The 56,082-nt window shown below is 72.3% G+C and carries 50 protein-coding genes; 9 read left to right on the top strand and 41 right to left on the bottom strand.

Annotation, left to right across the window (positions count from 1 at the left end):
• Positions 1-20: 20 nt before the first annotated feature.
• From ACFWYW_RS29885 to ACFWYW_RS29870, 4 genes are all read right to left on the bottom strand, one after another.
• Positions 21-572, bottom strand: coding sequence for a C40 family peptidase (locus ACFWYW_RS29885; RefSeq protein WP_379614255.1), 552 nt, complete (start codon positions 570-572; stop codon positions 21-23).
• A gap of 71 nt (positions 573-643) precedes the next feature.
• Positions 644-958 carry a hypothetical protein gene (locus ACFWYW_RS29880; protein WP_379614253.1) on the bottom strand — a complete coding sequence of 105 codons (315 nt, stop codon included), beginning with the start codon at positions 956-958 and terminating at the stop codon, positions 644-646.
• Positions 949-2,187 carry an NAD(P)-binding domain-containing protein gene (locus tag ACFWYW_RS29875; RefSeq protein ID WP_379614251.1) on the bottom strand — a complete coding sequence of 413 codons (1,239 nt, stop codon included), beginning with the start codon at positions 2,185-2,187 and terminating at the stop codon, positions 949-951. Before ACFWYW_RS29875 ends, ACFWYW_RS29880 begins: the two co-directional genes overlap by 10 nt.
• Positions 2,184-3,311, bottom strand: coding sequence for an ATP-grasp domain-containing protein (locus ACFWYW_RS29870; protein WP_379641113.1), 1,128 nt, complete (start codon positions 3,309-3,311; stop codon positions 2,184-2,186). Before ACFWYW_RS29870 ends, ACFWYW_RS29875 begins: the two co-directional genes overlap by 4 nt.
• Before the next feature lie 419 nt (positions 3,312-3,730).
• On the opposite strand from ACFWYW_RS29870, the gene ACFWYW_RS29865 reads away from it, so the two are divergent.
• Entirely contained in the window at positions 3,731-5,566 is a 1,836-nt protein-coding gene (locus tag ACFWYW_RS29865) for a glycosyl hydrolase (RefSeq protein WP_379614247.1), read from the top strand.
• Positions 5,567-5,588: 22 nt separating this feature from the next.
• Here ACFWYW_RS29865 and ACFWYW_RS29860 read toward each other — a convergent pair whose 3' ends face one another.
• The 8 genes from ACFWYW_RS29860 to ACFWYW_RS29825 are packed head-to-tail and all read right to left on the bottom strand — an operon-like array spanning position 5,589 to position 14,470.
• Positions 5,589-6,695 (bottom strand): glycosyltransferase, encoded by a 1,107-nt coding sequence (locus tag ACFWYW_RS29860; protein ID WP_379614245.1) that lies wholly within the window; start codon positions 6,693-6,695, stop codon positions 5,589-5,591.
• Positions 6,692-7,795, bottom strand: a complete 1,104-nt coding sequence (locus ACFWYW_RS29855; RefSeq protein ID WP_379614243.1) for a GNAT family N-acetyltransferase — start codon at positions 7,793-7,795, stop codon at positions 6,692-6,694. Before ACFWYW_RS29855 ends, ACFWYW_RS29860 begins: the two co-directional genes overlap by 4 nt.
• Positions 7,792-8,436: a hypothetical protein gene (locus ACFWYW_RS29850; protein WP_379614241.1), complete on the bottom strand. Its 645-nt coding sequence runs from the start codon at positions 8,434-8,436 to the stop codon at positions 7,792-7,794. The genes ACFWYW_RS29855 and ACFWYW_RS29850 overlap by 4 nt, the downstream gene beginning before the upstream one ends.
• A complete protein-coding gene (locus tag ACFWYW_RS29845) occupies positions 8,433-9,563 on the bottom strand; it encodes a glycosyltransferase (RefSeq protein WP_379614239.1) in 1,131 nt (376 codons plus the stop codon). The genes ACFWYW_RS29850 and ACFWYW_RS29845 overlap by 4 nt, the downstream gene beginning before the upstream one ends.
• Positions 9,560-10,264 (bottom strand): polysaccharide deacetylase family protein, encoded by a 705-nt coding sequence (locus ACFWYW_RS29840; protein WP_379614237.1) that lies wholly within the window; start codon positions 10,262-10,264, stop codon positions 9,560-9,562. The genes ACFWYW_RS29845 and ACFWYW_RS29840 overlap by 4 nt, the downstream gene beginning before the upstream one ends.
• Positions 10,261-11,790, bottom strand: coding sequence for a lipid II flippase MurJ (locus ACFWYW_RS29835; protein WP_379614235.1), 1,530 nt, complete (start codon positions 11,788-11,790; stop codon positions 10,261-10,263). The genes ACFWYW_RS29840 and ACFWYW_RS29835 overlap by 4 nt, the downstream gene beginning before the upstream one ends.
• On the bottom strand, positions 11,787-13,082 hold the full coding sequence (locus ACFWYW_RS29830; protein ID WP_379614233.1) for an O-antigen ligase family protein: 1,296 nt from the start codon (positions 13,080-13,082) through the stop codon (positions 11,787-11,789). The genes ACFWYW_RS29835 and ACFWYW_RS29830 overlap by 4 nt, the downstream gene beginning before the upstream one ends.
• The gene (locus tag ACFWYW_RS29825; protein WP_379614231.1) at positions 13,082-14,470 is read right to left on the bottom strand and encodes an exopolysaccharide biosynthesis polyprenyl glycosylphosphotransferase; all 1,389 of its coding nucleotides are present in this window, start codon (positions 14,468-14,470) and stop codon (positions 13,082-13,084) included. Before ACFWYW_RS29825 ends, ACFWYW_RS29830 begins: the two co-directional genes overlap by 1 nt.
• A 658-nt stretch (positions 14,471-15,128) precedes the next feature.
• Between ACFWYW_RS29825 and ACFWYW_RS29820 the strand changes: the two genes are divergently transcribed.
• The 3 genes from ACFWYW_RS29820 (at position 15,129) to ACFWYW_RS29810 (ending at position 17,997) form a co-directional block, all read left to right on the top strand.
• Positions 15,129-16,004 (top strand): hypothetical protein, encoded by an 876-nt coding sequence (locus tag ACFWYW_RS29820; RefSeq protein WP_379614229.1) that lies wholly within the window; start codon positions 15,129-15,131, stop codon positions 16,002-16,004.
• A 574-nt stretch (positions 16,005-16,578) separates the two neighbouring features.
• Positions 16,579-17,574 carry a hypothetical protein gene (locus ACFWYW_RS29815; protein WP_379614225.1) on the top strand — a complete coding sequence of 332 codons (996 nt, stop codon included), beginning with the start codon at positions 16,579-16,581 and terminating at the stop codon, positions 17,572-17,574.
• Positions 17,575-17,859: 285 nt separating this feature from the next.
• The gene (locus ACFWYW_RS29810; RefSeq protein WP_379614223.1) at positions 17,860-17,997 is read left to right on the top strand and encodes a hypothetical protein; all 138 of its coding nucleotides are present in this window, start codon (positions 17,860-17,862) and stop codon (positions 17,995-17,997) included.
• Here the strand turns inward: ACFWYW_RS29810 and ACFWYW_RS29805 are convergent.
• From ACFWYW_RS29805 to ACFWYW_RS29760, 10 genes are all read right to left on the bottom strand, one after another.
• Positions 17,976-19,580 (bottom strand): putative PEP-binding protein, encoded by a 1,605-nt coding sequence (locus tag ACFWYW_RS29805; RefSeq protein ID WP_379614221.1) that lies wholly within the window; start codon positions 19,578-19,580, stop codon positions 17,976-17,978. The two genes, ACFWYW_RS29810 and ACFWYW_RS29805, sit on opposite strands and share 22 nt — an antisense overlap.
• Positions 19,573-19,851, bottom strand: a complete 279-nt coding sequence (locus ACFWYW_RS29800; protein WP_379614219.1) for an HPr family phosphocarrier protein — start codon at positions 19,849-19,851, stop codon at positions 19,573-19,575. Before ACFWYW_RS29800 ends, ACFWYW_RS29805 begins: the two co-directional genes overlap by 8 nt.
• 12 nt (positions 19,852-19,863) lie before the next feature.
• Positions 19,864-20,859 carry a zinc-dependent dehydrogenase gene (locus tag ACFWYW_RS29795; RefSeq protein WP_379614217.1) on the bottom strand — a complete coding sequence of 332 codons (996 nt, stop codon included), beginning with the start codon at positions 20,857-20,859 and terminating at the stop codon, positions 19,864-19,866.
• Complete coding sequence (locus ACFWYW_RS29790; protein WP_379614215.1) at positions 20,856-21,272, bottom strand: PTS sugar transporter subunit IIA; 417 nt, start codon at positions 21,270-21,272, stop codon at positions 20,856-20,858. The genes ACFWYW_RS29795 and ACFWYW_RS29790 overlap by 4 nt, the downstream gene beginning before the upstream one ends.
• Positions 21,265-21,573 carry a PTS lactose transporter subunit IIB gene (locus ACFWYW_RS29785; protein ID WP_379614213.1) on the bottom strand — a complete coding sequence of 103 codons (309 nt, stop codon included), beginning with the start codon at positions 21,571-21,573 and terminating at the stop codon, positions 21,265-21,267. The genes ACFWYW_RS29790 and ACFWYW_RS29785 overlap by 8 nt, the downstream gene beginning before the upstream one ends.
• Positions 21,570-22,655, bottom strand: a complete 1,086-nt coding sequence (gene mtlA / locus ACFWYW_RS29780; RefSeq protein WP_379614211.1) for a mannitol-specific PTS transporter subunit IIC — start codon at positions 22,653-22,655, stop codon at positions 21,570-21,572. The genes ACFWYW_RS29785 and mtlA overlap by 4 nt, the downstream gene beginning before the upstream one ends.
• A gap of 2 nt (positions 22,656-22,657) precedes the next feature.
• Positions 22,658-23,827: a 1-phosphofructokinase family hexose kinase gene (locus ACFWYW_RS29775; protein WP_379614209.1), complete on the bottom strand. Its 1,170-nt coding sequence runs from the start codon at positions 23,825-23,827 to the stop codon at positions 22,658-22,660.
• Positions 23,824-24,585 (bottom strand): DeoR/GlpR family DNA-binding transcription regulator, encoded by a 762-nt coding sequence (locus ACFWYW_RS29770; RefSeq protein ID WP_379614207.1) that lies wholly within the window; start codon positions 24,583-24,585, stop codon positions 23,824-23,826. The genes ACFWYW_RS29775 and ACFWYW_RS29770 overlap by 4 nt, the downstream gene beginning before the upstream one ends.
• Before the next feature lie 126 nt (positions 24,586-24,711).
• Positions 24,712-26,295 (bottom strand): exo-alpha-sialidase, encoded by a 1,584-nt coding sequence (locus ACFWYW_RS29765; RefSeq protein ID WP_379614205.1) that lies wholly within the window; start codon positions 26,293-26,295, stop codon positions 24,712-24,714.
• 127 nt (positions 26,296-26,422) lie between these two features.
• Entirely contained in the window at positions 26,423-27,238 is an 816-nt protein-coding gene (locus tag ACFWYW_RS29760; RefSeq protein ID WP_379614203.1) for an SDR family NAD(P)-dependent oxidoreductase, read from the bottom strand.
• A gap of 66 nt (positions 27,239-27,304) precedes the next feature.
• On the opposite strand from ACFWYW_RS29760, the gene ACFWYW_RS29755 reads away from it, so the two are divergent.
• Positions 27,305-27,784 carry a hypothetical protein gene (locus ACFWYW_RS29755; RefSeq protein WP_379614201.1) on the top strand — a complete coding sequence of 160 codons (480 nt, stop codon included), beginning with the start codon at positions 27,305-27,307 and terminating at the stop codon, positions 27,782-27,784.
• On the opposite strand, the gene ACFWYW_RS29750 is transcribed toward ACFWYW_RS29755, so the two are convergent.
• From ACFWYW_RS29750 to ACFWYW_RS29690, 13 genes are read right to left on the bottom strand one after another with little or no spacing between them, the layout of a single operon-like run.
• On the bottom strand, positions 27,727-28,800 hold the full coding sequence (locus ACFWYW_RS29750; RefSeq protein ID WP_379614199.1) for an alanine racemase: 1,074 nt from the start codon (positions 28,798-28,800) through the stop codon (positions 27,727-27,729). The genes ACFWYW_RS29755 and ACFWYW_RS29750 overlap by 58 nt on opposite strands.
• Positions 28,797-29,624 (bottom strand): amidohydrolase family protein, encoded by an 828-nt coding sequence (locus ACFWYW_RS29745; RefSeq protein WP_379614197.1) that lies wholly within the window; start codon positions 29,622-29,624, stop codon positions 28,797-28,799. Before ACFWYW_RS29745 ends, ACFWYW_RS29750 begins: the two co-directional genes overlap by 4 nt.
• Positions 29,621-30,484 carry an IclR family transcriptional regulator gene (locus ACFWYW_RS29740; protein ID WP_379614195.1) on the bottom strand — a complete coding sequence of 288 codons (864 nt, stop codon included), beginning with the start codon at positions 30,482-30,484 and terminating at the stop codon, positions 29,621-29,623. The genes ACFWYW_RS29745 and ACFWYW_RS29740 overlap by 4 nt, the downstream gene beginning before the upstream one ends.
• Entirely contained in the window at positions 30,481-31,998 is a 1,518-nt protein-coding gene (locus tag ACFWYW_RS29735) for an amidohydrolase family protein (protein WP_379614193.1), read from the bottom strand. Before ACFWYW_RS29735 ends, ACFWYW_RS29740 begins: the two co-directional genes overlap by 4 nt.
• On the bottom strand, positions 31,988-32,419 hold the full coding sequence (locus tag ACFWYW_RS29730; RefSeq protein ID WP_379614191.1) for a RidA family protein: 432 nt from the start codon (positions 32,417-32,419) through the stop codon (positions 31,988-31,990). Before ACFWYW_RS29730 ends, ACFWYW_RS29735 begins: the two co-directional genes overlap by 11 nt.
• Complete coding sequence (locus ACFWYW_RS29725) at positions 32,379-33,392, bottom strand: ABC transporter ATP-binding protein (protein ID WP_379636242.1); 1,014 nt, start codon at positions 33,390-33,392, stop codon at positions 32,379-32,381. Before ACFWYW_RS29725 ends, ACFWYW_RS29730 begins: the two co-directional genes overlap by 41 nt.
• Positions 33,389-34,366: an ABC transporter ATP-binding protein gene (locus ACFWYW_RS29720; protein WP_379614185.1), complete on the bottom strand. Its 978-nt coding sequence runs from the start codon at positions 34,364-34,366 to the stop codon at positions 33,389-33,391. Before ACFWYW_RS29720 ends, ACFWYW_RS29725 begins: the two co-directional genes overlap by 4 nt.
• Positions 34,363-35,232 (bottom strand): oligopeptide ABC transporter permease, encoded by an 870-nt coding sequence (gene opp4C, locus ACFWYW_RS29715; RefSeq protein ID WP_184970046.1) that lies wholly within the window; start codon positions 35,230-35,232, stop codon positions 34,363-34,365. The genes ACFWYW_RS29720 and opp4C overlap by 4 nt, the downstream gene beginning before the upstream one ends.
• Entirely contained in the window at positions 35,229-36,188 is a 960-nt protein-coding gene (locus tag ACFWYW_RS29710; protein WP_379614183.1) for an ABC transporter permease, read from the bottom strand. The genes opp4C and ACFWYW_RS29710 overlap by 4 nt, the downstream gene beginning before the upstream one ends.
• Positions 36,188-37,735 carry an ABC transporter substrate-binding protein gene (locus ACFWYW_RS29705; RefSeq protein WP_379614181.1) on the bottom strand — a complete coding sequence of 516 codons (1,548 nt, stop codon included), beginning with the start codon at positions 37,733-37,735 and terminating at the stop codon, positions 36,188-36,190. Before ACFWYW_RS29705 ends, ACFWYW_RS29710 begins: the two co-directional genes overlap by 1 nt.
• A complete protein-coding gene (locus ACFWYW_RS29700) occupies positions 37,732-38,589 on the bottom strand; it encodes a fumarylacetoacetate hydrolase family protein (RefSeq protein WP_379614179.1) in 858 nt (285 codons plus the stop codon). The genes ACFWYW_RS29705 and ACFWYW_RS29700 overlap by 4 nt, the downstream gene beginning before the upstream one ends.
• Entirely contained in the window at positions 38,586-39,512 is a 927-nt protein-coding gene (locus ACFWYW_RS29695; protein WP_379614177.1) for a Gfo/Idh/MocA family protein, read from the bottom strand. Before ACFWYW_RS29695 ends, ACFWYW_RS29700 begins: the two co-directional genes overlap by 4 nt.
• The gene (locus tag ACFWYW_RS29690) at positions 39,509-40,522 is read right to left on the bottom strand and encodes a Gfo/Idh/MocA family protein (protein ID WP_379614175.1); all 1,014 of its coding nucleotides are present in this window, start codon (positions 40,520-40,522) and stop codon (positions 39,509-39,511) included. Before ACFWYW_RS29690 ends, ACFWYW_RS29695 begins: the two co-directional genes overlap by 4 nt.
• Positions 40,523-40,627: 105 nt before the next feature.
• Between ACFWYW_RS29690 and ACFWYW_RS29685 the strand changes: the two genes are divergently transcribed.
• A complete protein-coding gene (locus ACFWYW_RS29685) occupies positions 40,628-41,929 on the top strand; it encodes an aspartate aminotransferase family protein (protein WP_379614173.1) in 1,302 nt (433 codons plus the stop codon).
• Between the two features lie 12 nt (positions 41,930-41,941).
• Here ACFWYW_RS29685 and ACFWYW_RS29680 read toward each other — a convergent pair whose 3' ends face one another.
• The 4 genes from ACFWYW_RS29680 to ACFWYW_RS29665 form a co-directional block, all read right to left on the bottom strand.
• Positions 41,942-42,766 (bottom strand): SAM-dependent methyltransferase, encoded by an 825-nt coding sequence (locus ACFWYW_RS29680; protein WP_379614171.1) that lies wholly within the window; start codon positions 42,764-42,766, stop codon positions 41,942-41,944.
• Positions 42,767-42,841: 75 nt separating this feature from the next.
• A complete protein-coding gene (locus ACFWYW_RS29675; RefSeq protein ID WP_379614169.1) occupies positions 42,842-43,774 on the bottom strand; it encodes an ABC transporter permease in 933 nt (310 codons plus the stop codon).
• Positions 43,771-45,252, bottom strand: coding sequence for a sugar ABC transporter ATP-binding protein (locus ACFWYW_RS29670; RefSeq protein WP_379614167.1), 1,482 nt, complete (start codon positions 45,250-45,252; stop codon positions 43,771-43,773). The genes ACFWYW_RS29675 and ACFWYW_RS29670 overlap by 4 nt, the downstream gene beginning before the upstream one ends.
• On the bottom strand, positions 45,249-46,253 hold the full coding sequence (locus ACFWYW_RS29665) for a sugar ABC transporter substrate-binding protein (RefSeq protein ID WP_379614165.1): 1,005 nt from the start codon (positions 46,251-46,253) through the stop codon (positions 45,249-45,251). The genes ACFWYW_RS29670 and ACFWYW_RS29665 overlap by 4 nt, the downstream gene beginning before the upstream one ends.
• 115 nt (positions 46,254-46,368) lie before the next feature.
• On the opposite strand from ACFWYW_RS29665, the gene ACFWYW_RS29660 reads away from it, so the two are divergent.
• A complete protein-coding gene (locus ACFWYW_RS29660; protein ID WP_379614163.1) occupies positions 46,369-49,365 on the top strand; it encodes a BTAD domain-containing putative transcriptional regulator in 2,997 nt (998 codons plus the stop codon).
• 164 nt (positions 49,366-49,529) lie between these two features.
• Here the strand turns inward: ACFWYW_RS29660 and ACFWYW_RS29655 are convergent, their stop codons facing one another.
• Together ACFWYW_RS29655 and lanKC are read right to left on the bottom strand one after the other, a co-directional pair.
• A complete protein-coding gene (locus ACFWYW_RS29655) occupies positions 49,530-50,768 on the bottom strand; it encodes an MFS transporter (protein WP_379614161.1) in 1,239 nt (412 codons plus the stop codon).
• 152 nt (positions 50,769-50,920) lie between these two features.
• Positions 50,921-53,467: a class III lanthionine synthetase LanKC gene (gene lanKC, locus ACFWYW_RS29650; protein WP_379614159.1), complete on the bottom strand. Its 2,547-nt coding sequence runs from the start codon at positions 53,465-53,467 to the stop codon at positions 50,921-50,923.
• Between the two features lie 138 nt (positions 53,468-53,605).
• On the opposite strand from lanKC, the gene ACFWYW_RS29645 reads away from it, so the two are divergent.
• Together ACFWYW_RS29645 and ACFWYW_RS29640 are read left to right on the top strand one after the other, a co-directional pair.
• Complete coding sequence (locus tag ACFWYW_RS29645) at positions 53,606-53,914, top strand: hypothetical protein (protein WP_379614157.1); 309 nt, start codon at positions 53,606-53,608, stop codon at positions 53,912-53,914.
• A gap of 111 nt (positions 53,915-54,025) precedes the next feature.
• Entirely contained in the window at positions 54,026-55,951 is a 1,926-nt protein-coding gene (locus tag ACFWYW_RS29640) for a glycosyl hydrolase family 8 (protein WP_379614155.1), read from the top strand.
• Positions 55,952-56,082: the final 131 nt, after the last annotated feature.

Here is a 56,082-nt window from a genome sequence, read left to right as displayed (position 1 = left end):
TTTCTTTTTGCCCGTGAAGATCATCCGGGCTTCTGCCGCGCGGGCCTGACCAGCCCGACGAAATTGCGCCGGTCGATCGGCTCTATGCGCACGACCTCGCCGGTGAATGGCGCGACCACCATCTGGTTCGCTTTGATGGCGACGCCGACGTGGTCAGGACCTGGGCGCTTGGAATCGGTCTCGAAGAAGGCCAGGTCACCGACCTGAATTCGGGTCCTGGGAATCCGGGTTCCTGAGCGCCACTGTTCATAGGTGCTCGAACCGATTCCCACACCGGCCTGAGACCACGCGTACTCGGTCAGTCCGGCGCAGTCGAAGCCTTTGACGCGCTTTCCCCTGCCGGTCCCGTACGTGGCTCCTGAGGGCCCGCCGCCGCCCCATGAATAGGGTGTGCCGAGCGTGCCGAGCGCGGTGTTCGCCGCCAGGCGGCCGCGGGCGACTCCCGCGGACCGCTCGCAGGCCGAGGTGTACCAGGAAGCGCACCACTGGAAGAGCTCGGGAACGGGGTCGAGCGGAAAAGGGGGGACCGCGCCCACGAACAGAGCTCCGCCGATGATGAACTCGAACTTCATGGCACCTAAGGTGCCCGCGGGCGCGGTCGATCAGCCTCAAAGGCCGATCATCTATCGCAAAACTACCCGTACTAGCGGGCCGGGCCCAGGACCGCGACGTGGGGGTCGCCGTGCAGCATCGCGCTGCCGGGCCCCGTACGCGCCGCCGGGGCCGTGACGGAGAAGTCGCTCGCCCTGACCACGGACATCGAGTACTGGCCGGGGCCCCTCGGCTCGACCGTCACCGGGGTGCCGAGGGTCCGTGCCCTGACCGGGGTGTCCGCGGGCGAGGTGACGACGATGGTCGGGGTGGCGGTGGCGGCGGCCGTACCGGAAGAACCCAGCCAGGCGAGCGCGCACAGACCCGCGGCGAGCGCGAACGCGGCGCGGCGGTTGGTCATCGGCATGACGGCTCCACGGTGACGAGGGAGGAAGGACGGCGGCCGGACACCCGCGCGACCAGCGCGGGGGCGACCGTGGCGGCGGCGAAACGGGAGCCGTGCACGAAGCGCATGACCGGGCCGAACGTGGGCGCGGCCGCGAGTCCCACGACGAACAGACCGGTCACGGAGGACTCGAACGTCCTGCTCAGCACGGGCGCGTGGCCCACGTGCGCGACGGAGTCACGCAGCCCCGGCTCCAGGACGCTGAAGCGCCGCACGTCGACGACGTACCCCGTCGCGGCGACGACGCGGTCGGCGTGCAGGTGGAAGACGCCCCCCGCGCCGTCCTGCAGGCGCAGGTCGACCCCTTCACCCGGTACGGCCCGCCGCAACTGCGCGCCGAGGCTGGTCGGGACGCTGGTGAAGCGGTCCTTCAGCCACCAGGAGCCGGCCGGGCCGAGCGTGGTGCGCACGATGCGCCGGCGCACGCGTCCGGGCAGATGGCGCACCAGCGCGGGCTTCTCCGACCACATCCAGGACCGCCAGCCGGTCCCCAGCCCCGAGCGCGGGGCGAGGCAGCGCGCCAGCATCGTGCGATCCTCGACGGGCGTCTCGTTCCACTTCAGCGCCGCCGTGCGCGCGATCAGATGGGGGTACGCGCCGGCCTCCTGCAGCAGGCACGCGGTCTCGATGGCCGACTGCCCGGCGCCGATCACCGCCACCTTCTCGCCGGCGTAGCAGCTGAGATCGTTGAGCTGGCAGCTGTGGGCCAGCACCGACGACGGCAGCGAGGCCAGCGCCGCCGGAATGCGGGCGAACGGCAGGAAGCCCACGGCGAGCACCACGGCCCGCGCCTGGACCTGCCGGCCCGTCTCCAGGGTGACGGTGAACAGCTCGTCCCGCTTGGCGACGTCCACCACGTTGACCGGCGTGACACGGTCCTGGACGGCCTGCTCGCAGAACCATTTCCCGTAGTCGACGAAACGTTCCACGGGGGTGGGCCGGGCATAGGCATAGGGGAATCCGTGCGAACGGCAGTATGCCGCGAGCGTGTAATCCCCGGCCGGGTCGGCGAGGTGCGAGGCGAATGGCTCGGACTTCAGCAGCATGCCGGTGGGCATGTGCTTGTCCCAGGCGTTCATCGGCTGGCCGAAGACCTGGGTCTCGAGGCCGGCGCTGATGGCGTATGCGGCGACGGAAAGGCCGTAGGGCCCGGCTCCGATGACCGCGACGTCGACGGTTTCGGTGTTCATGGCATTCTTTCGATCGTTGGTGTGCATGCCCTCATGGCGCGGAGAAACGTTTGTTTCACCATTCCGGTGAAGGGCTTGACATCGTCCCTCGCGTACCAGGCCAGCTCGTCGGCCCGGCGCAGGGACGACAGCCATCCCGGGCGGCGGCGGCCGTTTCCGCCGGGCCTTCTGGCCAGCTTCCGCAGGAGGTCGTAATTCTCCACCAGATACGTCCTGCCGTACTGGGGAGAACCGAAGTTTGAGTCTTCCCCGGTCAGGTCCAGATAGGCGGCCCTGATGACGTCGATGCGGTTGGAGTCGCCGAAGAGGCGGAACTGCGCGCCGACGCGGGGATTGAAGTCCAGCAGGTAGTACTTGCCGTCCCTGACGTCGAAGCGGAAGTCCATGTCGAGGATTCCGGCGTAGCGCAGGGATTTGGCGAGGGTCCTGGCGGTGTGGTCGATCTCGGGGTTGGGCAGCCAGCGGCCGAGCGTGGTGATCCCGGCGGCCGGGGGGTAAGCGCGCTCCTTCCTGCCCGAGCCGGCGAAGTCGCAGGTGGAGTCCTCGCGGAAGTAGCCGTGGAAGAACCAGTCGGCGTCGCGGGTCGGCGGGATGTAGCGCTGCAGCAGCAGTTCGCTGTCCTGCTCCGGGGCCCGTGCGGCCAGGGCGCGGAGCTGGTCGTGCGACTGGAGGAGCGTGGTGCTGCGCAGGCCGCGGGCGCCGGCGGCCAGCCAGGGCCTGGCCCACTTGGCCATCATCGGGAAGCCGTAGGCGCGCTCGGCGAAGCGCAGGTCGTCCTGGGTCTCGGCCACGTGGGTGTCCGGGTGGGCGACGCCGAGATGGGCGCAGATGGTGGCGAGCGCGTGCTTGTCGGCGAGCTGGGCGGGGAGTTCGCCGGCCGGATTCGATATCCGGAATCTGGGGGACAGGTCCTGTGCGTGCTGCGCCGTATAGATGGCGGTGATGTCGTCCATTGGCAGCAGGACCGGATTTCCGCCGATGCGGTCGGCGGCTGAAAGCATTGTGCGGAGAAAGCTCTCGGCCGCGGTGGGCGCCGTGTCCCAGTGGCCGCAGCTGGAGAGGTATTTCGACTGGGCCGCTGGACCGTGCGGCCCTTCGAGAACGGCGTGCACATCGACGCCCATGCGACCCAGCGACCGAATGGCGGCGAGGGTGCCGTGATGGAATGGGTTGCGATCCATCCTGACGACCAGTGCCGGGGCCCTCGGGGCGACGGGCAGGCAGTTGCGGATATCGTTATTCCGCTTCTGTTGGGGAGCGTCGTTCACCGGTCTTTCCTATCATGGACACGGTGAATTGTTTTTCATGCGGGCGTTATTGTTTCTCCAATGTCAGGGACGAGATGGTGCGAAAAGCTCTTATGTGGCGAATCGGTCATCCTGTGCATTGCTTGCGAAATTCCGGAGAGGATTTGATGTTCTCATCAAGCAGGAAGGGGAATGGAAGCCCGCAGTAATGCTTTGACGGGCAGGAATGGTGAGTTAGCCGCATGAGAAGGCACATGTTCCCCGGACTTAGGCACAGGGGCGCGCTTGGAGCCGCCATGTTGCTCGTGGCCGCCGTCGCAGTACAGCCGGACGCGGTCGCCGAGCCCGAGCCCAAGCTGCTGGCGGTGACCAAGCAGCGGGCGGCGCTGGGCGTCTTCATGGGCTCCGACGCCCACGGCGCCGCCCGCCTGCCCGGCTTCGAGCGCTGGCTCGGCCGCGAGGTGACCGTCGGCAGGACCTACATCCCCGGCGAGACGTGGGCGGCCTTCCACGGCCCCGACTTCATCCTGAAGCCCTGGACCGAGTGGCGTGCGGCCCAGCCGGGCAGGATCCTCGCGATCAACGTGCCCATGGTGGCGCCCAACGAGGGCAAGCTCTCCGACGCCGCGGTCTCCGTGCTGCTGAACGCCGGAGCCGGCGGCGCCTTCGACCTCACCTTCAGGAAGCTGGCCGACCGGCTGGTCGCCGAGGGGGCCGAGGACTCCATCATCGTCCTGGGCTGGGAGATGAACGGCACGACGTACTCCAGCCGATGCGCGCCCGACCCGACCGCGTGGAAGGCGTACTGGCGGCGGATCGTGACCAGCATGCGGTCGGTGACCGGGGAGCGCTTCCGCTTCGACTTCACCGCCAACCGCGGGCGCGACGCGATCCCGTGGACCGAGTGCTACCCCGGCGACGACGTCGTCGACATCATCGGCATGGACAACTACGACCAGCCGCCCTCCGACGGCTTCCAGTCCTACGTCTCCCAGCCGTACGGCCTGCGCCACCACGCCGAGTTCGCCGCCGCCCACGGCAAGCCCATGTCGTTCCCCGAATGGGGCCTGTTCCGGTACGGCGACCGGCCCACCTACGTCCGGCAGATGCTCGACTGGATCGGGCGGCACAACGTCGCCTACCACTCGCTGTCGGACTACTGCCCGCACGGGGTGTGGCAGTGCTCGTCCAACCCCCGGTCGGCGGCGGGGTTCCGGACGCTGTTGCAGCAGATGCTGCCGACCCCGGCCGTGCCCACACCGACCACCCCACCGCTCCCGAGCACGTCAGCACTCCCCAGCACGTCGGCCCTCCCGTCGGCGCCCGCGCTGCCCAGCACGTCGGCGTTGCCGTCGAAGCCCGCGCTCCCGTCCACGTCGGCGCTGCCGAGCGCGCCCGCGCTGCCGCCCAAGCCCGCGCTGCCCAGCGCGTCGGGGCTGCCGTCGAAGCCCGCGTTGCCGAGCACATCGGCCCTTCCAAGCGCACCCGCGTTGCCGAGCACGTCGGCGCTTCCAAGCGCACCCGCGTTGCCGAGCGCTTCGGCGCTGCCGGTGAAGCCCGCGCTGCCCAGCACCTCCGCGCTCCCGTCGGCGCCCGCGCTGCCCAGCACGCCGGGGCTGCCGTCGAAGCCCGCGCTCCCGTCCACGCCGGCGCTTCCGAGCGCCTCGGCGCTGCCCTCAGCGCCGGCGCTGCCCAGCACGTCGGCGTTGCCGTCGGCGCCAGCGCTGCCCAGCACGTCGGCGCTGCCTTCGGCGCCGGCGCTGCCCAGCACGTCCGCGCTGCCGTCTGCGCTTCCGTCCGCGCCCGCGATCCCGCTCGGCGCGGGTGACCCCGGTGCGCCGGGTGCGCCGGGTGCGCCGTCCGGGACGCCGGCCGGGCCGGTCCCGCCCCTGGGCGTGACGTCCAACCCCGTGCCGCCCTCGATCCGGAACCCCATGCCGCCCACCCTCCCGGCCATCACCCTGCCCCCGCAGGTCACCAGGGAGCCGATGTTCACCTGGCTGGTCGGCCTGTGGCGGAGCCTGCTGACGATGGTCGTCGTGCCGCCGCCGGTACAGCTGGAGGTGCCGGGCAACCTGCCCAGCCCCACGGTGATGCCGCCGGCCGTACCAGGGGATGAGCTGCCGACCTGAACGCGGGACCGCTCGGGCGAGGTCAGCCTCGCCCGAGCACTCCGGCGGTCACCCCGGCCAGCACCTCCATGGTCACCCGGGCGTCGAACTCCTTGCTGAGCAGCGCGGCGACCTGGCCCTCTCGCCACGCCGTACCGTCGTGGGAGGACAGGCGGGAGGACAGCGCGTAGGCCAGCCCCCTGAGGTCGCCGGCCGTCACCAGCGCCCCGGTCTCCTCGCCGATCACCTCGCGCAGACCGGGGATGTCGAATCCGACGACGGGACGCGCGCTGGCCATCGCCTCCAGCGCGGTCAGCGGCAGCCCCTCCCAGCGGGACGGCATGACCACCAGGTCGCAGGCCGCGTACCAGGGCCGCACGTCGGCGCTGGGGCCGGCGAAGCGGACTCCGGGGGGCGCGTCGGCTTCCAGCTGGGCCTTGAGCTCGCCGTCGCCGACCAGCGCCAGTTGCGCGTCCGGGCACGAGCGCAGCACCCTCGGCCAGGCGCGTAGCAGCAGGTCCTGGCCCTTCTGGCGGGTGAGCCTGCCTACACAGACGGCCAGCCGGGCGTGCTCGGGGACGCCGAGTTCGGCGCGGGCCCGTAGCTGCGCCTCGATGCCGGCGGGGGTGAAGTGGTCGAGGTCGACGCCGTTGCGTACGACGACGAGCCGGGCCGCCACCCCCCGCGCCGCCCCGGCCTCGGCCTCGCCCTCGCCGACGCACACGATCGCGGCCGCCCAGCGCGCGGCGGTGCGCTCCCACGCGATCGCGGTCCTGGCCGTCGCGCCCCGGCAGGCCAGCCACGACCAGCCGTGCGGCTGGAAGAGCGTGGGCCGCCGGCCCCGTACGGCCAGCCGTCCCACCAGGCCCGCCTTGGCGGAGTGCAGGTGAATGATGTCCGGTTCGAGCTCGTCGACGATCCGGCGCAGCGCGACGGTCTCGTCCTTGCACGAGCGTACGGGGGAGCGGGCCGACTCCCAGGCCACGTGCGGGATCCTCTGCTCGGCGAGCCGGTCGGGGAGCGTGCCGCGGGACGGCGCGGCCACCGTGACCCGCCAGCCGCGCCGGGCCTGGTCGGCGGCGGCGGCGCTGACGTAGGCGGCCACGCCCGCCTCGACGGGCTGGCTGACGTGCAGGACGGAGATGGTCATGAGCCGGCCTTCGCTGGGAGGCGTTCCTTGAGCGTGCGGGCGGCGCGGATGCGGGCGCGCACCAGCGCCGCGTAGGGGCCGGCCCGGTGGGTCCTGCCGAAGATCATGCGCCGGTTGCCGATGGCCTTCGCACCCCACTTGGCCTTGTGCGGCTCGGCTCCGCGCAGCAGGCTCAGCTTCTCCAGCCTGCGCGCGTGCGCCTGGCGAAGACCGTGCCGCAGGACCATGGCGAAGGTGTCGACGCGGGTACGCAGCCAGGGGTCGGCCCCGTACAGGTAGCCACCGGCGAAGTCGGCGCCGATGAGGCAGAAGTCGGCGGCCACGAGGCGCTCGCCGACCCGGAACTCCGTCAGCGCGGCCCGCCCGGTCGCGATGAGCTCGGTGGCGGACCTGGTGAGGTGGGCCTGGAAGCGGGGGCTGAGGTGTTCCTTGTTGATCGGGCGGCCCGCCCATTGCAGGGCGTGCAGGCGCAGGAGGTCCTCCATGGCCGCGGGCACCTGTTCCGGGGTCACCGCGTGCACCTGGAGGTCCAGCTTGTCGATCTTGTAGAGGCCGCGGCGGAGCTTGCCGGCCGTACGCGTGCCGAGCGCGGCGAGCTGGTCCTCCAGCGGAAGGGCGGGCATGTACAGGCAGGAGGAGCCCTCCATGAGCCACCGGCGGCCCGGCCAGCACGCGTGCAACGTCTCCAGGGCGGCGCCCGGCTGGGCCTCGGGGAAGTCCATGACGTCCCAGCCGGGCAGGCCTAGCAGCGCCTCGCTCGCGGTCCTGGCGAGGCCGTCGCGATGCGCCTCGTCCAGGAGTACGTCGGTGTAGTCGGACAGGCCGACGCCCAGCGGGCTCAGCACCCGGCAGCCCCAGCGCCGCGTGCGCATCAGCGGCAGCGCGGCCACCAGCCGGTCCTGGTGGCGCAGCAGCAGGACGTGCAGGCGGGACCGCCCGCCGTACCACTGCCACCAGGAGGTGAGCCAGGCGTGCGACTGGAAGGGGGTGGAGGTGGCGCAGCGCTCGTACAGGGCGTCCCATTCCGGCTTCATGGCCGCGAAGGCGCTCGGGTCGGTCACGACGCTGCTCTGGCCGCCGGCCAGGAGGCTGGGCGTCATGCGCCGACCGGCCGCTTGCGTGAGCGCTCGCGGGAGCGGGCGGCGGGCTCGTCGCGGGCGGCGCCCTTGTCACGGCCCTGTTTGGCGGGCGGGGTGACGAGATAGAACAAGCCGCCGAGCAGGAGTCCCGCGGCGCCGCCCACGGTGAGGTTGATGAGCGCGTCGGGGCCCGACGGTTCTTCGGGCGCCAGGGCCTGGGACAGGTTGGCGATGCGCACGCCGGTGTCGGTGGCGCGGGTGCCGGCGTAGGTGATGAGCGCCTGGGCCAGCGCGTTGGCCTGACCCGCCGCCTGCGCGGCGTCGGGTGCGGAGGCGGCCAGGCTGATCATCGGGGCGTCGGGGGAGGCGGAGACGCGTACCGTGCGCTGCAGCTCGCCGACCGTGCGGGCGGCGAGGCCGGGACGCAGCGCGGCGCCGACGATGGCCGGCTGCGTGGCGATCTTGGTGAAGGCCTGGGCGAACTTCGTCGTCTGCTCGATGCTCGACGGGGCGTCGGCCACCACGACGACGTACGCCTGGGCGGTGTACACGCGGTCGGTCAGCGCGGTGTACAGGAGTCCCGCGCACAGGCCCAGGACGACGGCGCAGCCTTGCGGCCACCACCGCCGGGCAGCGGCGGATACACGGCGGGTCACGCTCATGGTTGCTCTCCCCAGGCTGGCGCGATGGTCTTCGATCGGGATCTTTGCTCGTGCACGCGCAGGTACAGCGCTTCGATGCGGTTGACGTGATGGCCGATGCCGTAGTGGTCCACGGCCTGCGGGGGGAGCTGCCGCGGCGCGCCGGCCGCGATGAGCTCCTCCACGGCCTGACGGAACGGCTCCGCCGCCGAGGGCAGCCGCCGCGCGTTCGGCGAGGCGCTCGCGGGCAGTTCGTCCAGTGCCGGGCAGGCGCTGTAGAGCACGGGCAGCCCGCACGCCAGCGCCTCGACGATGGCGAGACCGAACGTCTCCTCCTGCGACGGCGCCGCGAAGACGTCCATGGCCGACAGCAGCGCCGGAACCTGGCTGGACTGCCCGGCCAGCACCATCCGGTGCGCGATCCCCAGCCGGCGCGCGTGCGCGACCAGGTTCGCCCGCTCTGGCCCGTCCCCCACCAGCAGCAGTACGGTGTCCGGCAACCCGGCCACGGCCTCGATCAGCACGTCGAACCGCTTGCCCGGCTCCAGCCTGCCCACCCCGCCCACGACCGTGATGTGCGGCGGGATCGTCAGCCGGCTGCGGGTCGTCTCCCGCACGGCCGGGTCGAAGCGGAACGCCCGCGGGTCGATCCCGTTGGCGATCACCTCGATCCGCTGCTCGGGCACCCCCCACCGGACCAGCCGCTGGGCCGCCGCCGACGACACCGCGACCGTCACGTGCCCGAGCCGCTCACCGGCGCGGGCCATGACGCGCACCGGCGCGGTGATGGGCCGGCCCTCCAGGTGCCGCTCGCCGATGGAGTGCTCGCTGGCCACGATCGCGGCCACGCCGGCCAGCCGGGCGACCAGGCGGCCGTACAACCCGGCGCGGAACAGGTGCGTGTGCACCACGTCGTAGCCGCCGCGCTGGACCAGCCGCCACAGCGGGCCCAGGACGCGCAGGTCCCGGTTGCCGGTCATGCCGAGATGGTGGACGGTCACCCCTTCGGCCTGGATGGCCTGGCTGATCAGGCCCGGCTTCGTGAGCGCGGCGACCTCGGCGGTGACGTGGTGGTTGGCCACCAGGTCGCGCAGCTGCCGCTCGGCCCCGCCCGCCTCCAGCCCGGTGATGACGTGCAGCACCTTCATCGCCGGCCCCACTTCCAGTAGTGCAGGGCCCGCTTGACGGTCAGCCGGAGCCGCCGGTCGTCGTCGCTCACGTGGGTTCTGGGCAGGCAGAGCCGGTCCGCCTCGCCGGGCTTGATGCCGCAGGCGTAGGCGTAGCCGGCGGCGCGTACCGCCTCGACGGCCTCGCGGTCGGCGTGGCCGTACGGGTAGGCCAGGCCGAGGACCTCGTGGCCGAGTATCGCCTCCAGGTCCGTGCGGCTGGTCTTGACCTCGTGGTAGAGGTCCCCGGTCGGGGCGCCGGCCAGCGACAGGTGCGTCTGGGTGTGGGAGGCGACCTCCATGCCCTCGCCGGCGACCTGCCTGAGCTGTTTCGCGGTCATGAGCGGTTTGCGCGGGCCGAGGGGGTCCCAGGCGTTGTCGCCGCCCAGGCGGCCGGTGACGGCGAAGACCGTGGCGGTGAAGCCCTGGCGCAGGAGCACCGGCAGGGCGTGGGTGGCGAAGTCGGCGTACCCGTCGTCGAAGGTGAGGCCGACGAGGCGGCGGGCCGTACCCTCGCGCTGGGCGCGCAGGAGCTCGCGCATGGACACGCCGCGCAGCCCCCGCCCGCGCAGCCACGCCATCTGCGCGGCGAAACGGGCGGGTCTGACGGTGATGAGGTACGGATCCTCGTCGAAGTCGTCGACCGAGTGGTACATCAGGACCTGCTGCCTGGTTGGGCTCACAATCGCACTCCCCCTTCGCGGGGCCTCAGCGCGTCGCCGAGGTCCCGCCTGGAACCGGTGAGTAGTGCCGCGGTGACGAAGACCGCCATGGTGACGGCGGCCTGGCACGGCACGGCGACGATCAACGAGAGGTCCGCGGTGATCGGGCGGACCAGGAAGGAGACGCCCGCCGCGACGGCGGCCGCCGCGGAAAGGCGGCCGACGGACACGAGCAGTGCGCGCTTGGGCAGCACCAGCAGCGGCGCGCCGAGCCCGCCCAGCAGGAGCGCGGCCGTCAGGCTGATGCCCGCCGCGTTGGCCAGCGCGACCCCGCCCACCCCGAGCGGGACCGCCAGGAACGGCGCGGCGGCCGCGGTGAGCGCCAGACCCGCGGCCATGGCGGCGGCCGGGTACCAGGAGGGCCGGGAAGCGCAGAAGTAGACCCGGCACAGCACGCCGACCACGGCCTGGCCCAGCAGCCCCAGGCAGTACAGGCGCATGCTCCACGCCGTCGCGGCGGTGTCGTCCGGGGTGAAGGCGCCGTGCTCCAGCAGCAGGCCCACCACGCCGGGCGCGTGCGCGACCAGGAACGCCGTGGCCGGCAGCACGATCGCGGCGGCCACCCACGTGTCCGCGAGCACCCGCCGGCCGGCGCCCGCGCCGTCACCGGCGGCGACGCAGCGGGCCAGGACCGGGAAGGAGACCGTGGCGAGGATGAGCGAGGCCACCATGGGCACCTGGGCGATCTTCTGCGCGTAGTTCAGGTAGGAGATCGAGCCGGGCGGCAGCGAGGAGGCGACGAACCGCTCGACGAACACCTGCGCCTGGCGCAGCAGGGTGAAGGCGGCGATGGGCGCGAAGACCGTCCAGGAGATCGACGTCGCGAGGCCGGTCCTGACCGGGGTTCCGATGTGCCGGATGAAGGACGGGGCCTGGATGAGCGCCATGAGCAGGCCGCCGGCCGCCACGCCGCACGCCACCGCGGTGATTCCCCAGCCGTCGTGGCCGATGGCGATGGCGCCGACGATGGCGGCGTTGTAGGCCAGGTAGATGGCGGCGGGCGGGCCGAAGATCCGCTGGGTGCGCAGCGCGGCGCTGCAGAACCCGGCCAGCCCGAAGCCCAGCACGGTCAACGAGGTGATCTGGGTGCACCTGGTGGCCAGGTCGTGCTCCTGGATGCCCGGCGCCAGGCCGCGCGCGATGAGCGGCGCGGCGGCGGCCGTGGCCGCGCTCAGCAGCACGAACGCCAGGACGGCCTTGGGCAGCGCGGCCCAGACGACCTCGCGCAGCGACCGGCCCTCCTCCACGGAGCGGCTGAAGTAGGGGATGAGCAGGAACGACAGCGCGCCTTCTATGAGCAGGGGCGCGGCCGTTTCCGGGATGGTCCAGGCGACCATGAAGGCGTCGGTGCCCGCGCTGGCGCCGAAGACGCCCGCCACCAGGAGGTCGCGGGCGAACCCGGACGCGGAGCCGGCGATGACCAGGAGCATGGTGACCGTGGTGGCCCTGGCCAGCGGGCCGCGGGTCTCCTCGGTGGTGGCGCTCATGCCGTGTCCGCCGCGACCACCCAGGACAGCAGCAGGCCGATCATGATCGACATGACGACCGTGGGGGATCCGCCCACGTCGGCGTAGACGAAGTCGACGAGCTGCCAGGTCAGGAAGCCCGCCGCGCACAGGCCCGCGGCCCGCTGGGCCGAGGTGCGGGCGCGCCGGGCCCGCTTGGCCGCCAGCACGGCGAGACCGGCCCACAACAACGCGAAGGCGGTGAGCCCGAGAAGACCCTGCTCGCTCAGCACCAGCAGGTACATGTTGTGCGGGGAGCGCAGCTCCTGCCGCTGGAATCCGTTCACGGGGTCCGCGGTGTCGCTACTGGCCGAGACGTGCAGGGGCGCGTAGTTGTCGCGCCAGGCCGCGAAGCCGCGCGGGCCCACGCCCAGCAGCGGATGGTCGTGCCACATGCCCGCGGCCGTCTCCCACAGGCCGTACCTGTCGTTGACCGACTGGTCCGGCTGGGAGACGACGGAGGTCATGGAGGCCAGCCGCTGGGTGACGGTCCCCGAACCCCAGCCGCCGAACACCACGAGGCCCAGCACGAGCGCCCCGGCGAGGGCGCCGCCGACGGCCCTCCTGCTGCCCGACAGCAGGATCATGACGACGCCGGCCATGAGCCACGCCAGCCACGCGCCCCTGCTGAGTGACAGGGCCAGCGCCGCCAGCAGGACGAGCAGGACCAGCGCCGCGGCGACCCGTGGCCGTCCGCGCGTGGTCAGCGCCAGGGCCAGCGCCACGATCGCGCCGTAGCAGACGATGGTGGCCATGCCCATGACGTCGACGGCGCCGAACGTGCCGATCGCCCTGATGCTCTGCCCGCCGTAGGAGGCGCCGCTGCCCGAGTACGCCTGCCAGCACCCGAGCAGCGCCTGAACCAGGGCCGCGCCGAGCACCGCGGCGGCCACCAGCCGCCGGTCCACCTCGTCGCGGACGACGATCGCCATGGCCAGCGGCACGATCACGAAGATCTCGAGGTAGCGCACGAACCCCGGCAGCGCCGCGACCACGTCCACGGCGGCGAGCGTCGCCGCCGTCACCGCGACGGCGGGCGGAGCCAGCAGGTACGCCCGCCTGGGCAGCCGGAGCCGCCCCCTGAGCGCGTGGACGAGCGCGGCCACCACCAGGCAGCCGGCCGCCACGTCGGCGGCGGTCACGTTGAAGGACGAGTCGAGCTGGGCCCGTTGCTGCGGCACGCACACCAGCGCCACCGCCAGCACCGCCAGGACGCCGGGCCGCTGCCAGTGCGGCGCGTGCGGGGAGGAGCGCGGCCGCAGGGCGAGCGCCACTACGCGCCGCCCAGGCGCAGCACGCAGCCGATCGTCTTGAGCGCGATCTTCACATCCAGGCCGAACGACCAGGTGTCGATGTAGTGGTTGTCCAGGCGCGCGCGCTCCTCGATGGAGGTGTCACCGCGCAGGCCGTGCACCTGGGCCCATCCGGTGATCCCGACAGGGACCCGGTGGCGGCGGTCGTAGCGCTCGACCGTCTTCGAGAACTGCTGCACGAAGTACGGCCGCTCCGGCCGCGGGCCCACGATGCTCATGTCGCCGGTGACCACGTTCCACAGTTGCGGCAGCTCATCCAGCGACGTCTTGCGCAGGAAGCCGCCGAACGGGCCGCTGAGGCGGCTCTGGCTCACGGTCCACTGGGTGGCCGAGTCCCGCGCGCTGGCCGGCTTGAGCGTACGGATCTTCAGCATGTCGAAGCAGCGCCCGCCCATGCCGACCCGCCGCTGGCGGAACAGCACGCCCGGCCCGCCTTCCAGCCGGACGCCCAGCAGGCACAGCCCCAGCACGGGCGCGAGCACGAGCAGCGCGAGCAGGGCCAGCGTGACGTCACAGACGCGCTTGGCGATCCAGTACGGCCGGCGCTGCGCGGGCGGCCGCATGTCCATCAGCGGGAAGCTCTGAAGCTGCCGGCCCGGCGCCACGAAGTCCTGGACGAGGTCGTCCGGTCCGGGGGCGAGCATGATCTGGCACCCGGTGGCCCTGATCTCCTGCAGCACGGCCCGCGAGATCGGCGGCTGCCCGGCCAGGATGACGACGCTGACGGCCGAGCGCCGCAGCATCTGGGCGCAGGTGGAGTAGGTGGCCAGCACCGGCAGGTCGTCGGCGGGGCCGTGGGCCGACGCGCTGGCGCCGACCAGGCCGATGGGCTCGATGCCGTGCTCGGGGTGCTGCAGGAGTGTCCTGGCCAGCCGTACGCCGTGCTCGCCGGTGGAAAGGATCACGGCCTTGCGGGGCGCGCGGCGCCGGGCCGCGACGTGCCGCCAGGCGCGTGCGGCGCCGTGGGCCAGGGCCATGAGCGCGGCGTAGCAGAGGCCCGCCAGCAGCCAGGCCGCGGACGGCGGCGCGGGGACGGGCGAGCACAGCCACGCCTCCAGGCTCAGCGTGCACAGAGCGGCCGCCGCCCAGCCCGTGAACCGGGCTCTGGGCAGCAGGATGTGCAGGGCGACCGCGATCGCGACCGCCGCCGCGACGTTGGTCAGCCGCCAGCCGGTGACGCTCGTCGCGGCCAGCAGGCAGGCGGCCAGCAGGCCGAGCTGGGCGGCTCGCCGGGTGAGGTCGCGCAGGGGGAAGTCGGGTCGAGCTGAGGCGGGCGCCTCGGGTGCCATCGCGGGCTCGGAATCCAGGAAGTCCTCAGTCGGTTCGCTGGTGCCAACAGCTACGGTCATCTGTTGCCTCCAAGGTCGCGGTCACACGCCAGTGCTGCGGGATGAGGGGTAGTGGCAGGGGCTGGCAGTCGTGGCTGTTTCTCTGCAGGCGCTTGTGCGAGGACACAAGAATGGCGTTCATTCGCGCCCCAAGATCGTTGAGATGGTATCGGCGCGAGCGTTGGAACTGGCCGATGGAAGGCTCGCGCGGGGTTCATGGGTGGGCAAATCTTTCGCCACTGCCAGCCGCGCTGGAATTGTGGCGCGCGACTGTGCGAGTTATTCAATGCCCGCGCGGAGCAAACGGACAACTTCTTTGTTCTCGGCAATACGGCCAGAGCAGGCCTTGTCCCGTGAAGACGGACATGCCGTCAGGCGCGGCGCCGGTCGATGAAGAAGTCGCAGGCGAATTAACTGTGGTAATCGGCGGCTGATTAAGGCAAAGCCTGTGCCCACATAGTTCAACGTCGTCGGATGGGGCCGAGACGCGGTGATAGAACTTTCCCGGTAGCTCGGTCGCGATAGCGCTTTGTGCGGTGTCCACAGGGCGCACGTCGCGGCATTCGGAGTAATCGGTTCGTAGGTCATGCGTAATCGCGAACACGTCCGATCACAGCCCGGAAAGGCAATCATGAATCGCATAGTCAAAAGCACGGCCATAGCTGTGGCCTGCCTGGGAATGGCAGCGGCGCTGGCCGGACCCGCCATGGCCGCGGCCAGGAGCGGCGGGGACCCGCTCGGCGGCCTCCTCGGCGGAGGCGGCGGCGGCAGCCTGCTCGGCGGGAAGGGGCAGAACCCGCTGATGTCGCTCACGAGCCCGCTCGCGGGGCTCACCCAGAGCAACAACCCGGTGGACGGGCTCACCCGTTCCGCTGACGGCACGGCCCGTTCCGTGGAGGGCGCGGCGCGCCTTCTCCCCCAGGGGACCTTCCGTAACGGCCTGCCGCTGAACGAGGCCTCCAACGCCGCCGGTGTGGAGCACCGCGACCCGCTGGCGCCGGCCCTCACCGGCGCGGCGAGCTCGCCGCTGGACTTCGCGCTGCTGGACGGGCGCGAGGTCGTCGGTCTTGAGCACCAGGACGAGCCGGTGCCGGGTGTCGTCAGCTCCCTGACCGGGCGCGCCGACGAGATCCTGCACGCCCCCGCGCTCGAGCCCGCCGCCGAGGCGGCGATGCCGCAGATCACCGAGCGCCTGTCCGGTCACGCCGACCACGCGGCGTTCATGACGAAGACCGCCGCCCACCAGGTCGGCTCCGTCTCCGCGCACGATCTGCTCAGCGGCCCGAACGCGGCGCTCAGGTCCGCGCTGCCCGAGGCGGTGTCCACCGAGCTGGCTCCCATCGTGGGCAGCCCCGAGGTCAGGCAGCCGATGGCGCAGCGCGCCGCCGGCCCGCGGACCGACGTCCCGCTCGACGAGATCGCCCCGCTCGTCGAAGGCCCGCTCGCCGCGACGCCGCTGGCGAAGTCGAAGGGCGCTCCTGAGGCTGTGGGAGACGCGCTGGGGGCCTCGGTCCCGACGACCGGCGCCGTCGGCGACATGGCAGCGGCTCACTAGAGTCACTCCCTGGTGCGCTGAAGGAACCACAGGCCCTTCGCCGCACAGAGCAAGCAGCCCCCCATCCGTCTTCCGCACCCGTCCGGCGTCATGGTGCCTTTCGCCGGGCGTGAACAGATCGGCTGCGGTCACGACCTGCCCGCGCCGCTGTGCGCGGTGGGATCTGACCTGGTGACGTCGATGCCCTCGCTGTTGGAGGGGAACGGGAACATCGGCGCCACGAACTGCTGTGTGGCGTGACAGCTGCGTTCCTGACAGCGCAGCCCGCCGAGCGAGGTGATGGTGCCCGCTTCACCCGAGCCCGGTGGTTTGGCTCACGTGGACAACCGCCGACGGCCGTGCCCGAGCACGGCCGTCGGCCGTCGCGTTTCCCAGGGAAAATTAGCAGAATGCCCGATATAGCTTCTTTCTCCCGCGCAAATCCTCTTTCCTGACAGCGTCCATACCGTGCTTTTCCCATGGCGCCATTGCCCGAGGGTATGACCCGTCGGGGCGCCAGAGACGGAGATGTCGGACTAAGTCAATAAGCGCCCTGAAGATGCATCGCGTACGGCAAGCGAGGAGCGGGGCGGGAATGCGGAAAGTGCTCAGCAGGATCGGTAAAACCGCGGCGGCGGCGGGAATCGCCGCCTTTTGGCTCCTGCCACCCGGCGTGGCCACGGCCAGCCAGAGTTTCGCCGTCGACCTCACCACGGACGGCGTGAGCCAGTTCAACGTCGCCCACACCACGCGTGGCCTGCGACTCGGCCCCCAGCTCGCGGCCACGGCCGCCGAGGGCGAAGAGCGCCAGGGCTTCTACGTCACCACCGCGATCGGCACACGCTCCCTGGCCAACCGCATCCGGCCGATCATGATGGCCGAGACGCCGCCGGGCGCGGACGTCATGCTCGAACTGCGCGGCCAGACCCGCTCCGCCCGCTGGACGGAGTGGCGGGAGGCCAGGCAGGGCTCCGACGAGGTCGTTCTGCCCGCCTCGTCCACCCAGCTCCAGGCCAGGATCACGCTGACGCAGCGCGGCGCCGGCCAGGGCCCGGAGGTGTACGGCCTGCGCCTGCTGGTCGTCGACCCCGCCCGAGGCCAGCCCCCGGCCGAAACCGAGCCCGCCCCCAAGCCGCTGACCAGCCGCGTCTTCGCCACCCGGATCGGCCAGATCGGCGACAAGACCGCCAACGGCCACACGATCGGCACCACGGACCGCTTCGTCGCCCTGCCCTCAAGGCGGGCACTGAACGCCAACACCACGGAACGCGCCTACGAGGTCAAGATCTGTTACGCCACACGCTGCGTCGTCGCGCCGATCTGGGACGTGGGCCCGTGGAATATCCGCGACGATTATTGGAACGCCGCCGCCACCCGCGATATGTGGGCGGATCTGCCGCAGGGAAAACCCCAGGCACAGGCGGCATATCTCGACGGATACAACGCGGGCCGCGACGACAGGTCGAGAAAGGTGCGCAATCCGGCGGGCATAGACCTGGCGGACGAGCTTTTCTGGCAGGACCTCGGCATGACCACGAATGACTGGGTCGACGTCACATATCTGTGGACGGACGTGGAAGCGCTGCTGTGAAACAGGGAGCCCGGCACGACGCCGGGCTCCCCCATTTTCTTTCTGCGGACGGGGGAACCATCCAGAGTGGCGGTGGGGGCCACGCGGAAAACGGTAGAGCACGGCGGATCCCGCACCGGTCCGTTTTGCGATCCCTTGAGGCGCGGTATTCGTTCTGTTGACCGTCGGGACAGTTGCTGGCCATGCTGCGTGAGCAGCGGACCACCACGCTCGCCGCCCTGCACGACCTCAACGCCGCGGCGACGGTCTGCGATCGGCTCCACGTCCTGCACGAAGGGGCGGATCGTGGCCCCGGGGCCGCCGGCGGAGGTGCTGACGGCGGCGCTGCTCGCCGAGGCGTTCGGGGTGCGGGCGGAGGTGGTCGCGCATCCGCTGCCGGGCGGGGTGCTGATCGCCTTCGATCACACGACGCCGGTGGCGTGATCCCGCTGTAGCGCGGCTGCCGCACTGGCCCGGCACTCCTCCAGGGTGTGCCCGGCCAGCGCCTCGCGTACGGCGGGGACGCGGACGGCGGACATGGACAGGCTCGTCACGCCCAGCCCGACCAGGACCGGCGCCAGGCGCGGGTCACCGGCGGCCTCGCCGCACACCCCGACGGGCTTGCCCGCGCCACGGCCGGCCGCCGCGCACATCTCCACCAGCCTGAGCAACGCGGGCTGCCAGGGATCGAGCAGGTCGGCCAGGGCGGGATGCTGCCGGTCGGCGGCGAAGGCGTACTGGCCCAGGTCGTTGGTGCCGATGCTGAGGAAGTCGACCTCGGCCAGGATCGCCTCGGCCAGCAGCGCGGCGGCGGGTACCTCGATCATCACGCCCACGCGGCGCACCCCGGCCGCGCGCGCCCGCCCGGCGAAGCGCGCCGCCTCCGGCGGGGTGCTGACCATGGGCGCCATCACCGAGGGTTCCGCGCCGGTGGCGCGGGCCGCCTCGGTGATGGCGGCGAGCTGGGTGTCCAGGACGTCCGGCCGCAGCCGGTCCACGCGCAGGCCGCGGATGCCGAGCGCCGGGTTCGGCTCGGCGGGCAGGTCCAGGAACGGCAGCGGCTTGTCGGTCCCCGCGTCCAGCGTCCTGACGATCGCGTCGGGGACGGCCTTGAACACCGCCGCGTACGCGGCCACCTGCTCCTCGAAGCCCGGGGCCGTCCTGCGATCCAGGAACAGCAGCTCGGTACGGAACAGCCCCACCCCCTCCGCCTCCGGCGCCAGGTCCCCGGCCGAGCCGATGTTGAGCAGCAGCTTGACCGGATGCTCGTCGGCGGTCCGGCCGGGTCCGCGGCTGTGGGCGAGCCTGGCGCGCTCGGCCTCCGCCCGGCGCCTGATCTCCTCGGCGGCCGGGCCGTCGAGGCCGGTATGGATCTCGCCGGTGGCGCCGTCGACGCTCACCAGCGTGCCCTCCTCCAGCGTGCGGGCGCCCGCGCAGGCGACGACGGCGGGAAGTCCTTTGCCACGGGCCAGGATCGCGGTGTGGCTGGTCGGCCCGCCCTTCTCGGTGACCAGCGCCAGCACGTCGTCGCTCAGCCCCGCGGTGTCGGCGGGGGAGAGGTCCTCGGCCACCAGCACGAACGGGTGGCCGGGGTCGGGCACGCCGGGCATCGGCAGGCCCAGCACCGCGGCCACGGCGCGGTTACGCAGGTCGTCGAGGTCGGCGGCACGCTCGGCGAAGTACCCGCCCGCGGCGACCAGGGCGGCGCGATGGCCGGTGAACGCCGCGTCGAGGGCGTGGGCGGCGTCCATGCCGCCGATGACATGCTCCTCGGCCGCCCGCAGCAGCGTGGGGTCGGCGGCCATCATGGCCTGCGACTCCAGGATGTCGCGGGCCTCGCCACCGGCCCGGCCTGCCCGCCGGTCGAGCTCGGCCGCGACGGCCGACAGGGCGGCCGCCACGGCGGCGGTCCCGGCCTCGGTGGACAGCGGCGGACCGGGAGGCGGGAGCGCGGGCGCGGCGGCCATGAGGAGGACGGGGCCCGCCGTACGCCCCGGGCTGACGCCTAGTCCCCGCAGGTCAGGCATCTGCGGCGTCCAGGTCGCGAGCCAGCATGGCGGCCAGCGCGTCCAGGGCGGACTCGCCCTCTGGGCCGTCGGCGGCCGACAGCGTCACCTCGGTGCCCTGGACCGCGCCCAGCGACAGCACGCCCAGCATGCTGTTGGCCGGGACCTCCTTGCCCGACCCGACCCGGATCTTGACGGGCACGCCCAGCTTCATCGCCGCCTGGACGAACAGCTTGGCCGGTCGCGCGTGCAGGCCCGCCCGCGCGGCCACGGCCACCGTACGCTCTGCCATCTCACTGCTCCTTCACGGCTCGATCGTGACCTTGATCGCCTCGCCCCTGCTGACCAGGGCGATCGCCTCCAGCACGTCATCCAGGCCCAGCCTGTGGGTGATGAGGTCGGCGACCGGAACCTGTCCTGAGGCGATCAGGTCCAGCGCGCGGGCGTTGTGGGCGGGACTCGACCCGTTCGCCCCGACGATGGTCAGCTCCCGGTAGTGCACGAGGTTGGAGTCGCACCGGATGATCGGGTCGTCCTTGGGCAGGCCGCCGAAGAAGCTGATCCGGCCCTGCCTGGCCGCCATCGTCAGCGCCTGCTCCTGTGCGGCCCCCGAGGCGGCCGCGGTGATCACCACGTCGGCGCCGCGCCCGCCGGTCAGCTTGAGCACCTGATCGGCGGCGTCGTCGTCGATCACCGCGTCGGGCTCGACCAGGGCGGCGGCCTTGGCCAGGCGGTCGGCGTTCACGTCGACCAGGAAGACCCTGGCCGCGCCGCGGGCGCGCGCCAGCCGTACGTGGAGGCAGCCGATCGGACCCGCGCCCATCACCACGACGTCGTCCCCGCCGGACACCCGCGCCAGCTCCTGGCCGTTGAGCACGCAGGCCAGCGGCTCGGCCACCGAGGCCTCGGCGAAGGACACCCCGCCGGGGATCGGGTTGACGCCGCCGACGGCGACGACCTTGTCGGGGATCGCCATGTACTCGGCGAAACCGCCGTCGTAGTGGTAGCCCATCGACTCCTGGTTCGGGCAGACCGTCATCCGGCCGCGCCGGCACTCCGCGCACGTGCCGCAGGGGATGGCCGCGATCACCTGGACGCGTTCGCCCGTGCCCACGACCTCCCCGGCGATCTCGTGGCCCATCACCCTCGGCGGCGCGATGTGGTGGTGGCCGTGCTTGTAGATCTTCGCGTCGGTGCCGCAGGTCGAGCAGTTGCGCACGCGGATCACCAGGCCGCCCTCGGGGCGCGGGGCCTCTTCGATCCTGATGTCGCCTGGGGCGTGGAAACGGGCGACCTTCACGTGAGCTCCTTCATGACGGTCTCGACGTCGGGGGCCTCGCGCAGCGTGCGGGCCCGATCGGGATCGAGCAGGATCTCGGCGAGTTCGGCCAGCAGCGCCACGTGGCCGTCGCCCTTGGCGGCGATGCCGACGCAGAGCGTGACCCGCTCGCCGTCCCAGTCGATCCCGGCGGGGAAGCGGAGCACGCAGATCGCGTCACGCAGCACGTGCTCCTTGGACATGCCGTGCGGGATCGCCACGCCCTCGCCGACGTAGGTGGAGATGGAGCGCTCGCGCTCCAGCATCGCCTCCACGTACGGCCGCGCCACCGCCCCTGTCTCCACCAGCACCTCACCGCACCGGGCGACGGCCTCCTCGCGGGTCGCCGCCTTCTCGTGCAGGAGTACGGCTCGCGCCTCCAGCACCTCACGCACCGACGGTCCCGCCCTTCTTGATGGTCTCGACGAGCCGGGTGACGGCCGGATCGCCGAGGAAGATCTGGAAGGGGATGATGACCTTCCCCGGCGCCCCCGCCCGGGCGCGGGCGGCGAGCCCCGCGTGGGTGAGCACCACGTCGGCGTCGTCGGGGATGGAGTTGACCGGCGTGTGCTCCACCAGGACGCCGGTGCCCTTGAGCTGCTTGCGTACGGTGGTGGCGAGCATGACGCTGCTGCCCATGCCGGCGTCGCAGGCGATCACGATCTTGCGGATGTCCTTGCTCTCGATGCTGCTCATGCCGTTGCGACCTCTTCCTTCTCTTCTTCCTTCTTCTCGCCCCGCCCGAAGCCGAGCAGGAGGGCGGCGATGACGAAGCTGGCCGCGGTCGACAGCAGGATGCCCGCCCCCACTCCGAGCCAGCCGCCCCTGGGCGTCACCGTGAGGTAGGCGAAGATGCTGCCCGGCGAGGGCGGCGCCACCAGGCCGGAGCCGGTGATCATGAACGTGAAGATGCCGACCGCGCCGCCCGCGATGACCGCGAGGATCAGGCGGGGCTTCATCAGCACGTACGGGAAGTAGATCTCGTGGATCCCGCCGAAGAAGTGGATGATGATCGCCGCCGGGGTGGTGGGCCGCATGACCCTGGGGCCGAAGAACATGAAGGCCAGCAGCAGGCCGAGCCCCGGGCCCGGGTTCGACTCGAGCATGAACAGGATGGACTGCCCGGTCTTGGCCGCCTCGGCGACGCCGAGCGGGCCGAGCACGCCGTGGTTGATCGCGTTGTTGAGGAACAGCACCTTGGCCGGCTCGATGAGCAGCGAGGCGGCGGGCAGGAGGCTGTTGCCGATCAGCCACCCGACCGCCTCGCCCGCGGCGTCGGTGACGACCTTGACGATCGGGCCGATGCCCCAGGCGCCGAGCAACGCCATCGCGCCGCCCACGATGCCGGCGGTGAAGTTGTCGACCAGCATCTCGAAGCCGGCCTTGGTGCGGTCCTCGGTGAACCCGTCCACCAGCTTGAGGACGTACGCGGCCAGCGGGCCGATGATCATCGCGCCGAGGAACATGGGGATGGTCGCGCCGACGATCAGCCCGACCGTCGCGACCGCGCCGACCACCGCGCCACGCTGGCCGTGGACCATCCGGCCGCCGGTGTAGCCGATGAGGATCGGGAGCAGGGTGCTGATGATCGGGGTGACGAGCTTGGCGAAGTCCTCGTTCGGCAGCCAGCCGGTCGGGATGAACAGGGCCGTGATGAGGCCGAAGGCGATGAACGCGCCGATGTTCGGCATGATCATGCCCGCTAAGTAGCCTCCGATGCGCTGGATGGTGGCCTTGACGCCGGTCCCGGTGACCGGAGGGGTGTAGGTGTCGGCCATGGTTACTCTCCCAGGGGGGTGGACGGATCTGCGGGAAGCAGCCGGACACGGTCGCGGCGGATGTCGGAGGGGTGGGGCATGCGGCTCCCGGGCAGCTCCACGGCGGCGGCGGCCCAGGCCAGGGCCTCGCGTAACGCGCGTTCGCAGGCGACCGGGTCGGCCAGGAGCGCGTCCCCCGGGGAGCCGTACGGCCGGGCGGAGCGGGACGGGCCGGCTGTGCCGGACACGTCGGCTGCGCCGGACAAGTGGGCTGAGCGGGGCAGGTCGGCTGAGCCTGACCGGTCGGCTGCGCCGGACAAGTCGGCTGAGCGGGACAAGTCGGCTGAGCGGGACGGGCCGGCTGAGCGGGACAAGTGGGTTGTGCGGGGCGGGTGGGCTGTGCGGGAGAGGTGGGCCAGGAAACCGGCCAGCATGGCGTCGCCGGCGCCCACCGTGCTGCGGGGTTCTTCGACGCGGCAGTCGCCGTACCAGACACCGTGCTCCGCGACCAGGACGGCGCCGGCCGCGCCGAGGCTGGCCAGCACCGAGCGCGCGCCGGCGGCGCGCAGCTTCTCCGCGGCCTCCACGGCGTCGCCCAGGCGGGTGATCGGACGGCCGGTCACGTCGGCGAGCTCGTCGCGGTTGGGCTTGACCAGCGCGGGACCGGCGGCGACCGCGGCCATGAGGGCGGGGCCGCTGGTGTCGACGGCCACGTGGATGCCCGCGCCGGCGAAGCGGCGGCAGAGCACGGCGTAGACGTCCTGGGGGACCGACGGCGGCAGGCTGCCGGAGGCGACCACCCAGTCGGCCGAGTGCGCGGCGGACAGGACGGCCTCGGCGACGGTGTCGAGCTCGTCGGCCGACAGCGCGGTGCCCGGTTCATTGATCTTGGTGACGGTGCCGTCGGGCTCGGCCAGGGCCACGTTCGAGCGGGTGGCGCCCCTGACCGGGACCATCACCATCTCCAGGCCCTCGTCGGCCAGGAGGTGGACCAGCCGCCTGCCCTCGTCGCCGCCGAACGGCACCACCGCGCACGAGACGACGCCGTTGGCGAGGAGGGCTCGGGAGACGTTGACGCCCTTGCCGCCGGGGTCGAGCCTGGCCGCTCCGGCCCTGATCACCGCGCCGCGGGTCAGTTCGCCGACCTCGATGGTGCGGTCGAGGCTCGGGTTGAGCGTCAGGGTGAGGATCATGCGCGGACCACCTCGAGCCCCGCCTGCGCCAGGTCCGCGGCGGTGGCCGGGTCGAGGCCGGTGTCGGTGATCACCACGTCGATCTCGTTCAGCGTGGCGAAGCGGGAGAGGTAGGTGTTGGTGAACTTGGTGTGGTCGGCGAGCAGCACGCTCCGCTCGGCGGCCGCGATCATCGCCCGCTTGATCGCCGCCTCGGCCGGGTCGGGCGTGGTGAGGCCCTTGGCGACCGAGCAGCCGTTGGTGGCCATGAACGCCACGTCCACGTGCAGGTCGGCCAGCGGGCGCAGCGCCCAGTCGTCGACCGTGGCCAGCGTACGCCCGCGTACCCGGCCGCCCAGCATGATCACGGTGAGGTTGGCCCGGGTGGCCAGGACCGTGGCCAGCGGCGGGGAGTTCACGACCACGGTCAGTTCCCGGTCGGCCGGCAGCACCTGGGCCAGGCGGCCGGTGGTGGTGCCCGCATCGATGATCACGGAGCCGTCGTCGGGCAGTTCGGCGAGGGCGGCCTTGGCGATGCGTTCCTTCTCGGCGGTCATCACCTCGTCGCGGGCGGCCAGCGCGGGCTCGAAGCCGAGCCGCTCGACCGGGATGGCCCCGCCGTGCACACGGCGCAGCACACCGGCCCGCTCCAGCACGGTGAGGTCGCGGCGGACGGTCTCCGTCGTGACGTCGAAGCTCTCGGCCAGTGCCACGACGTCCACGCGACCGGCCTCGCGCGCCCTGCGCAGGATCTCCTGCTGGCGCTCCTCGGCGTACATGCTGTTGGTTCACCGCCGTTTCCATGTGGTTTCACTTTGTTTTAGACCTGTATATGTTGTTCGTCAAGGTCTGGACAGCGAAAAGGGCGCGCGATCCAGGTCGGATCGCGCGCCCTCCGCCGGCTTCTAGCCGGTGAAGCCCGTCGGGGCGACACGGACCGCGACCTCGGTGAGCATCGCGTGGCCGTTGCCGGTCGTGTCGGTGATGGTCACGCGCACGTACCTGGCCTCGCGCGGCGCCGCCAGCGTGGTCCAGTCGAGCGTGTCGGTGCGGGCCATCGTGTACGCGCGCACCTGCTGCCAGTCGCCGGACCCGGTCGCCGACACCTCGACCTTGGCCGACTCGTGGTAGCCGGGCTTGAGCACGACCCCCACCCCGGTGATCGGGTACGGCCCGCCGAGATCGGCCTGCCAGTAACGGGCGGGTGGCGCGGTCGTCCCGGCGCCGGCGGCGTGCCAGTAGGTGAGGTCGCCGTCGATCGGCCCCAGCGGTCCCATCGACGGCCGGCTCGGCGCGGTGTGGGTGAGGTCGGTGGACACGGTCAGCGTCCCCGCCTGGTGCAGCGCGGCCAGGTCGAGCCGGTCCGGGGCAGGCGTGATGTGGTTGCCGCCGAGGATGCCCTGGCCCCGGTCGTAGTAGACGGTGAGGACGCGGCCGTCGGCGAGCTGGACGCTGCCCGGGTAGCTCATGTCGGAGAAGATGCCGGGGTTGCGGTAGATGAGCTGGCTCTGGGTGGCGGACCAGCCGCGCGAGTCGATGTACATGCGCCCGGCCACGGGACGGCCGCCGACCCAGGTCGCCGACTGGTCTCCGTACGTCAGCAGGTGGCTGCCGCCGCGCAGCTTGAGCAGGTGCGGCGCGTGGCCCTTGAGCGTGGGCTCGTCGACCGGGGCGCTCCAGGTGTCGCCGCCGTCGTAGGAGTGGCTGACGCGCATCACGTCGCCGTTGTTGGAGGTCCTGGCCACCATCATCACGTGGCCGCCGCCGAGGTTGGCCAGGGCGGGCTCGGCGTAGCCGATGGTGGTGCCGGGGACGTAGACGGGGCCCTCCCACATGGCCACACGTTCGTCACTCTTGGCCCAGGTCAGGCCGCCGTCCCGGCTGCGCAGGACGTGGGCGCCGGCGCCGCCCAGGGAGCCGGAGTAGTGGCGGTAGCCGTACACGGGGAGAAGGATGTCGCCGTTGTCGAGTTCGACCATCTCGCCGTTGACGGCGACGCTGGCCTTGCCGCTGTCGTACATGAGGCTGGGTGGCATGATCGGCGCCGACCAGGTGACGCCGTTGTCGGTGGAGCGCTTGACGTAGACCTGGCGGCGGTTGCCGCGTGAAGGCCGGTAGTCGTAGTAGGCCATCAGCAGGGTGCCGTCGCGCAGGACGGTGAGGCTGGGCTCCTTCACGTCGACGGTCAGCGGGTCGGGGTCGCTCGCGATGACCTGCTGGGCGGACCAGGTCTGGCCGCCGTCGGTGCTGCGCCGGGCGGCGATCGCGCCCGAGTGGGAGTGGGAGACGCTCCAGCTGTAGGCGAGGTAGAGGTCGCCGTTGGCGAGCGTGACGATGGACGGGAACCAGGGGCACTCGACGGTCTCGTTCTGCTCCCGGGTCAGGGCGGGGTCCCACGCGCGGCAGGTGCTGTTGCCGGGGCTGATGATCTGAACGTCCGGCGTGCTGGTCAGGAGCAGGGTGGCGACGGCTAACGCCTTGAGGAACATACGACCTCCTGGGGGGTTGCCGCGATCGAACGCGAAATCCCGTTCCATGTCAACGTGAAAGGTTGTTCCATGTATTAACCGGCCGCGATCGTGGACCGGCTCGTGCTGCCCGCCCTGGGCAGGCCGTTCAGTACAGCCTGACGAGCTGAGCGGTGACGCACCGCGCCTGCTCGGAGGCGAGGAACGTGATCACGTCCGCCACGTCCTCCGGCTGCCCGATGCGCCCCAGCGGGCTGAGCCCGCGCAGCGTCTCCTCGTCCTCCTTCTTGATCCACCCGGTGTCGGTGACCGCCGGGTAGACCATGTTGGCGGTGATGCCGTACTTGCCCAGTTCGTGGGCGGCCGACATCGTGTAGTTTTCCTGGGCCGCTTTCGCCGCGCCGTACGAGACCTCGGTGGGGAAGCCGCCGGGGCCGCCCGAGGTGAGGCCGATGATCCGCCCCCAGTCCGCCTTCCGCGCGATGTGGCGGGTGGCGAACTCGGCGATCAGCAGGGCCACCGCCCGCGCGTCCACCGCGAACTGGCGGTCGTGACCGGCCGCGTCCACCAGCAGCAGCGGGCGGCCGAGGTCGTCGGCGGCGCGCGGCTCGAAGGTGTTCCCGATCCAGCCGGTGGCGTTGTTGACCAGGATCTCCACCGGCCCCAGCGTCTCCTCGGCCCGCTCGAAGAGCGCGCGGGGCGCCTCCGGGTCGGACAGGTCCGCCTCCGCCGACTCGGCCACCCCGCCCGCCCGCCGGATCCGCTCGACCACCTCGTCGGCGCTCGCGGCGCGCAGCTCGTCGTACTGGGCGGGGAAGGCCGGGTGGTCCACCGGCTCCAGCCGCTTGTACGTCAGGAAGACCGCGACCCCCTGCCCCGCCAGCGCGACCGCGGTGGCGGCCCCGATCCCCTGGTTGGCGCCCGTCACGAGCGCCACACGTCCACGCAGTCCGGTGTCGATCATCCCGCCATCATGCCGAGCCGCCGCGGTCCGCCGCCAACGACTTTCGCGCCGTAGGGTGGAGGCGTCATGCGAGCGATGGTGGCGGCCGGAGCGGTCGCGGTGGCGCTGGGGGTCGGCGTGATCGCCGTCGGGACCGGCGCGTTCGGGCTGGAGACCCACGTGTTCACCCGGATCGAGTGCCGCTCGGTCATGGTCAAGGGCGGCACGGTCTGGCACTGCGACGGCGAGAGCCCGGAACAACTGCGCGCCAACGACGCGGCCGTCCGCCGGGCCGAGCTCGCGGCGTTACGCGCCCACCGCGAGGGCAGCCCTCCTGGCGAGCCGAGGCGGCGCACGGCTCTGACGTTCGTCGACCACGACGGACGGACCGATCCGCCGCGGGTCACCGCCACGCGCCTGCCCGGCGGCGAGCGCTGGATCGCGCATTCGAGCTCGGTCGTCGGCACCGGGACCGGGCTGCTGGTGCTCGGCGGCGCCGTCCTGGCGTTTCAGTGGCGGCCGGTGATGGGCCAGCGGTCCACGGCGAAGCCGTCGTCGACGACGTAGGCGCCGCTCCACATGTTGACCACTCCGCAGCCGTGGTTGGGCAGCACCGACACCAGGGACCCGACCCGGAGGCCGCCCGCCCCGGTGAGATAGCCGTGCTCCTCGTTGGCCTTGCCGAAGGCGACGCCCGAGACGCCCAGCACGGTGCCGAACCCGCCGCCCCCGACCGAGGCGTCGGAGCTCATGGCCTTCAGCCCGGCGTCGACGATGGCCAGGTCCTCGCCCCGCGGCACGCTCACCACCCGGGTCAGCACGGTCAGCGCGCACCGTGACTGCTCGGCGGTGCCGAGCGCCACCTGGTTGCCGTCGTAGAAGACGTAGGTGCCGGGCCGCGCCTCCGTCACCCCGGGGACGAACGGCGCGCTGGCCGCCCCCGGCGTCGAACCCACCGAGACGATCGCGCAGTCGTGCCCGGCCGCGCGCAGGTCCTCGGCCACACCCGCCATCGTCTCGCCGACCCGCCGCCCGGCCTTCTCCCGCCCGCCGGGATCGCCCAGATAGGTCATCAGATGGCCTTCGTGCGTGAGCACGCCGCGCAGGCTCAGCCCGCCCAGCCGTTCCAACTGAGCGGCCGTCCGCACCGCCTCGGCGGGCGCGACTCCCGCCCGCCCCATCCCGGTGTCCACCTCCAGCAGGTACGGCTGCCGCACCCCCGCCGCACGGGCGGCGGCGGCCAGCGGCTCGGCGGCGGCCACGGAGTCGAGCGCCACCGTCACCCCGGTACGCACCGCGAAGCGCACCTTGGCGGGCCCGACCGGCTGGTGCGCCCAGACCAGATCGCCGATCCCCGCCTCCAGCAGGGCCTCGACCTCGCCCATCGTGGCGCAGGTGAACCCGGCGGCGCCGTGCCCGAGCTGCCGCCGCGCCACCTCGACGCACTTGGACGCCTTGAAGTGCGGGCGCAGCGTCACCCCGGCGGAGGCGGCCAGCCCGGCCATGTCCGCGAGGTTGCGCTCCAGCTTGGCCAGGTCGATCAGCAGCGCGGGCGTGGGCAGCTCGTCGAGCGGGATTCTCACGAGAGCCCCAGCAGCGGGCGCGGGTCGGCGTCGAGCAGCGTGTCCAGGGTCTCCTGCCGCACGCCCTCCAGACCTGGCACGCGGATGCCGGTGAGGGAACGCAGGCCCTTGACCGCCTCGTCCGGCGTCCACAGCGGGAAGTCGGATCCGAACAGCAGCTTGTCCGTCACCCCCCACTCCTGGGCGCGCACCAGCGACAGGTACCCGTCCAGCGGCCTGGCCCAGCTCGCCGACACGTCGGAGAACACCCGCCGGTTCTTACGCAGCACGATCATGGTCTCGCGCTGCCAGGGATGGCCCATGTGCGCGATGATCTGCGTCAGCTCCGGATGGCGGCGGGCGACGGCGTCCACGGTGAGCGGGTTGGTGACGTCCAGGTCCCCGGCGGGGCTCGGGGTGGCGCCCATGTGCCACAGCACCACCAGCCCCGCCGCCGCGGCGGCCGCGTAGAACGGGTCGTACGCGGGGTCGCGAGGGTCGAAGTGGGCCAGCACCGGGTAGAGCTTGATGCCGCGCAGCCCCCGCGCCACCCCGTCGGCGAGCTGTTCGAGCACGTCGGGGTCGGTGGGGTCGAGCGCCATGAAGCCGACCGTCTCGGTACGGGTGTCGGCACAGAAGCGGGCCACGTGCTCGTTGGAGGTGGCCACGCCCGCCGAGGTGGCCCGGATGCCGAACACGAACGCCGCGCGCACGCCGGTCATCGCCCGGTCGTAGTCCTCGGGGGTCACGTCCTGCCAGGCCCCGCCGTACACCGGCCGCCAGTGGTCGTCCCACTCGCACCCCCAGTCCTCGGCGAGCATGCAATGGGTGTGCACGTCGATCATCGGCTTCGTCCTTCCGCGGCGGGGAGCAGGGAGCGGGTCACCACGCGCAGCGCCGTCACCAGCTCGTGGTCGGCGAGCATGGCTCCGGCGGTGGCGCGCAGTTCGGCGAGCAGCGCCTCGTGGCGGGCCGGTTCCAGTTCCCCGGCCGGCCCCGACACGCTCAGCGACGCCAGGACCTCGCCGCCCGCCTCCAGCGGGATGGCCAGGCAGCGCAGCCCGATGCTGTTCTCGTTGTCGTCGAAGGCGTAGCCGCGCTCGCGGGTGACGCGCAGGTCCGCGAGCAGCTCGGCGAAGGTGGTGCGCGTGTGCTCCGTCCTCCTCCGGTACGGCTCCGCGGGCAGGAACACCGGCAACTCGCCCTCCTCCAGCCGCGACAGCAGCAGCTTGCCGAGCCCGGTGGCGTGCGTGTCGTCGCGCGAGCCGCTCATCGCCATGTACCGGATGGGCCGGTCGGGCTCCTCGACGCACAGATGGAGCACCTGCGTGCCGTCCAGGACGCCGAGGTTGGCCGTCTGCCCGGTCCGCTTGGCCAGCTCTGCCAGGTGCCCGCGGGCCGAGGCGCCCGCGTCGAGCGTGGAGACGTAGGCGGTGGACAGGTCCAGCACCTTGTGGCCGAGCCGGAACGACGGCCGCTCGTCCACGCGCACCACGTACTCGGTCTCGGCCAGTACCGACAGCAGCCGGACGAGCGTGCTCTTGGGCAGCCCCGTCTCCTCGAACAGCTCCGACAGGGTCACCGGGTGGCGGCTGGTGGCCAGCCGTTCCAGCAGGGCCAGGCCGCGCGCGAGTGCGTGCGCGTGGTAGTTGGCCGCGGCGGGCTTGTCCTCGTCGATGCTCCGCTTCTCGGTGCCTCTCCTCATGCGCTGACTCCGATCTGGCCGCGGGCGCGTAGCACCTGGCCCGGTCCGGCGCCGGTGTGGCCTGTGCTCTCCACGACGGCGACGCCGTTCACCAGGACGAGCTCCACCCCTGACGGGAACTGGTGTGGTCGGTCGAACGTGCTCAGATCATTGAGCGTGCCGGGGTCGAGGACAAGCACGTCGGCCGCCGCGCCCTCCTCGATCAGGCCGCGGCCGTCGAGGCCGAAGACCTCGGCGGGCAGGCCGGTGCTCTTGCGCACGGCATCCTCCAGCGTGAGCGCGCCCTCGCCGACGTAGCGGGCGAGCAGGCGGGGGTAGCAGCCGTAGCTGCGCGGGTGCGGCGTGGCGCCGCCGGTGAGGCCGCCGGGGTCGAGCGCGAAGCCGTCCGAGCCGATCATGGTCGCGGGGTGGCGCAGGACGGTCAGCAGGTCCTCCTCGCAGCGTCCGAAGGCGACCATCGTGACGGCGTTGCCGTGCTCGGCGATCAGGTCGAGCGCCTGTCCGCCGGACTCCAGCGGGTGGCCGTCGACGAGGATGTCCGGCCAGTCCCACCAGCGCCCTTCCCATCCGGCGAGTACGCGGTCGCGGGCTCCCGGCTCGGCCAGGCGTTCCCGTGCCCGGCCGCCCTCGTGGGCCCAGCCGGGCAGGAGCTGCGACAGGTTCGCGCTGCCCGCGAGGTACGGGTAGACGTCCACGTGGACCGGGGCGCCGCCGATGAGGTCGAGCGCCCTGGCGACGGCGCCCCAGTTGCGGCGGCCGACCGCGGCCAGGTGGGAGATCTGGGTGACGCAGCCGGTGGCCTCGGCCACGCGTACCGCCTGCGCCACCGACTCCGTCAGCGTGTCGGTGTAGTCGCGCAGGTGCCAGGCGAAGACGCCGCCCGCCTCCGCGACCACCTCGGCGAGCGCGGTCAGTTCCGCCTCGGTGGCGTAGCTGGCGGGGGCGTAGATGAGGCCGGTGCTCAGGCCCAGCGCGCCCTCGTCCAGCGAGCGGGCCAGCTCCTCGCGCATCGCGCCCAGTTCCGCGGGTGCGGCGGGGCGGTCGGCGAAGCCCACGGCGCTCGCGCGCAGCGGGAGGTGGCCGGTGAGCGTGGCGACGTTCAGGGACGGGGCGGCCGCCTCCAGGGCGCGAAGGTGGCCGCTGGTGCCGCCCTGGGGCCAGGGCAGCGCCGGGTCCAGGTCGATGAAGGCGACGGCGGCCCTGAGTGCCGCCTGGTCGGGCGCCGGGGTCACGCCGAGGCCGCAGTTGCCGACGATCTCGGTGGTGACGCCCTGCCGTACCTTGCTGTGGGCTTGGGGGTTGGCCAGCAGGGCCAGGTCGGAGTGGCTGTGGACGTCGACGAAGCCGGGACAGACCACGCGGCCGGCGACGTCCAGCACGCGGGCGGCGCGGCCGGCGCCGGGCGGGCGGACGGCGCTGATCCGCGCGCCCGTCACCTCGACGTCGGCCGGGCGCGCGGGCGCGCCGGTGCCATCCACCAGCAAGCCCCCGGCCAGCAGGAGGTCAGCCGACACGGAAGACGCCTTCTACCTCAACTTGGCTGCCGAGTGGCAGGGCGGCCACGCCGATCGCGGCCCGCGCGTGCCGGCCCCGCTCCGGGCCCAGCACCTCCAGGACCAGTTGCGAGGCGGCGTGCGCGACCAGGTGCTGCTCGGTGAAGCCGGGCTCGCTCGCCACGTAGACGGTCAGCTTCACCGCGTGGACGTTCTCCAGCGAGCCGGTGTGCTCCCGGACCGCGGCCATCAGGTTGCGGGCGCACTGCCAGGCGCAGTGCCGGGCGGTGTCCAGGTCGGTGACGGGCCCGGTGGCCACCAGCGTGTCTCCCGCCATGGCGACCTGGCCGGAGGCGAACAGCGTGTCGCCGTCGCGGCGGACCAGTTCGATGGTCACCGGCTCAGCGGGAGCCGGCGGCGTGTCGGGCAGGGAGTCGAGCATCGGGGTTCTCCTCGGGGAAGTGGCAGGCGACGCGGTGGTCGGCCCCCGTCAGTACGGGCGCCTCGGCCGCGCACCGCTCCTGGGCCTTCCAGCAGCGGGTACGGAAGTGGCAGCCCGACGGCGGATCCGCCGGGCTGGGCACGTCTCCGGTGAGCACGATCCGCTCCCGGTCGCCGCGCGCGGACGGGTCCGAGATGGGCACCGCGGAGATCAGCGCCCTGGTGTAGGGGTGGGCGGGCCGTTGGAAAACGGCTTCGCGCTCGCCCTCCTCCACGACCCGGCCGAGATACATGATCGCAACCCGGTCGCACACGTGCCGCACCACGGAAAGGTCGTGCGAGATGAACAGGTACGCCAGCCCGAGCTCCCGCTGCAGTTCCGCCAGCTTGTTGACCACCTGCGCCTGGATGGAGACGTCCAGCGCCGAGACCGGCTCGTCCAGCACCAGGACGCGCGGGCCCAGCGCCAGCGCCCTGGCGATGCCGATGCGCTGGCGCTGGCCGCCGGAGAACTCGTGGGGGTAGCGGTTGGCCTGCTCGGGCAGCAGCCCGACCATCTCCAGCAGTTCGGCGACGCGCTCCCGGCCGCCGTCGCGGTAACGGCCCTGGGAGCGCAGCGGCTCGGCGACGATCTCGTGCACGGTCAGCCGGGGCGACAGCGACGAGTACGGGTCCTGGAAGACGATCTGGATCTCGCCGCGCAGCGGGCGCAGCTCGGCGGGGGAGAGCCTGGCCAGGTCCCGGCCGCCGTACACGATCCGGCCCGCGGTGGGCTCGGCCAGCCGTACGACCAGCCGGCCCGTGGTGGTCTTGCCGCAGCCTGACTCGCCGACCAGCCCCAGGGTACGGCCGGCGTGCAGCGCCAGATCGACCCCGTCCACGGCACGTACCGCCCCGGTCCGCCTGCGCAGCACGCCCGACCGGATCGGGAAGTGCTTCACCAGGCCTTCGACGGAGAGCAAGGGCTCGCTCACGCCAACTCCTCGTGGTAGTGGCAGGCCGAGCGGTGGCCCGGCCCGACCGCCGCGGCCTCCGGCCGGTCCGTACGGCAGGGCGTCCGCTCCTCGCTCAGCCCGCACCGGGGCTGGAACGCGCAGCCGGGCGGCGGCGCCAGCAGGTTCGGCGGGCTGCCCGGGATGGCCGTCAGCTCGCCGGTCGACTCCAGCCGCGGCCGGCTGGCCAGCAGCCCCGCCGTGTACGGGTGCCGGGGCGCGGCGAAGATCTGGTGCACGTCGCCGTGCTCGACGACGCGGCCCGCGTACATGACGGCCACCCGGTCGGCCAGTTCGGCGATCACGCCGAGGTCGTGGGTGATGAGGATGGCCGCCGCCCCCGCCTCGCGCCTGGCGGTGTCCAGCAGGCCGAGCACCTGCGCCTGGATGGTCACGTCGAGCGCGGTCGTGGGTTCGTCGGCGATGAGCAGGTCCGGTTCGTTGGCGATGGCCATCGCGATCATCGCGCGCTGTCGCATGCCGCCGGAGTACTCGTGGGGATGCCTGCCGTACCGGTCGGCGGGGTTGGCGATGCCGACGGCGGTCAGCAGTTCCAGGACCCTGGCCCGGACGGCGGCGCGTGACAGGCGCGGCTGGTGCAGCCTGATCGCCTCGGCGATCTGCGCGCCCACCGGCATCACCGGGTTGAGCGCGGTCATCGGATCTTGGAAGATCATGGCGATGCGGCGGCCGCGGATCCGGCGCAGCCTGCGGGCCGGGAGCGCCAGCAGGTCCTCGCCGTCGAAGGTCACCGAGCCGCGGACGATCCGGCCCGGCGGCCTGATCAGGCCGAGCGCCGACATGGCGGTGACGCTCTTGCCCGAGCCGGACTCGCCGACGACGCCCAGGATCTCGCCGGGCCGTACGTCGAGGCTGACGCCGTCCACGGCGCGTACCACGCCGTCCTCCGTGGGGAACTCCACGGCCAGGTCGTCCACCTGCAGCAGCGGGCTCATGCGCGGGCCCCCTTCGGGTCGACGGCGTCGCGCAGGCCGTCGCCGACGAAGTTGACCGCCAGCACGGTGAGCGCGATCGCCAGGCCGGGCGGCAGCCACAACCACGGCATGGTCTGGATGAGGGTGAGGCTCTGGGCGTCGTTCAGCATGTTGCCCCAGCTCGCCTGGGGCGGCTGGACGCCGAGCCCGAGGAAGGACAGCACCGCCTCCAGCAGGATCATCTGCGCCACCAGCAGCGTGCCGACCACCGCCACCTGGGAGAGCACGGCGGGCAGCACGTGGCGGAAGACGATGGTCAGCCGGCCGGCGCCGAAGGCCCGCGCGGCCTGCACGTACTCCTGCTCGCGCAGCGCGAGCGTGAGCCCGCGCACCACGCGGCAGGCGGTGGGCCAGTTGCAGGCGGCGAAGACCACGACCAGCATCGCGGTGCTGGGGCCGAGGACGCCGGCCAGCACGACGACCACGACCAGAGAGGGGAACGACAGCACCACGTCGGCCACCCGCATGACGGCCGCGTCGAGCAGGCCGCCGAACATGCCGGCCAGCGCCCCCAGCAGCGCGCCGAGGACGACCGCCGCCAGCGCCGACATCAGGCCGACCAGCAGCGAGACCCGCCCGGCGTGGACGAGCCTGGCGAAGACGTCACGTCCCGACGAGTCGGTGCCGAGCAGGTGCGCGGCCGAGGGCGGCTCGCGGAAGGCGGACAGGTCCACCGCGTTCGGGTCGTGCCCGCTGACCAGCGGCGCGGCCAGCGCCATGAGCACGATCACGGCGAGGAAGACCGCGCCGGCCGGCGCCATCCGGTTGCGGCGAAAGCGCCTGGCCGCCAGCCGGGCGGGGGAGCGGGGGATGATCTGCGTGGTCATGACAGGCTGATCCTCGGGTCGGCCACCGCGTAGAGCAGGTCGGCGGCGAGGTTGCAGATCAGGACGAGCACCGCGATGAACATCGCGAACCCGATCACCACCGGATGGTCGAGCTGGCCGATGGAGCTGACCGCGAGCTGGCCCATGCCCGGCCAGGCGAAGACCTGTTCCAGGGCCACGGCTCCGGCCAGCAGCTGCGGGACGTAGATCATGACGACGGTGATGAGCGGGATGAGCGCGTTGCGCAGCGCGTGGCGCAGCAGCACCCGGCCGGGACCGGCGCCCTTCGCCTCGGCCGTGCGCACGTAGTCGGCGCCCAGCTCGGCCAGCAGTCCGGCGCGCACGTACCGGGTGAACGGCCCCGCGATCGACAGCCCGAGTATCGCGGCGGGCAGCACCAGATGGGCCAGGATGTCGGCGCCGCCGCCGTCGCCCGGCGTGGACATGCCGGAGGACGGCACCCAGCCGAGCTTGAGCGCGAAGACGTAGATCGCCGCGATGCCGAGGAAGAAGCTGGGCACCGAGATGGTGCCCAGGCTCGCCGCGGTGGCGGCGTAGTCCACCGCGGTGTTGCGCCGCACGGCGGCCAGGGTGCCGACGGCCACCGCCAGCAGCAGCCCGATGACCAGGGCCGTGGACATGAGCAGCACCGTGGGGCCCACCCGCTCCAGCAGGACGTCGGCGACGGGCCGCCGGCTGACGAAGGAGTAGCCGAGGTCGCCGCCCAGCGCGTCGCGCAGCCAGATCAGGTACCTGACGAAGGCCGGCGCGTCCAGGCCCAGCTCGGCCCGCTTGGCGGCGAGGAACTCCGGCCCGCCCGACTGCAGTTGCTCGGGGTTGACCATCATCAGGACGGGATCGCCGGGGACCGACTGGACCAGGACGAACACCCCCACGCTGATGAGCAGGAAGACGGCGGCGTTGACCAGGAGCCGGCGCACGAGGAAGGCGAGCATCAGCCGGCCAGGGTCCACTCGTCGGCGTTCCAGAAGCCGGAGACGAAGTCGCCGCTCGGCTTGAAGCCCCGCAGCCGCGCGCTGCTCGCCCAGAGGGTGTCCGGGTTGTACAGCCACAGGTACGGCACCCGCGCGTTGTCCTTCTCCGCCGCCTCGCGGTACAGCCCGGCGCGTTCGTCCTGGTCGGAGATGCCGTCGGCCGCGGCGGTCAGCTTGTCGAGCGACGGGTCGCAGAAGGCGCTGATGTTGCCGCCGGTCGGATAGAAGGCGCCGCAGCCGAGGATGGGCACGCTGCTGGAGGGGTCCACGGCGTAGGTGCCGCCGCCGAACAACGCCAGGTCGAAGCTGCGATCCTCGTACGACTGCAGGAGCTGGGCCGCCTGGACCTGCTTGAGCTCGACCTTCACCCCGGCCGCCGCCAGCGAGCTCTGCACCACGGTCGCCGCGGCGTCGCGGTCGCGCTGGCCGGGGATCCACGACAGCGTCACCGGCTTGGACGCGTCCCAGCCCGCCTCGGCCAGCAGCGTCTTGGCCTTGGCCGGGTCGTAGGCGTAGCCGGCGAGCGTCTCGGGCAGGGCCCAGGCGGCGACGAAGGAGGAGTTCTGCACCCGGCCCTTGCCGGCGAGCAGCTTGTCGACCAGCGCCTTCCTGTCGATGGCGTGGAGCATGGCCTGCCGTACCCGGGGGTCGGCGAAGCGCTTGTCGGTCTGGTCGACCGCCATCCTGAGGAAGCCGGGACTGGGCCGGCCCGCCACCGTCACGCCCTTGAGCGCGCCGACCGCCTGCAGGTCGGTGGGGGAGATCTGGACCAGGTCCATCTCGCCGGTGCCCAGCTGCGCGGTCGCCACGTCGGAGCTGACCGGCTTGAGGAAGATCTTGGGGATGGACACCGGCTTGCGGTAGTTCGGGTTGGCGGCCAGCTCCACGTACTGGTCGGTCTTGTACTGCACGAACGTGTACGGGCCCATCCCGGCCGTGGGCCTGTTGAAGAACGCGTGACCGGTGAGCTGGGCGGCGGGCACGGAACCGAGCACGTGCTCGGGCAGCACGAACCCGAACGGCCCGGCCAGCAGGCTGAGGAAGCCCACGTTCGGCTTGGCCAGCTTGACGACGAACGTGTCCGCGTCGGGCGCCTCGAAGGCGGCGCCGGCGAGCTTGCCCGCCATGGCGCTGCCGAGCTTGGCGTCGGCCAGCAGCTTGTAGGTGAACAGCACGTCCTTGCTGGAGAACGGGGTGCCGTCGCTCCACTTCAGGCCCTTGCGCAGGTGGAAGACGACCTTGCGGGGCGTGACGTCCCAGCGCTCGGCCAGGCGGGGCTCGTACTCGTAGCGGTCGTTGACGGTCAGCAGGTTGTCGTAGACGAGCTGCATGACCTGCTGGTCGGGGCCGGTGAGCGGGTCCAGCGGGCTGAAGCGCTTGGGCTTCTGGTACAGGTACACGCTGAGCGCGCCGCCCTGCGCGGGCTTGGAGCCGGAGTTGGTGGGGTCGGAGCAGCCGGTGGCGAGCACGAGGACGGCGGCGGCCAGCACGCCGAGCGGACGGATCATGAGGGCTCCATGGGCGAGACGGGATTGACCAGCGTGCCGAGGCCGGAGATCGAGACCGAGACCTCGTCGCCCGCGGCGAGAAACTCCCCCGTGGTGGCGCCGACGCCGGCCGGGGTGCCGGTCATCAGCACGTCCCCCGGGCTCAGTGTCATCAGACGGGAGGCGAAGGCCACCAGCTCCGCCACCGTGAAGATCATGTCCTTGGTCGAGCCGCGCTGCCTGACGCGGCCGTTGACGCGCAGCTCGACGTCGAGCGCCTGCGGGTCGCCGACCTCGTCCGCGGTGACCAGGTACGGCCCCAGCGGCGCGAAGCCGTCCAGCCACTTGCCGGCCAGCCAGTCGAAGAAGCGCACGGCCGGGTCGTCCAGGTCACGCGGGTAGCCGTAGCCGACCGACCGGGCCGAGACGTCGTTGGCCACGCAGTACCCGGCCACCGCGTCCAGCGCCGTCTCCGCGTCCAGGTCCTTGGCGGTGCGGCCGATCACGACGGCCAGCTCGGCCTCCCAGTCCACCTGCTCGCTGACCCGGGGCAGCGGGATCGGGCGGCCGTGGGCCAGCAGCGCGGTCGGCGGCATGAGGAACAGCCGGGGCGCCAGCCGGGACTTGTCCAGCGGTTCGGCGCCGGCCTCCGCCACGTGGTCCTGGTAGTTGGCGGCGACGCCGAGCAGCTTGCCGGGGTTCAGCAACGGGGTGAGAACCTCGACGGCCGCCAGCGGCACGGCCGCCAGGGCCAATTCCCGGGATCCGGCCAGCCAGTTCGTCAGGTCGCCTTCGCCCCACTCCTCGATCACGTCGCCGTCCAGCAGGCGGCCGTGCCGTACGACGCCGTCGCGGCGGTAGGTGAGCAGCTTCACGACAGGACCTCCTCGACCTGGCCGGACGTCAGCGAGCGGCGGGCGGCCTCGACGATCCGCAGCGCGGCCACGGCGTCGGCGGGGCCGAGTTCGGCGGGCCGGCCGGTGACGACGGCGGTGTGCAGTTCGGTGAGCATGCGATCGACCGTGGACGGGCCCGCCCACGTGCCACGCGGCGTCCCGGCGGTGGTCAGCACGCGCGCGGCCGGGCGGTTGGCGTCGGCCAGGAGCGTGCCGTGCGAGCCCGCGACGCGGTAGCGGTGCAGCGACAGCCCGCCCGCTCCCGGCATCGCCGGTGTCCGTCCCGCCACGACGGTGCTGGTCATTCCGCGCTCATGGGTGAGGCAGAGCGTGACCAGATCCTCAGGGCCGTCTTGGAAGCGGGGGCCGCCTATGGCGTATACGGCGGTGACCGGGAGTGCGGTCATCGCGTGGATGGCGTCGGTGGCGTACGGGGCGAAGTTGAGCAGTTCGCCGAGCGGCCAGACCGCGCCGCCACCCGCGACGAGGAAGTCGGCCTGCACGTTCCACGGCAGCCCGACCTTGCCCGCGGCGATCGCCTCCCGCGCCACCCTCACCGCGGGCTGGAAACGCTGGTGGTGGGCGGGCAGGCAGACCAGGCCGGTGCCCGCGGCCGCCTCGGCGATCCGCGCGCACTCGGCGGCGGTCAGCGCCATCGGCTTGTCGACCAGCACGTGCTTGCCCGCGCGCAGGGCGCGGGTGACCACCTCGACGCGCCGCTCGTAGGGCACGCAGACGCTGATGACGTCGGCGTCCGGCCGGTCGAACGGGTCGTCCGCCCCGGTACGGCCGGCCACGCGGAAGCCCGGGTGCGCCTCGAAGGCGGGGGCGTACATGTCGCGCTGGTGGTTCTGGTGGCCGAGGCCGTACTCGCCGGCCAGCAGGACGTCGAGAACCCTCATCGGACCTCCTCCAGCGTCACCGGGCGGCCGAGCTCCATCGAGCGTTCGGCGGCGACGCCCATCGCCACCGCCAGCAGGGCCTCGTCCCCGGCGACCCCGGTGCTCGCGGCGCCGGTGACGGCGTCGAGCCAGGCGGAGAGCTGGGCGGCGAAGCCCGCGGCCGGGCCCTCCGCGGCCAGGTGGGTGCCGCGCTCGTCGGCGAGCAGCACGCCCTCGCCGTCCCACTCCATCGTCAGCAGGCCCTCGCTGCCCTGGACGACGACGTCGCGGGCGCTCAGGCTCGCGGGGCGGTGGGCGCGGCTCATCTCGCAGATCGCGGTGGCGCCGCCGGCGTAGGTGACGACCATCTCCAGGTGGTCGTGGACGTCCAGTTCGGCGGCGGTCCTGCGCTGGCCTCTGGCGTACACGCTGACCGGCTCGTCGCCGATCCACCAGGTCACCAGGTCGAGCAGGTGGACGCCGTTGTGCAGGGCGTGGCCGCCGGAGCGCTCGCGGTCGATCACCCAGGTACGCCAGTCGGGCCAGATCCAGCCGCCGAGCAGCGCCAGCCGTACCAGGAGAGGGCGGCCGAGCGCGCCGGAGGCGATCTCCCCGCGGACGGTGCGGGCGTAGTCGTAGAAGCGGTGCGAGTGCGCGACGGAAAGGGTGCGGCCGGCGGCGGCGAAGGCCTCGACGGTCTTGCGGGCCGCCGGGACGGTGGTCGCCAGCGGCTTCTCCACCAGCAGGTGCTTGCCGGCCGCGGCGACGCGGGCGGCGAGTTCGTCGTGGGTGTCGTTGGGGGTGCACAGGACGCAGGCGTCGACGCCGGGCCAGGCGAGCGCCTCGGCCAGATCGGTGGTCCAGGGGACGCCGCCCCGGGCCCGCGCGGCCTGTTCCGCCCGTGCGGCGCTGGTGTCGACGAAGCCGGCCAGCCGCCCTCGTGGATCGCTGGATAACGCGGCGACGTGCTGGTCGGCGATGGCGCCCGCACCGATCACGAGCACGCCCACCGACGTGGAACCTCTTTCCATGCGTGCATCCTTCGTGCGTGCCCAGGCCGATGTCAAGGGTTGACGTGGAATCTCCTTCCACGTAACTTCCGCGACATGGAACGTCTTTTCACGTAAGGAGCAGTTGTGGAATTACACCGTCCGCTGGGACACGCGATCGACGAGGCCGCGCGCCGGGTTCTGCCGGGAGGCGTCAACTCCGCCACCCGCCAGGTGGGCGCGCCGTACGCCTTCACCGCCGCCGACGGCGCCTACGTGAGTGACGCCGACGGCCACCGCTACCTGGACTACCACGCCGCCTTCGGCGCCGTCCTGCTCGGTCACAACCATCCCGCCGTACGGCGGGCCGTCCTGGCCGCCCTCGACGGCATCGACCTGATGGGCCTGGGCGTGACGCCGATCGAGGTCGAGCTGGCCGAGCTGGCCTGCGAGCTCATCCCCTCAGCCGAGATGATGATCACGACGATGAGCGGCTCCGAGGCCACCGTCCAGGCGGTCCGCCTGGCCCGCGCGGTCACCGGCCGGTCGCTGCTGGTCAAGTTCCAGGGCTGCTATCACGGCTGGGGCGACGCCCTGGCCAGGAACGTGATCTCCAAGCCCGAGTCCGCCTACGGCCGTGACCCGCTCTCCGCCGGGCTGCTCGACTCGGCCGTGGACGCCACGCTCATCGCCGAGTTCAACGACCTGGACTCGGTGCGCGCCCTGTTCGAGTCCCATCCCGAGCAGATCGCCGCGGTCTTCCTGGAGCCGATCCCGCACAACGTCGGCGCGCTGGTGCCCACGAAGGAGTTCGTCGAGGGGCTGCGCGAGCTGACCAGGCGGGAGGGCGCGCTGCTGGTCTTCGACGAGGTGATCACCGGGTTCCGCCACGCGCTCGGCGGCTACCAGCAGGTCTGCGGGGTGCTGCCGGACCTGACCGCCTTCGGCAAGGCGATGGCCAACGGCTTCCCGACGGCGGGCCTGGCCGGGCCGCGCGAACTGATGGAGCGTTTCGCCGCCGACGTCCTGCTGGCCGGGACCTTCAACGGCCACCCGGTCGCGGCCCACGCCGCCGTCGCCACCATGCGCCACCTGCGTGACAACCCGGACTTCTACCTCAGGACGCACCGGCTGGGGCAGCGCCTGCGCGACGGGCTCGGCCAGATCGCCGCCGAACTCGACGTGGACGCGACGGTCAGCGGGTTCGGCGGCGTGTTCGTGCTCTACTTCGGCACCGGCCCGGTCTCCGGCTACCGCGACCTGATGCGCAACGACCACGCGGCGTACGCGGCCTTCCACTGCAGGATGACCGGCAAGGGCTTCCTGATGCTGCCGATGGCGCTCAAGCGCAACCACGTCTCCGGCGCGCACACCGACGCCGACGTCGACCTGACCCTGGACGCGGCCAGGGACGTGCTCAAGGAGATGCGCGCGGACGGCCTCGTCTGACGGGGCCCGCGGTCAGGACGTGCGGGGAGGGTCCACGGGCTTGCGGGCGACGCCGACGTACCACCACTCGCTGCCCTCGGGGTCCTCCTCCCACGGCTCCTCCGGCCGCCAGTCCGCCACGTGGACCACGCCGGGCTCGACCAGCTCGAAGCCGTCGAAGAAGCGGGAGATCTGCGCGAAGCTCCGGTGCAGCAGGGGCGTGTCCGCCTTGTCGTACACCTTCCGGGCGGCCACCCCCACCTCGGGATGGGCGTCGTCGGTCAGGTGGGAGACGACCAGGTAGCTGCCCGGCGCCATGCGCTCGGAGAAGGCCCGCACCACCTGGTACGGATCGTCCTCGTCGGGGATGCAGTGCAGCACGCCGAGGAACACCACCCCGACCGGCTGGCTGAAGTCGATGAGCCGCTTCACGTCGGGATGGTCGAGGATCGTTCCCGGCTCGCGGATGTCGGCGTGCGCGATGGCGGTGTTGCCGTCGACGTCGGCCAGCAGCGCCCGCGCGTGGACGATGACGACCGGGTCGTGGTCCACGTAGACCACGGGCGCGCTCGGGTGGATCCGGCGGGCGACCTCGTGCACGTTGTTCTGGTTGGGCAGCCCGGTGCCCAGGTCGATGAACTGGCGGATGCCCAGGTTGGCGATATGGCGTACGGCCCTGCCCAGAAACCACCGGTTGGCCAGGCAGATCTGACGGCTGGGCCCCAGCGCCATGATCTTCTCTGCGGCCGCGCGGTCGGCGGCGAAGTTGTCCTTGCCGCCGAGGTAGTAGTCGTACATGCGCGCGGCGTTGGGCACGTTCGGGTTGATCCCGGAGGGCACGCGCGTGGGGTTGCTCATCGTCACACCTTTGATCAGCGCAATCCGATGAACAGATGCTAACGGTATGAACACTCATTATTTCCGATCTTTCGGCTACTCCTTCCGGTGCCGTAACGCGTAGTCCGTGCCGACGGCGGCAAGGATGAGCAGTCCCTCGACGATCGGGCGGTATGTCGTATCCCATCCGAGCAGGTTGAACCCGTTGCCGATCAGCGTCAGGATCAGCACGCCGATCATGCCCCGCCAGATCGCGCCCTCGCCGCCCAAGATGCTGGTGCCCCCGATCACGGCGGCGGCGATCGCGCTGAGCTCCAGCAGTGTGCCCATGCTCGCCTGCGCCGATCCGCCACGGGCCGCGAGCACCAGTCCCGCCAGCGCCGCGCAGACCCCGCTGATCGTGAACACGACGATCCGCACCGGCCCCACCCGGATGCCGGACAGCCTGGCCGCCTCCGGGTTGCCGCCGACGGCGTACACGCGCCGCCCGAGCGTGGTCCGCCACAGCACGAGCGAGGTCACCGCCGAGACGGCGAGCAGCAGCAACGACGGTACGGTCACCCCGCCCAGAGCCGTGGGCCAGCTCAGCGACTGGAACTCCGTCAGCCGCGCCGGATCCGGGTACACGATCGCCCCGGCCGTGATGACCAGCGCGAGCCCTCGGTAGACGATGCTCAGCGCCAGCGTCACGATGAACGAGTGCACGCGCAGCAGCACGACGGCGGCGCCGTTGACCGCCCCGAGCAGCGCGCCCGCGAGCACCGCCGCGCCGAACCCCAGCGCCACCCCGCCGCCGCGCGCGACCAGCACGCCCACGACGGCGCTGACCGCCAGCACCGCGCTCGCCGACAGGTCGAACACGCCGCAGATCATGCACAGGGTGATCCCGCAGGTCAGCAGCCCCACGATGACGGCCTGGTCGAGCAGGTTGACCAGATTGCCCTGGGTCAGGAACGTCTGCGTGGCCAGCGACAGCGCCACCACCAGCACGAACAGCGCCAGCAGGATCCCGGAGTCGCGTACTCTCATCGCGGCCGCCCGGCGAAGGCGAGTTCCATGACGTCCTCGCGCTCCGCGGCGCCGCGCGCGAACTCGCCGGCCACCCGGCCGCCGCGCAGCACCAGCACGCGGTGCGAGAGCCCGAGCACCTCCTCGATCTCCGACGACACCATGAGCACGGCGACGCCGCGCGCCGCGAGCTCGACCAGCAGCCGGTGGATCTCCACCTTCACCACGACGTCGACGCCCCTGGTCGGCTCGTCGACCAGCAGCACCTTCGGCTCGCGCATGAGCCACTTGCCGAACATGGCTTTCTGCTGGTTGCCGCCCGACAGGCCGGCGGTCCTGCCCTTGGGGTCGGCCGCCCTGACGTCGAGGCGGTCGAGCCACTGGCCGACCTCGCGGGCCTCGGCGGCCCGCCGGACGAACCCGGCGCGCTGGCGGGCGGACAGGCCGGTCAGCGCCAGGTTCTCGCGCAGCGAGCGGACCAGGACCAGGCCCTGCTCCTTGCGGGACTCGGGGACCAGAGCCATGCCCTGCGCCATCGCGTGGCGGGGGGAGGCGGGCCGTACCGGATGGCCGGCGACCGCGACGTCGCCGGACGTGCGGCGGTCGGCGCCGAAAAGCAGCCGCAGGATCGCCGACCGGCCGCTGCCGGTCAGTCCGGCGAGCCCGACGATCTCGCCCGCGCGGACCTCCAGCCGTTCCACCTGGGGCAGCCCGGTGGCCGACAGCACCACCGGCGCGTCCGCCGCGACGGGGGCCGGCTCGGGGTAGAGGACCTCGATCGGGCGGCCGACCATGTGCTGGACCAGCGAGCGCGGGGTCTGTTCCGCTGCCGGCGCCGTGAGCACGTGCCGGCCGTCGCGCAGCACGGTGACCACGTCGCAGGCCGACAGCACCTCCTCCAGCCGGTGGGAGACCAGCACGATCGCCATCCCGTCCGCCGCGAGCGTGCCCAGCAGCTCCAGCAGCCGCTCCGCCTCGGTGCGCGGCAGCAGCGCCGTCGGCTCGTCCAGGGCCAGCACCCGCGCGCCGCTCGCCAGCGCGCGCAGGATCTCCACCCGCTGCTGGTCGGCGACGGGCAACTCCCGCACGGGCCGGTCCGCGTCGAGCACGAATCCGGTACGGCCCAGCAGCCCGTCGAGCAGGAGCCGGTCCGCGCCCGGCCGCCACCATCCCGCCCGGTGGGCCCAGCGGCCGAGAAAGACGTTCTCCAGCACCGTGAGCCGGGGGACGAGCGCCACCTCCTGCGTCACCAGCGCGATCCCGTGCGCCCGCGCGGCCCGCGGGCTGTCCAGGCGCACCGCCCGGCCGTCGGCGACGATCCGCCCGGCGCCGGGCGTGGTGACGCCGCACAGCACCTTGACCAGCGTGCTCTTACCGGCGCCGTTCTCGCCGACCAGGCCGTGTATCCGCCCCGGCTCGACGCGTAGGTCGACGCCGTGCAGCACGGTCGTGCCCGCGTAGCTCTTGGTGATGCCCTCCAGGAGGAGCGGGCCGGTCATTCGTCGTACTCGCCGGTGACGCCCGCCAGCACCTCCTTGGTGCCCAGGTGCTTGCCCGGCGTGACGTCGGTCATCAGGTTGCCCGCCCGCACCTGCTTGCCCTGCGCCTTGTCCAGGCCCAGATCGGCGGCCCTGGCGCCCAGGGTGCGGACGGGGAGGTAGTAGGCGGCGAACCAGCGTCCGTCCTGGACCGCGGTGACCGTCTGGCGGGAGCCGCCGTTGGCGACGTACAGGATGGGCTTGCCCTTCGCGACCGCCTCGGCGCCGGCGATCGCCTGGGAGGAGCCGACGACGACGTCGACGCCGGGCGCGCGCTGGAGCACGTCCTGCATGGCCTTGCGCCCGCTGTCCTGGGTGTATCCGCCCTCGACCTGGGCGACGATCTTCGTGCCCGCCTTCTTCAGCACCCCGACGGCCGCGTCGGTGCGCGCGTTGTCGAGCGGGAGCGCCTTCAGGCCCTCCAGGTAGGCGATCTCGCACGGGTCCAGCTTCTTGCTCGCGCAGGCGCGTACCGCCAGTTCGGCCAGGGCGGCGCCGTTCACCGTGGGCACGTCGATCAGCGTGATCGTGCCCTCGACCTGCGGCTCCGCGGTGTCGTAGCGGGTGCCGAGCGGGGTGAACTGCACGACGACCGCGATCCCCGCCTGTACGGCGGAGCGGATCGCCGGGACCACCGCGGCCCCGTCGTTGGCCTGGACGACGAAGACGTCGAAGCGCTTGGAGGTGACCGCGTCCTGGATCTGGCGGACCTGCGTCTGCGCGTCGAAGTTGGGGTCGAAGAACTCGGCCGTGGCGCCGCGGGACTTCGCATGCTCCTCGACGCCGGCGAACGTGGCGGCGGTGAACGAGTTCGCCTTCGCGAAGCCGAAGAACGCGACGCGGCTCTGGCCCTTGGGACTCGGCTGCGCCGTCGGAGCGCCCTCGGTGTTGGGGTTGACGCAGCCCGCCGCCAACGCCACCACCGCTGCGAGCAGGGGTAATCCGGTCCAGCGTGCGACCATCGACGGTCTCCTTCGCATGTCAGCGAACGTGCACGTCCCAGAGAGCTTGATCATAGGGAACCGAGGGCGCTTTCGCCCACCGATAACCGATCGAAAGCGGTCACGGTTACGGTCCTTGCGGCAGGAGAGAGACCGCAATCAGGAGTGGCCGCGTGATGACCTTGACCTCCGCGGCGCGCCGGACCGGGCGGCGCCGATGGCGCTGAGCGGAGAGCCGGGCACGAGGTTCGGGATTCTCGGGCCGCTGGAGGTCGCGGTCGGCGACCGGCCCGTCCACGTGGGCGGTCCGCGGCCGCAGGCGGTCCTGGCGACCCTCCTGCTGCACAGCGGGCAGACGGTGAGCACCGGCCGCCTGGTCGACCTGGTGTGGGAGGACGCGCCGCCCTCCTCCGTACGCGGGCAGGTGGCCGCGGCGATCTCGGCCCTGCGCGGCGCGCTGCGCAAGGCCGGAGGAGACCCGGCGCTGATCGAGACCGTCGCGGGCGGCTACCGGGTTCCCCGGACGCTGGCCCTGGACGCGCTGACGGTGGAGCAAGGACTCGCCGCGGCGCGCCAGGAGGCGGCGGGCGGGCGGCCGGGCCAGGCCGCGGCCATGTTCCGCGCGATGCTCAAGCTGTGGCGCGGCCCCGTGCTCGGCGGGATCACCAGCTCCGCCCTCCTCAACGCGGCCAGCAGGTGGGAGGAACTACGCCTGGCCGCGCTGGAGGAGTGCGTCGAGCTGGAGCTGGACCTGGGCCACCACCGGGAGCTGACCGCCGAACTCAGGAGCTTCGTCGGCGAGCACCCGCTTCGGGAGCGGGCCCGCGCCCAGCTCATGCTCTCCCTGTCGCGCTCCGGACGGCAGGCCGACGCGCTGGCCGTCTACGACGAGGGACGCAGGCTCATGGTCGACGAGCTGGGCCTGGAGCCCGGCCCGCGCCTGCGCGAGGTGCACAACCTGATCCTCCTGGAGGATCCGGTCACCCGTGAGCCGGAGCGCGAGGTCGCCGACGTACGGCCCTCGCAGCTTCCGCCCGCCGCCTTCGCCTTCACCGGCAGGCAGGCGGAGCTGGATGAGCTGGACGCGTTGCTCGACCCCGGCGACGACAGCGGTGACGACGCCGTGCGCGTCAGCGTGGTGAGCGGGGTGGGCGGCATCGGCAAGACCGCCCTCGCCATGGCCTGGGCGCACCGCCGGGCCGAGCGCTTCCCCGACGGGCAGCTCTTCGCTGACCTGAGCGGATTCACCCGCGGCAGCCGTCCAGCCGCACCGGAGAGCGTGCTGGACGGCTTCCTGCGGGCGCTCGGGGTGCCGGGCCGCCGGATACCGCAGAGCCTCGCCGAGCGCACGGCCCTCTACCGCACCATGCTCGTCGGCCGGCGGCTGCTGGTCGTGCTGGACAACGCGCACTCCGCCGACCAGGTCCGCCCGCTTCTGCCCGGTTCCGGCACCTGCCGCGTCATCGTCACCTCCCGCAAACGGCTCGGCGGACTCGTCGTCCAGGAGGGCGCGCGGCCGCTCACGCTGGAGGTGCTGCCGCCCGCCGACGCGCGGCTGCTGCTGCGCCGCATCGCCGGGCGGCGGCGGATCGAGGACGACGCCGACGGCGAGGAACTGTCCACGCTCGCCGAGCTGTGCGACCGCCTCCCGCTCGCGCTGCGCATCGCCGCGGCGAAGCTGGCCGTCGGCAGCGCGTGGTCCCTGGGCGAGCTGACCGGCAGCCTGCGCGCCGAGCGCCACCGCCTGAACGAGCTGCGCCAGGACGAGGAGCAGCTGCGCAACACCTTCGAGCTGAGCTACCTCGACCTGCCGCAGACCGCCCGGCTGGCCTTCCGGCGGATCGGCCTGCTCCAGGGCGTCAGAGACCTGGCCCCCTGGACGCTGGCCGCGCTCCTCCACACGTCGTTGCGCGCCGCGGAGGAGCTGTGCGAGGAACTGGCCAACGCGCAGATGCTCCAGCCCGCCCGGCGCGACGCCAGCGGGCAGCGCCGCTACACCATGCACGACCTGGTCCGCCTGTTCGCGATCGAGCGGGCCGAGGCGGAGGAGAGCCGGGACCAGCGCGCCGAGGCCCTCACCCGCGCGATCGGCGGCCTGCTCGCACTGGCCGAGCACGCGCGCGGGCACGAGTATCCCCGCCACGACCTCATGATCGTCCGGGGTACGGCACCGCGCCACCACCTGGAACCCCCGCCCCAGCTGGACGCCGACCCGATGGCCTGGCTCGACGCGGAACGCGCGACCGTGGTCGCCTTCGTCACCCAGGCGGCCCGCCTCGGCTGGGCCGGCCTGGCCTGGGAGCTGGCCGCCACCCCGGTCTACCTCTACGAGATGTCCGGCTACTTCGACGACTGGCGAACGGTCGTGGACGCGGCGCTGGCCGCGTGCGGGGAGACCGGCGACCGGCGCGGCGAGGCCGCGATGCTCCTGTCGCGCGGCGAGATCCACCACCAGCGCCGCCAGCTCACCGAGGCCGGGACCACGCTGGCGGCGGCCATGCGGATCTTCGAGGAGGTCGGAGACGAGTACGGCCTGGCCCTCACCCGCCGCTACGACGTCGTCACCCGCGACTACCAGGGTGACCACGAGGGCGTCGTGGCCGAGTTGTGGGAGGCGGTCGCCGTCTTCGAGCGGGTGGGCGACACCACCGCGGAGGCGGTGACCCTCGGCAGCATCGCCTTCCACCACACCACCGTGGGCCGCCCGGACCAGGCCGAAGGGCCTCTGGTGCGGGCACTGGCCCACCCCCTGGGCAGGCGCACGAAGGCCCTGCTGACCAAACGTCTGGCCGACACCTATCACGAGCTGGGCAAGAACCTCGAAGCCGTCGAGGCGGGCAGGCTCGCCCTCCGGCTCACCAGGGAGCAGCGCGACCAGATCGGCGAGGCCTGGGTGCTGCTGAGCCTGGGGGAGGCGCTGGCGGACGTGGACAGGCCCCTCGGCAGGGAGACGCTCGCCTCGTCCCTGGCGGGGGCCGACCGGCTCGGGGACCTCCTGCTCGCCGGGCGTGCCCACCTCGCGCTCGCCCGCCTGGGCGGCGAGGACGCGAACGAGCACCTTGACCTCGCCATCACCGCCTTCCGACGCCTGGGCGCCCAGCCCTGGCTGGAGAAGGCACTCAACCTCACCTAACCCGTCCTGGAGGACATGACGATGAAGCGCCGTCTTTCCGCACTCTTGCTCAGCGTCGCCGTAGTACTCGGAGGCAGTGCCGCGGCGGCCCACCTCGAACCGCCGCACTCGCCCCCGGCCCAGACCGTCGTCGCCGGCGAATGTCCGGGCGACCACGAGTGGTGTTAAGCGCCGGCCCGGCCCTCGGGGCCGGGCCGCCGCAGGTAGAGGGCCGCGTGCGCGCCCGCCAGCAGGAACATCACGGCCGCTCCGAGCAGGATGAGGTCGATACGGCCCCGCCCACCGGCCAGCCAGCCCACCAGACCCAGTGAGGTGATCGAGGCCAGGCGCAGCGCCGAGGTGAAGACCGACAGGACCCGGGCGAGATGGTCCCGGCCGGTGGCGGCCAGCAGGATGGGCGACATCACGGTCTCGACGATGCCGCCGGCGACGCCGTACCCGAAGATGACCAGGGCGGCGAGGGGCGCGCTGTCGAGGCGCGCGTAGACCAGGCAGGTGAGGCCGCACAGCAGCAGGCCGCCGGCGAACAGCCGCTCCTTGCCCAGCCGCGCGTGGAGCGCGGCGGAACCGAGCGCGCCGGTGAGGATGCCCGCGCCCAGCGCCGAGCTGATCACGCCGAACCAGGCCGGGTCGGCGCTCAGGTTCTCCCTGACGAAGAAGACGTTGAGCGAGCCGAACGCGCTCGCGCCCAGCATGACGATCATGCCGGCGCCGAGTACGGCCCGCAGCGTGCGGTCGCGGGCGATGAGGCGCAGGGGCGCGAGCATCTCCCGGCCCAGGTGGCGTTCGCGGGCCTCGGTCATGGGCACGCGGGTCCCGCGCAGGGCGAGGAAGGAGCAGGCGAAGGTGGCCGCGTTGAGGCCGAAGCAGACGCCGGGGCCCGCGGCGGCGAACAGGGCGCCGGCCAGCGCGGGACCGGCGATCATCGCGATCGCGGAACTCGCCTGGGCGAAGCTCGCCGCCTGCTCGCGCCGGTCATCGGAGACCACGTCGCTGAGGATGACGATGCGGGCGGGGTTGAAGAACTGCGTCGCCGCGGACTGCCCGGCCAGGGCCAGCCCGCACAGGGCCAGCGTCAGCCCGACGGGCAGCGAGTCCGCCAGCCAGGCCAGGATCGCGAAGCCGCCGCCGATCAACGTTCTGACCGCGTCGGCGGTTCTGGCGACGCGTACCTTGTCCCAGCGGTCGACCAGCGCTCCGGCGACCGGCGCGCCCGCCACCGTCACCACGGCCACGATGAGCAGACTGGCCGCGGTCGCGCTCGGCGCGTACGGCTGGTCGCGCAGCAGGACGGTGCCGATCCACAGCGCCATCGTCGTGGTGAACAGGTAGTCGCCGGCCAGCGAGACGCTCTGCCCGAGCCAGAGGCGGCGGTAGGTCCGGTCGAGCAACAGCTCCTTCATCGCGCTCCTTCCCTGGACAGCGGCGGGCCGCCGTCTAATCGTCTTCGCCGGCGGCCGGCCGGACGCGAACTAGTCGGTCGTGATGCTGATGCAGTGGCTGTCCCCCCGCTTGGGGGCCTCGGACTGCAGGGCGAGAATCTCGGCCATGGTGGTCACCTCCCTTCTGTCGTCCCGGCCCCGAGGAAGGGCAGAAAGGATCCGCCCCCTCGGAACGCTGAGTTCAGGGCGAGCAGGATGCCCGCCGAACCTGACGCCACGTCCATGGACAGGCGCAGGAGCTTGGTGCTCGGAAAGGCCAGGTGCCCCCGGTACGGCTGCGCGTGCAGCGCCAGCCTCGGCACGTGCGCCATGAGCACGTCGTGGTCGGCCGGATGGCCCAGATGCGCGAGCGTCGCGATGAACCCGGCGCGTCCGCGGAACAGGCTGGGCCCCCGCGTGAACGGCGCCCGGCACCCGCGCCGCACCCCGACGACGGCGGCGGCAAGCGCCTCGTCCGGCCGGTGCCGCAGGTACTCGTGGGCGACGATCGCCAGCCCGGCGCTGCCGCCCTCGACGTAGAGGATGTTGCGCCGCCGGGTGCCGTGGTCGACCAGGTGGAAGGTGTCGCCGCCCAGGACCTCGCCCCGGTCGAGGTCCTGCTGGAGGGCGGCGCGGGCGCGGTCCAGCCATACGTCCCGGCCCGTCGTCTCGAACAGCCGCAGGAAGCAGAGCGCCACCCCCGACATGCCGCGGATCAGCCCTCCTTCTGCGGGCTTCCGGTCGTCCGTGAGCGCGGCCAGCCGCTCGCCGATGGCGAGTGCGCCGGACAGGTGCGCGTCGTCGCCGGTCCGGTGGGCGAAGTGCAGGAGGTTGAGCGCGTGGCCCGCGCCGCCGCTGAGCAGCCCCGCGGTCGCCACCCGGCCCTCGGCCGCCCGCGCCTGTTCCAGCGCCTTCAGCGCGACGTCGGTGTAGCCCAGTTCGTCCAGGACGTAGGCGACGCCGTGGAGGCCGTCGTACAGCCCGGGTTTGGCGTCCGGGCCGCGCAGGGCCTGGGCGGCCATCCAGTCGGCGAAGGCCGCGGGCACCTCGGCGCCCACCCGGTGCAACGCGAGCAGCACCCCGGCCGCCCCGTAGGCCAGCGTGAAGCCGCCGGTGGCGAACTGCTGCGGGCCGCCGGGGAACAGCGCGCCGTCGCGGGAGAGGTCCGCGCTCTCCATGATCCCCGCCACCAGCGAGTCGCGTACGGCCGGCCAGGAGATCTCCCCGTCGCCCAGCAGCCGGTCGGCCACGTCGGGGGCGGGGCCGTCCCCGGTCAGCCCGAACCCGGCGGCCGCCTGCGCGGCGAACGTCTCGTCCACGGGAAACAGGTCGGTCACCGTGCCGATCGCGCGGCGGACCTGGGCGGGGGTGTGTTCGGGCCGCATGTTCATCGGCAGGTGGAGCCAGACGCGTACGCATTCCAGCTGGTAGCGGTCGGCGGCGGCGCCGCTCATCCCGGCGGGCGCGTGGAAGCCGGGCGCGCCGCCGTCCAGGATCGTGGTGTCGTCGAGGTCGCGGGCGTACTCGTAGTCGACCAGCACGACCTCGCCGTCGGGGCGGACGATGACGTTGCCGGGATGCAGGTCGCCGTAGCGCACGCCGCGCTCGTGGATCCGCTCCAGCGCGTGCCCGATCTTGCCGACGATCTCGGCGGCCCATTCGGTGTAGGCCCTGACCTCGGGCTCCGGCGGGCCGTAGGTGTTGTGGGCGTACGGGTAGCGGCGGACCATCTCGTCGAACAGGCTCAGGCCTTCGACGTGCTCCTCGACCAGGAAGTGGTGCTCCCAGGCGAGGTGGTGGCCGAGCAGGCGGGGCACGCAGGGCAGGCCGTCCAGGCGCCGCAGGATGTCGTGCTGGACCTGGAGGCGGGCGACCGCGTCACGGCCGTTGCGGTCGAGACCGGCGTGCGGCCTGGCCTCCACCAGGACCACGCGCTCGTCGGTCCCCTTGCGGGTGGCGAGGTAGACGCCGCCGGCGTTGGAGTAGTGCATGACGCTCTCGACGGCGAAGGGGAAGCCGGCGCTGCCGCTGTGGCGGGCCTCCAGGTGCGGGGTCAGGACCTCGGGCACCTCGACCCGCTCGGGCAGGACGAACCGGGCTTCGCGTACGTCGGGGACGATCCGGCCGTCCGGGTCGAGCCTGCCGGACACCGGTTCGCCGTCCTCGCCGACGCAGGTGAGCTTGGTGAAGGCGCCGTAGCGGACGAACAGCGGGCCCTCGCCGATCCGCAGGTCGCTGAGGACGTACGGGCCGGTGATGCCCTTGAGCTGGTGGCCGAGCGTTTCCAGCGCCTCGGCCAGTTCCTCGTCGTCGGCCGGGTAGATGGTGATGGCCTTGCCGCTGGCCGCGCGGTCGGCGTACTTGCCGTTCAGCAGCTGGATGGCGCGGCGGCTGCGCAGGAACTTGAACGGGATGTCGCGCTCGACGCAGTAGTCCCAGACGATCGCGCAGGCGTGGTCGGCGTCGCCGGGCGTCACCGCCACGTGGATCTTCCAGCCGGTCCGCTTGAGCGGGCGGTAGGCGGGGCGCAGCCGTACCCAGAGGTCCTTCTCGGTGCGTTCCCAGTTCGCCGGGGGCTCGCGGTGCGCGAGTCGCTCCGCGGTGTCGGCGATCCGGTCGGGGCGGGCGAAGAAGTCGGGGTCCGACTGGCAGAAGAGCGCGAGATGCTCCCACTCGATCATTGGTGTCCCCCTCGGCGTTGATCGGCTGACTAGAGCCTGCACGCCGCCGCTATGAGCTCGATATGAGGCGCTCATATCTCCCGCGAACCCCGCGTCCCTAACGTTTCCCCTCGCAACTTCCAGAAAGGAAAGTCAGTCATGCTCAAGAAGGTTCTCCTCGGCGCCGCGGCGCTGGTTTCCCTGTCGATCGCGGCACCGGCGCAGGCGGACGTCTCGGCGGCGGCGTCGGCGTGCAACGTCCAGCACGAGGGGTGGTACAGCGGCGGCTCCGCCAACTTCTTCCGGTACGTGAAGGTCGTCAACGAGTGCGGTTACGCGAAGACGATCTGTGTCGACATCCCCAACTGGCCGGACGCCGGGCCGTACACGATCAAGGCCTATGAGCGGAAGAACCTCACCTACGGCAACGCCTCCCACCGGCAGGGGCGCGGCCTCTATCCCTGCTGATCGCGCGAGGGGCTCTTGCCAAGCGGGCGAAGGTTCTCTACTGTCCCTACAAGTTAGGAAACATTCCTAACTAAGGCGTCGTCCGAACCTCACCCCCCAAGGACCCCGCTGATGCCGCACGTTGTCAGAGCCATGGCCGCCGCCGCGGCCATGGTCGCAGCCCTCACCGCCCATCCCGCCGCCGCCAGTTCGGCGGCCGACACCCTGATCTCCCGCGACAGGCCCGCGACCGCCTCGTCCATCGAAGGCGCCGGTTTCGAGGCGGCCAAGGCGGTGGACGGCAGCACGAGCACCCGCTGGGCCAGCGCCGAGGGCCACGACCCCGAATCGGTCACCATCGACCTCGGCGCCACCGCGACCATCTCCCGCGTCAAGCTGAGCTGGGAAGCCGCCTACGGCAAGTCGTACAAGATCCAGACCTCGCCCAACGGCACGTCCTGGACCGACATCTACTCCACCACCTCCGGCAACGGCGCCACCGACGACCTGACGGGCCTGTCGGGCAGCGGGCGCTATATCCGCATGTACGGCACGGCCCGCGGCACCACCTACGGCTACTCCCTCTGGGAGTTCGAGACCTACGGCTCGTTCCCGGGCGGCGGCGACACCACGCCCCCGAGCACCCCCGGCAACCTCCGCTCCACCGCCACCACCTCGACCAGCGTCTCCCTGGCCTGGAACGCCGCCACCGACAACGTCGGCGTCACCGGCTACGAGGTCTACCGGGGCGGCACCCTGGTCAACACCGCCACCGGGACGACCTACACCGACACCGGCCTGACCCCCGCCACGGCCTACACCTACACGGTCAAGGCCCGTGACGCCGCGGGCAACGTCTCACCCGCGAGCGGCCCGGTCACCGCCACCACCCAGGCGGGCGGCGGCGGCCCCGCCGTACCGTTCGGCAGCCATGCCATTCCCTACGCCTCCGGCATGCTGAAGCCCTCCGGCGCCCAGGCGACGCTCGACCAGAAGGTGATCGACTACTACAAGCGGTGGAAGACCGCCTTCCTCCGCCAGAACTGCGGCAACGGCTGGTACCAGGTCTACTCCCCGGACGCCGACCACCCGTACGTGGCCGAGGCCCAGGGTTACGGCATGGTGATCGCGGCGACCATGGCCGGAGCCGACCCGGACGCCAAGAAGATCTTCGACGGCCTGACCAAGTGGATGATCGACCACCCGTCGGTGATCAACCCCGACCTGCTGGCCGCCGAGCAGAACGAGGCCTGCCAGAGCGTCAACGGCAGCGACGGCGCCACCGACGGCGACATGGACGTGGCCTACGGCCTGCTCCTGGCCGACCGGCAGTGGGGCAGCAACGGCACGTACAACTACAAGAACCTCGCCGTGCGGCACATCAACGCGATCAAGAAGGATGAGCTCAACCCCTCCACGAACCTGCTCAAGCTGGGTGACTGGAGCACTCCGAGCGACCATCGCTACTACGTCTCGCGCGCCTCGGACTGGATGGCCGGCCACTTCCGCGCCTTCAAGAAGGCCACCGGCGACTCCACCTGGGACACCGTGCGCAACGCGCACCAGAACGTGATCGCCTCCCTACAGTCCACCTACGCCCCGAACACCGGCCTGCTGCCCGACTTCGTGGTCGACACCAACACCTCGCCGCGCCCGGCGCCGGGGAAGGTGCTGGAGCACGCGAACGACGGCCAGTACTGGTGGAACTCCTGCCGCGTGCCCTGGCGGATCGGCGCCGACGCGGTGACCAGCGGCGACGCCAGGTCGCTCACGGCCGCCCGCAAGCTGAACACCTGGGTCAAGTCCAAGACCGGCGGCGACCCCGGCAAGATCGCCATGGGCTACAAGCTCAACGGCACGCAGATCTCCTCCGGCAGCGACGCCTCGTTCTTCGCCCCGTTCGCGGTGGCGGCGATGACCGACTCCGGCAGCCAGGCCTGGCTGGACGCGCTCTGGAACAAGATGCTGGCCACGCCGATCGACAGCAGCAGCTACTTCGCGGCGAGCATCCAGCTCCAGGTCATGATCACGGCCACGCACAACCACTGGGTGCCCTGACACACCCCGGTGGCCGGTCGGCCCGTCCGACCCGCCCCCACCACGCGCCACCCCCGCGCGGCCCGGGCGCCCTCACCCCCCCCCCCGGGGGGCCACACCCCCCACACCCCCAGTCGCATATAAACAACAGA

The organism is Nonomuraea sp. NPDC059023 (genome assembly GCF_042740095.1).
GTDB lineage: Bacteria > Actinomycetota > Actinomycetes > Streptosporangiales > Streptosporangiaceae > Nonomuraea.
This window is presented reverse-complemented; position numbering and strand designations above follow the sequence as displayed.

Bases quoted from the DNA above. Each gene is read 5' to 3' on its own strand.
- ACFWYW_RS29885 (WP_379614255.1), bottom strand. From the start codon at position 572: ATGAAGTTCGAGTTCATCATCGGCGGAGCTCTGTTCGTGGGCGCGGTC.
- ACFWYW_RS29880 (WP_379614253.1), bottom strand. From the start codon at position 958: ATGCCGATGACCAACCGCCGCGCCGCGTTCGCGCTCGCCGCGGGTCTG.
- ACFWYW_RS29875 (WP_379614251.1), bottom strand. From the start codon at position 2,187: ATGAACACCGAAACCGTCGACGTCGCGGTCATCGGAGCCGGGCCCTAC.
- ACFWYW_RS29870 (WP_379641113.1), bottom strand. From the start codon at position 3,311: ATGGGCGTCGATGTGCACGCCGTTCTCGAAGGGCCGCACGGTCCAGCG.
- ACFWYW_RS29865 (WP_379614247.1), top strand. From the start codon at position 3,731: ATGTTGCTCGTGGCCGCCGTCGCAGTACAGCCGGACGCGGTCGCCGAG.
- ACFWYW_RS29860 (WP_379614245.1), bottom strand. From the start codon at position 6,695: ATGACCATCTCCGTCCTGCACGTCAGCCAGCCCGTCGAGGCGGGCGTG.
- ACFWYW_RS29855 (WP_379614243.1), bottom strand. From the start codon at position 7,795: ATGACGCCCAGCCTCCTGGCCGGCGGCCAGAGCAGCGTCGTGACCGAC.
- ACFWYW_RS29850 (WP_379614241.1), bottom strand. From the start codon at position 8,436: ATGAGCGTGACCCGCCGTGTATCCGCCGCTGCCCGGCGGTGGTGGCCG.
- ACFWYW_RS29845 (WP_379614239.1), bottom strand. From the start codon at position 9,563: ATGAAGGTGCTGCACGTCATCACCGGGCTGGAGGCGGGCGGGGCCGAG.
- ACFWYW_RS29835 (WP_379614235.1), bottom strand. From the start codon at position 11,790: ATGAGCGCCACCACCGAGGAGACCCGCGGCCCGCTGGCCAGGGCCACC.
- ACFWYW_RS29825 (WP_379614231.1), bottom strand. From the start codon at position 14,470: ATGACCGTAGCTGTTGGCACCAGCGAACCGACTGAGGACTTCCTGGAT.
- ACFWYW_RS29820 (WP_379614229.1), top strand. From the start codon at position 15,129: ATGGCAGCGGCGCTGGCCGGACCCGCCATGGCCGCGGCCAGGAGCGGC.
- ACFWYW_RS29815 (WP_379614225.1), top strand. From the start codon at position 16,579: ATGCGGAAAGTGCTCAGCAGGATCGGTAAAACCGCGGCGGCGGCGGGA.
- ACFWYW_RS29805 (WP_379614221.1), bottom strand. From the start codon at position 19,580: ATGCCTGACCTGCGGGGACTAGGCGTCAGCCCGGGGCGTACGGCGGGC.
- ACFWYW_RS29800 (WP_379614219.1), bottom strand. From the start codon at position 19,851: ATGGCAGAGCGTACGGTGGCCGTGGCCGCGCGGGCGGGCCTGCACGCG.
- ACFWYW_RS29785 (WP_379614213.1), bottom strand. From the start codon at position 21,573: ATGAGCAGCATCGAGAGCAAGGACATCCGCAAGATCGTGATCGCCTGC.
- mtlA (WP_379614211.1), bottom strand. From the start codon at position 22,655: ATGGCCGACACCTACACCCCTCCGGTCACCGGGACCGGCGTCAAGGCC.
- ACFWYW_RS29775 (WP_379614209.1), bottom strand. From the start codon at position 23,827: ATGATCCTCACCCTGACGCTCAACCCGAGCCTCGACCGCACCATCGAG.
- ACFWYW_RS29770 (WP_379614207.1), bottom strand. From the start codon at position 24,585: ATGTACGCCGAGGAGCGCCAGCAGGAGATCCTGCGCAGGGCGCGCGAG.
- ACFWYW_RS29765 (WP_379614205.1), bottom strand. From the start codon at position 26,295: ATGTTCCTCAAGGCGTTAGCCGTCGCCACCCTGCTCCTGACCAGCACG.
- ACFWYW_RS29760 (WP_379614203.1), bottom strand. From the start codon at position 27,238: ATGATCGACACCGGACTGCGTGGACGTGTGGCGCTCGTGACGGGCGCC.
- ACFWYW_RS29755 (WP_379614201.1), top strand. From the start codon at position 27,305: ATGCGAGCGATGGTGGCGGCCGGAGCGGTCGCGGTGGCGCTGGGGGTC.
- ACFWYW_RS29745 (WP_379614197.1), bottom strand. From the start codon at position 29,624: ATGATCGACGTGCACACCCATTGCATGCTCGCCGAGGACTGGGGGTGC.
- ACFWYW_RS29740 (WP_379614195.1), bottom strand. From the start codon at position 30,484: ATGAGGAGAGGCACCGAGAAGCGGAGCATCGACGAGGACAAGCCCGCC.
- ACFWYW_RS29730 (WP_379614191.1), bottom strand. From the start codon at position 32,419: ATGCTCGACTCCCTGCCCGACACGCCGCCGGCTCCCGCTGAGCCGGTG.
- ACFWYW_RS29720 (WP_379614185.1), bottom strand. From the start codon at position 34,366: ATGAGCCCGCTGCTGCAGGTGGACGACCTGGCCGTGGAGTTCCCCACG.
- opp4C (WP_184970046.1), bottom strand. From the start codon at position 35,232: ATGACCACGCAGATCATCCCCCGCTCCCCCGCCCGGCTGGCGGCCAGG.
- ACFWYW_RS29710 (WP_379614183.1), bottom strand. From the start codon at position 36,188: ATGCTCGCCTTCCTCGTGCGCCGGCTCCTGGTCAACGCCGCCGTCTTC.
- ACFWYW_RS29705 (WP_379614181.1), bottom strand. From the start codon at position 37,735: ATGATCCGTCCGCTCGGCGTGCTGGCCGCCGCCGTCCTCGTGCTCGCC.
- ACFWYW_RS29695 (WP_379614177.1), bottom strand. From the start codon at position 39,512: ATGAGGGTTCTCGACGTCCTGCTGGCCGGCGAGTACGGCCTCGGCCAC.
- ACFWYW_RS29690 (WP_379614175.1), bottom strand. From the start codon at position 40,522: ATGGAAAGAGGTTCCACGTCGGTGGGCGTGCTCGTGATCGGTGCGGGC.
- ACFWYW_RS29680 (WP_379614171.1), bottom strand. From the start codon at position 42,766: ATGAGCAACCCCACGCGCGTGCCCTCCGGGATCAACCCGAACGTGCCC.
- ACFWYW_RS29675 (WP_379614169.1), bottom strand. From the start codon at position 43,774: ATGAGAGTACGCGACTCCGGGATCCTGCTGGCGCTGTTCGTGCTGGTG.
- ACFWYW_RS29670 (WP_379614167.1), bottom strand. From the start codon at position 45,252: ATGACCGGCCCGCTCCTCCTGGAGGGCATCACCAAGAGCTACGCGGGC.
- ACFWYW_RS29665 (WP_379614165.1), bottom strand. From the start codon at position 46,253: ATGGTCGCACGCTGGACCGGATTACCCCTGCTCGCAGCGGTGGTGGCG.
- ACFWYW_RS29655 (WP_379614161.1), bottom strand. From the start codon at position 50,768: ATGAAGGAGCTGTTGCTCGACCGGACCTACCGCCGCCTCTGGCTCGGG.
- lanKC (WP_379614159.1), bottom strand. From the start codon at position 53,467: ATGATCGAGTGGGAGCATCTCGCGCTCTTCTGCCAGTCGGACCCCGAC.
- ACFWYW_RS29645 (WP_379614157.1), top strand. From the start codon at position 53,606: ATGCTCAAGAAGGTTCTCCTCGGCGCCGCGGCGCTGGTTTCCCTGTCG.
- ACFWYW_RS29640 (WP_379614155.1), top strand. From the start codon at position 54,026: ATGCCGCACGTTGTCAGAGCCATGGCCGCCGCCGCGGCCATGGTCGCA.